The sequence below is a fragment of the Pedococcus sp. P2_A3 genome, from assembly GCF_056405035.1.
In genome coordinates this window covers 1-43,839 of record NZ_JBFUCW010000029.1, presented here as the reverse complement: position 1 = coordinate 43,839, position 43,839 = coordinate 1, and the positions used below count along the sequence as shown (strand labels likewise).

At 71.1% G+C, this 43,839-nt stretch carries 42 protein-coding genes, 1 tRNA gene and 1 other RNA gene; 23 read left to right on the top strand and 21 right to left on the bottom strand.

Annotated elements, in window-relative coordinates; genetic code table 11:
• A partial coding sequence (locus tag AC1DX8_RS18960; RefSeq protein WP_477631509.1) for a glycerophosphodiester phosphodiesterase family protein occupies positions 1 to 246 on the top strand: 246 nt, incomplete at its 5' end.
• Between the two features lie 19 nt (positions 247 to 265).
• Here the strand turns inward: AC1DX8_RS18960 and AC1DX8_RS18955 are convergent.
• From AC1DX8_RS18955 to AC1DX8_RS18905, 11 genes are all read right to left on the bottom strand, one after another.
• On the bottom strand, positions 266 to 1,150 hold the full coding sequence (locus AC1DX8_RS18955) for an NAD-dependent epimerase/dehydratase family protein (protein ID WP_477631508.1): 885 nt from the start codon (positions 1,148 to 1,150) through the stop codon (positions 266 to 268).
• A 103-nt stretch (positions 1,151 to 1,253) separates the two neighbouring features.
• Positions 1,254 to 4,019, bottom strand: a complete 2,766-nt coding sequence (gene aceE, locus AC1DX8_RS18950; protein WP_477631507.1) for a pyruvate dehydrogenase (acetyl-transferring), homodimeric type — start codon at positions 4,017 to 4,019, stop codon at positions 1,254 to 1,256.
• A gap of 145 nt (positions 4,020 to 4,164) precedes the next feature.
• Positions 4,165 to 4,878 carry an SDR family NAD(P)-dependent oxidoreductase gene (locus AC1DX8_RS18945; protein WP_477631506.1) on the bottom strand — a complete coding sequence of 238 codons (714 nt, stop codon included), beginning with the start codon at positions 4,876 to 4,878 and terminating at the stop codon, positions 4,165 to 4,167.
• Entirely contained in the window at positions 4,875 to 6,113 is a 1,239-nt protein-coding gene (locus AC1DX8_RS18940; RefSeq protein WP_477631505.1) for a sialidase family protein, read from the bottom strand. The genes AC1DX8_RS18945 and AC1DX8_RS18940 overlap by 4 nt, the downstream gene beginning before the upstream one ends.
• Positions 6,110 to 6,901, bottom strand: a complete 792-nt coding sequence (locus tag AC1DX8_RS18935; RefSeq protein ID WP_477631504.1) for an HpcH/HpaI aldolase family protein — start codon at positions 6,899 to 6,901, stop codon at positions 6,110 to 6,112. The genes AC1DX8_RS18940 and AC1DX8_RS18935 overlap by 4 nt, the downstream gene beginning before the upstream one ends.
• Positions 6,902 to 6,909: 8 nt before the next feature.
• On the bottom strand, positions 6,910 to 7,887 hold the full coding sequence (locus AC1DX8_RS18930; protein WP_477631503.1) for an aldo/keto reductase: 978 nt from the start codon (positions 7,885 to 7,887) through the stop codon (positions 6,910 to 6,912).
• The gene (locus AC1DX8_RS18925; protein WP_477631502.1) at positions 7,884 to 8,774 is read right to left on the bottom strand and encodes an ATP-binding cassette domain-containing protein; all 891 of its coding nucleotides are present in this window, start codon (positions 8,772 to 8,774) and stop codon (positions 7,884 to 7,886) included. The genes AC1DX8_RS18930 and AC1DX8_RS18925 overlap by 4 nt, the downstream gene beginning before the upstream one ends.
• A complete protein-coding gene (locus tag AC1DX8_RS18920; RefSeq protein ID WP_477631501.1) occupies positions 8,771 to 9,724 on the bottom strand; it encodes an ABC transporter ATP-binding protein in 954 nt (317 codons plus the stop codon). The genes AC1DX8_RS18925 and AC1DX8_RS18920 overlap by 4 nt, the downstream gene beginning before the upstream one ends.
• A complete protein-coding gene (locus AC1DX8_RS18915) occupies positions 9,724 to 10,635 on the bottom strand; it encodes an ABC transporter permease (RefSeq protein WP_477631500.1) in 912 nt (303 codons plus the stop codon). Before AC1DX8_RS18915 ends, AC1DX8_RS18920 begins: the two co-directional genes overlap by 1 nt.
• Positions 10,635 to 11,567, bottom strand: coding sequence for an ABC transporter permease (locus tag AC1DX8_RS18910; protein ID WP_477631499.1), 933 nt, complete (start codon positions 11,565 to 11,567; stop codon positions 10,635 to 10,637). The genes AC1DX8_RS18915 and AC1DX8_RS18910 overlap by 1 nt, the downstream gene beginning before the upstream one ends.
• A 3-nt stretch (positions 11,568 to 11,570) precedes the next feature.
• On the bottom strand, positions 11,571 to 13,205 hold the full coding sequence (locus tag AC1DX8_RS18905; RefSeq protein ID WP_477631498.1) for an ABC transporter substrate-binding protein: 1,635 nt from the start codon (positions 13,203 to 13,205) through the stop codon (positions 11,571 to 11,573).
• A 230-nt stretch (positions 13,206 to 13,435) separates the two neighbouring features.
• Between AC1DX8_RS18905 and AC1DX8_RS18900 the strand changes: the two genes are divergently transcribed.
• From AC1DX8_RS18900 to AC1DX8_RS18890, 3 genes are read left to right on the top strand one after another with little or no spacing between them, the layout of a single operon-like run.
• Positions 13,436 to 14,704: a four-carbon acid sugar kinase family protein gene (locus AC1DX8_RS18900; protein WP_477631497.1), complete on the top strand. Its 1,269-nt coding sequence runs from the start codon at positions 13,436 to 13,438 to the stop codon at positions 14,702 to 14,704.
• Positions 14,705 to 14,737: 33 nt separating this feature from the next.
• Positions 14,738 to 15,793 carry a 4-hydroxythreonine-4-phosphate dehydrogenase PdxA gene (gene pdxA / locus AC1DX8_RS18895; RefSeq protein WP_477631496.1) on the top strand — a complete coding sequence of 352 codons (1,056 nt, stop codon included), beginning with the start codon at positions 14,738 to 14,740 and terminating at the stop codon, positions 15,791 to 15,793.
• The gene (locus tag AC1DX8_RS18890; RefSeq protein WP_477631495.1) at positions 15,793 to 16,596 is read left to right on the top strand and encodes a DeoR/GlpR family DNA-binding transcription regulator; all 804 of its coding nucleotides are present in this window, start codon (positions 15,793 to 15,795) and stop codon (positions 16,594 to 16,596) included. The genes pdxA and AC1DX8_RS18890 overlap by 1 nt, the downstream gene beginning before the upstream one ends.
• 13 nt (positions 16,597 to 16,609) lie before the next feature.
• Here AC1DX8_RS18890 and fdhD read toward each other — a convergent pair whose 3' ends face one another.
• Positions 16,610 to 17,446 (bottom strand): formate dehydrogenase accessory sulfurtransferase FdhD, encoded by an 837-nt coding sequence (fdhD, locus tag AC1DX8_RS18885; protein WP_477631494.1) that lies wholly within the window; start codon positions 17,444 to 17,446, stop codon positions 16,610 to 16,612.
• A gap of 62 nt (positions 17,447 to 17,508) precedes the next feature.
• Here fdhD and AC1DX8_RS18880 point away from each other — a divergent pair, with 62 nt between their 5' ends.
• Both AC1DX8_RS18880 and AC1DX8_RS18875 read left to right on the top strand, forming a co-directional pair.
• On the top strand, positions 17,509 to 18,030 hold the full coding sequence (locus AC1DX8_RS18880; protein ID WP_477631493.1) for a PH domain-containing protein: 522 nt from the start codon (positions 17,509 to 17,511) through the stop codon (positions 18,028 to 18,030).
• Positions 18,027 to 19,502, top strand: coding sequence for a PH domain-containing protein (locus tag AC1DX8_RS18875; protein ID WP_477631492.1), 1,476 nt, complete (start codon positions 18,027 to 18,029; stop codon positions 19,500 to 19,502). The genes AC1DX8_RS18880 and AC1DX8_RS18875 overlap by 4 nt, the downstream gene beginning before the upstream one ends.
• Before the next feature lie 51 nt (positions 19,503 to 19,553).
• Here the strand turns inward: AC1DX8_RS18875 and AC1DX8_RS18870 are convergent, their stop codons facing one another.
• Entirely contained in the window at positions 19,554 to 21,890 is a 2,337-nt protein-coding gene (locus tag AC1DX8_RS18870) for an FdhF/YdeP family oxidoreductase (RefSeq protein WP_477631491.1), read from the bottom strand.
• Positions 21,891 to 22,026: 136 nt separating this feature from the next.
• On the opposite strand from AC1DX8_RS18870, the gene AC1DX8_RS18865 reads away from it, so the two are divergent.
• The 8 genes from AC1DX8_RS18865 (at position 22,027) to AC1DX8_RS18830 (ending at position 27,663) form a co-directional block, all read left to right on the top strand.
• On the top strand, positions 22,027 to 22,452 hold the full coding sequence (locus AC1DX8_RS18865; RefSeq protein ID WP_477631490.1) for a DUF3052 domain-containing protein: 426 nt from the start codon (positions 22,027 to 22,029) through the stop codon (positions 22,450 to 22,452).
• Positions 22,453 to 22,474: 22 nt separating this feature from the next.
• The gene (locus AC1DX8_RS18860; protein ID WP_477631489.1) at positions 22,475 to 22,945 is read left to right on the top strand and encodes a peroxiredoxin; all 471 of its coding nucleotides are present in this window, start codon (positions 22,475 to 22,477) and stop codon (positions 22,943 to 22,945) included.
• Between the two features lie 108 nt (positions 22,946 to 23,053).
• Positions 23,054 to 23,126, top strand: a tRNA-Val gene (locus AC1DX8_RS18855).
• A gap of 1 nt (position 23,127) precedes the next feature.
• Complete coding sequence (locus tag AC1DX8_RS18850; RefSeq protein ID WP_477631488.1) at positions 23,128 to 23,988, top strand: Nif3-like dinuclear metal center hexameric protein; 861 nt, start codon at positions 23,128 to 23,130, stop codon at positions 23,986 to 23,988.
• Positions 23,985 to 24,725, top strand: coding sequence for a zinc ribbon domain-containing protein (locus AC1DX8_RS18845; RefSeq protein ID WP_477631511.1), 741 nt, complete (start codon positions 23,985 to 23,987; stop codon positions 24,723 to 24,725). The genes AC1DX8_RS18850 and AC1DX8_RS18845 overlap by 4 nt, the downstream gene beginning before the upstream one ends.
• Positions 24,726 to 24,769: 44 nt before the next feature.
• Positions 24,770 to 25,918: a bifunctional RNase H/acid phosphatase gene (locus AC1DX8_RS18840; protein WP_477631487.1), complete on the top strand. Its 1,149-nt coding sequence runs from the start codon at positions 24,770 to 24,772 to the stop codon at positions 25,916 to 25,918.
• A gap of 78 nt (positions 25,919 to 25,996) precedes the next feature.
• On the top strand, positions 25,997 to 26,455 hold the full coding sequence (locus tag AC1DX8_RS18835; RefSeq protein ID WP_477631486.1) for a rhodanese-like domain-containing protein: 459 nt from the start codon (positions 25,997 to 25,999) through the stop codon (positions 26,453 to 26,455).
• Entirely contained in the window at positions 26,452 to 27,663 is a 1,212-nt protein-coding gene (locus tag AC1DX8_RS18830; RefSeq protein WP_477631485.1) for an O-succinylhomoserine sulfhydrylase, read from the top strand. Before AC1DX8_RS18835 ends, AC1DX8_RS18830 begins: the two co-directional genes overlap by 4 nt.
• Before the next feature lie 5 nt (positions 27,664 to 27,668).
• On the opposite strand, the gene AC1DX8_RS18825 is transcribed toward AC1DX8_RS18830, so the two are convergent.
• A complete protein-coding gene (locus AC1DX8_RS18825; RefSeq protein WP_477631484.1) occupies positions 27,669 to 28,766 on the bottom strand; it encodes an SLC13 family permease in 1,098 nt (365 codons plus the stop codon).
• Between the two features lie 52 nt (positions 28,767 to 28,818).
• A complete protein-coding gene (locus tag AC1DX8_RS18820) occupies positions 28,819 to 29,568 on the bottom strand; it encodes a YaaA family protein (RefSeq protein WP_477631483.1) in 750 nt (249 codons plus the stop codon).
• A 75-nt stretch (positions 29,569 to 29,643) separates the two neighbouring features.
• Here AC1DX8_RS18820 and AC1DX8_RS18815 point away from each other — a divergent pair, with 75 nt between their 5' ends.
• The 6 genes from AC1DX8_RS18815 (at position 29,644) to AC1DX8_RS18790 (ending at position 34,957) form a co-directional block, all read left to right on the top strand.
• Positions 29,644 to 31,092: an RNB domain-containing ribonuclease gene (locus AC1DX8_RS18815; protein ID WP_477631482.1), complete on the top strand. Its 1,449-nt coding sequence runs from the start codon at positions 29,644 to 29,646 to the stop codon at positions 31,090 to 31,092.
• 73 nt (positions 31,093 to 31,165) lie between these two features.
• An RNA gene (gene rnpB, locus AC1DX8_RS18810) (RNase P RNA component class A) lies at positions 31,166 to 31,563 on the top strand.
• 73 nt (positions 31,564 to 31,636) lie between these two features.
• Positions 31,637 to 32,296, top strand: coding sequence for an MBL fold metallo-hydrolase (locus tag AC1DX8_RS18805; protein WP_477631481.1), 660 nt, complete (start codon positions 31,637 to 31,639; stop codon positions 32,294 to 32,296).
• A gap of 58 nt (positions 32,297 to 32,354) precedes the next feature.
• Positions 32,355 to 32,567, top strand: a complete 213-nt coding sequence (locus tag AC1DX8_RS18800) for a hypothetical protein (protein WP_477631480.1) — start codon at positions 32,355 to 32,357, stop codon at positions 32,565 to 32,567.
• Between the two features lie 18 nt (positions 32,568 to 32,585).
• Entirely contained in the window at positions 32,586 to 33,410 is an 825-nt protein-coding gene (locus AC1DX8_RS18795; RefSeq protein ID WP_477631479.1) for an ABC transporter ATP-binding protein, read from the top strand.
• Entirely contained in the window at positions 33,386 to 34,957 is a 1,572-nt protein-coding gene (locus AC1DX8_RS18790) for a hypothetical protein (RefSeq protein WP_477631478.1), read from the top strand. Before AC1DX8_RS18795 ends, AC1DX8_RS18790 begins: the two co-directional genes overlap by 25 nt.
• Before the next feature lie 27 nt (positions 34,958 to 34,984).
• On the opposite strand, the gene ppgK is transcribed toward AC1DX8_RS18790, so the two are convergent.
• Entirely contained in the window at positions 34,985 to 35,758 is a 774-nt protein-coding gene (gene ppgK / locus AC1DX8_RS18785; protein WP_477631477.1) for a polyphosphate--glucose phosphotransferase, read from the bottom strand.
• A gap of 28 nt (positions 35,759 to 35,786) precedes the next feature.
• Positions 35,787 to 36,650 (bottom strand): type I methionyl aminopeptidase, encoded by an 864-nt coding sequence (gene map, locus AC1DX8_RS18780; protein ID WP_477631476.1) that lies wholly within the window; start codon positions 36,648 to 36,650, stop codon positions 35,787 to 35,789.
• A 50-nt stretch (positions 36,651 to 36,700) separates the two neighbouring features.
• Here map and AC1DX8_RS18775 point away from each other — a divergent pair, with 50 nt between their 5' ends.
• Positions 36,701 to 36,883 (top strand): methionine aminopeptidase, encoded by a 183-nt coding sequence (locus AC1DX8_RS18775; RefSeq protein ID WP_477631475.1) that lies wholly within the window; start codon positions 36,701 to 36,703, stop codon positions 36,881 to 36,883.
• A gap of 185 nt (positions 36,884 to 37,068) precedes the next feature.
• Here the strand turns inward: AC1DX8_RS18775 and AC1DX8_RS18770 are convergent, their stop codons facing one another.
• Both AC1DX8_RS18770 and fgd read right to left on the bottom strand, forming a co-directional pair.
• Positions 37,069 to 37,686, bottom strand: a complete 618-nt coding sequence (locus tag AC1DX8_RS18770) for a class I SAM-dependent methyltransferase (protein ID WP_477631510.1) — start codon at positions 37,684 to 37,686, stop codon at positions 37,069 to 37,071.
• A 49-nt stretch (positions 37,687 to 37,735) separates the two neighbouring features.
• Entirely contained in the window at positions 37,736 to 38,743 is a 1,008-nt protein-coding gene (fgd, locus tag AC1DX8_RS18765; protein ID WP_477631474.1) for a glucose-6-phosphate dehydrogenase (coenzyme-F420), read from the bottom strand.
• A gap of 79 nt (positions 38,744 to 38,822) precedes the next feature.
• On the opposite strand from fgd, the gene AC1DX8_RS18760 reads away from it, so the two are divergent.
• On the top strand, positions 38,823 to 39,104 hold the full coding sequence (locus AC1DX8_RS18760; protein WP_477631473.1) for a M20/M25/M40 family metallo-hydrolase: 282 nt from the start codon (positions 38,823 to 38,825) through the stop codon (positions 39,102 to 39,104).
• Here AC1DX8_RS18760 and AC1DX8_RS18755 read toward each other — a convergent pair.
• Positions 39,101 to 40,165 (bottom strand): M36 family metallopeptidase, encoded by a 1,065-nt coding sequence (locus AC1DX8_RS18755; protein ID WP_477631472.1) that lies wholly within the window; start codon positions 40,163 to 40,165, stop codon positions 39,101 to 39,103. The two genes, AC1DX8_RS18760 and AC1DX8_RS18755, sit on opposite strands and share 4 nt — an antisense overlap.
• 103 nt (positions 40,166 to 40,268) lie before the next feature.
• Positions 40,269 to 41,168: a 3-methyl-2-oxobutanoate hydroxymethyltransferase gene (gene panB / locus AC1DX8_RS18750; RefSeq protein ID WP_477631471.1), complete on the bottom strand. Its 900-nt coding sequence runs from the start codon at positions 41,166 to 41,168 to the stop codon at positions 40,269 to 40,271.
• 289 nt (positions 41,169 to 41,457) lie between these two features.
• Between panB and AC1DX8_RS18745 the strand changes: the two genes are divergently transcribed.
• Positions 41,458 to 43,770, top strand: a complete 2,313-nt coding sequence (locus AC1DX8_RS18745) for an immune inhibitor A domain-containing protein (RefSeq protein WP_477631470.1) — start codon at positions 41,458 to 41,460, stop codon at positions 43,768 to 43,770.
• The last annotated feature ends 69 nt before the right edge of the window (positions 43,771 to 43,839 follow it).

Sequence of the window (43,839 nt, the reverse complement as noted above, 5' to 3'; positions counted from 1 at the left end):
ACCCTGGGTAGCCCCACCACCCTCGTGTCCGACGCACACCGGGCCGGGCTGAAGGTCACGCCCTACACCTTCCGCGCGGAGAACACCTTCCTGCCGGTCGACTACCGGGTCGGCACCAACCCCGCCGACTTCGGCCGGATCATCGACGAGGTCGTGGCCTTCCTGCGCACGGGTGTCGACGGCGTCTTCTGCGACCAGCCCGACATCTGCGTCACCGCCCGCAAGGAGTTCCTCGGGCGCGACTGAGGCACTCCAGCCCAGCGAGCTACGAGCCGGCGTGCTCCCGCCAGGAGTGCGCCGGCTCGTAGCCCAGCAGCCTTCGCGCCTTGTCGATCCCGAGCAGGGTCTCGTGCTCGCCGAGGTCCTTGCGCACCTCGACGCCCGGGAACACCTCGGCCACCAGGTCGGCGCTGGACCGGCTCATGACCGTGTCGGCGTTGGCGATGATGAAGACCTCGCACCCGGGCTCGGTCCGCTCGAGCCCGAGCCGCACCGCCTGCGCGCCGTCACGTCCGTCGATGTAGCCCCAGAGGTTCCACTTGCGCAGCGACGGGTCGGCGTCGAACCCGGGGAAGGCCGCGTAGTCCGCGGGATCCATGACGTTGGAGAACCGCAGGCCCACCATCACCAGCTCGGGGTCCCAGCGACAGAAGTGCCGAGCCATCTCCTCCTCGAGCGCCTTGTTCAGGGAGTAGGTCGACTCGGGCCGGGGGTCGTACTCCTCGTCCACGGGGACGTAGGGCGGGGGAGTGTCGAAGGGCAGGCCGAGGACCGTCTCGCTCGAGGCCCAGACGACCCTGCGGATCCTGAGGGCGCGAGCGGCGGCGAACACGTTGTAGGTGGCGGCCGAGTTGTTCGCGAAGGTGGCCGCGTTGGTGGTCAGCCCCGGGGCGGGGATCGCGGCCAGGTGCACCACCGCGTCCACCGGTGTCGGGTGCTCGTCGACACCGCCGGACAATGCCTCGAGCACCTGGCCGTAGTCCGTGAGGTCGACGGCGACGAACGGCGTCGTCGGATCGGAGGGCCGGGCTCGGTCCAGGGCGAGCACGTCGTAGCCGTGCTCCGCGAGGTGGGCGACCACCGAGCGGCCGAGCTTCCCGGTGGAGCCGGTGACGGCGACGCGGACAGGGCGGCTGGGTTGCGGGGTCACCCACCCATCCTGCCCCACTCACAGGTATGCCGCCCGCTCAGCCGAGCGGACGGCATACCTTGTCGTGCAAAGGGTTTCACCAAGCACGCGGGACGAACTGAGGTCAGCTCTCGCCACCCGAGTTGCCGGAGGTGCCGGCCGTGACGTCGAGGAGGCGGTAGCGCGCGGCGGCCTCGCGGGCCACCCCGCCCTCGATCTCGCCGCGCTGGACCAGCATCTGCAGCGCGCGGACCGCGACCGATGGGCCGTCGATGTGGAAGAACCGCCGCGCGGCCGGGCGGGTGTCGGAGAACCCGAACCCGTCGGCGCCGAGCGAGGCGAAGTCTCCCGGCACCCACGGCTGGATCTGGTCCTGCACCTGGCGCATGTAGTCGGACACCGCGATGACCGGACCACGCGTGTCCCGCAGCCGCTCGGTGACGTAGGGAGTGCGGGCCTCGCCGTCCGGGTGGAGGAAGCGCTGCTCGTCACAGGCCATGCCGTCGCGACGCAGCTCGCTCCACGACGTCACCGACCACACGTCGGCCACGACGCCCCAGTCGTTGCGCAGCAGCTCCTGGGCCTCGAGCGCCCACGGCACCCCGACGCCCGACGCGAGCAGCTGCGCCCGGGGGGCGTCGTCCGGCAGGCCGTCCGTGATCCCCGGCGCGAAGAGGTGCATGCCACGCAGGATGCCCTCGCGGTCGACGTTCTCCGGCTCCTGCGGCTGGCTCATCGGCTCGTTGTAGACCGTCACGTAGTAGATGACGTTCTCCGGGTCGTCGCCGTACATCCGGCGCAGCCCGTCCTCCATGATGTGCCCGATCTCGAAGGCGAAGGCCGGGTCGTACGCCACCACCGCCGGGTTGGTCGCCGCGAGCAGCGGCGAGTGACCGTCCGCGTGCTGCAGCCCCTCACCGGTCAGCGTGGTGCGCCCTGCCGTGGCCCCGATGAGGAAGCCACGAGCCATCTGGTCGGCGGCCGCCCAGATCGAGTCGCCGGTGCGCTGGAAACCGAACATCGAGTAGAAGACGTAGATCGGGACCATCGGCTGGCCGTGCGTCGCGTAGGACGTGCCGGCTGCGGTGAACGCCGCCATCGAGCCTGCCTCGTTGATGCCGAGGTGCAGGATCTGGCCGTCCTTCGCCTCCTTGTAGGCCAGCATCAGCTCCGCGTCGACCGAGGTGTACTTCTGGCCGTGCGGGTTGTAGATCTTGATGGTCGGGAAGAACGAGTCCATGCCGAAGGTGCGGGCCTCGTCGGGGATGATCGGCACGACGCGCTGGCCGAACTCCTTGTCGCGCATCAGCTCCTTGAGCAGTCGCACGAACGCCATCGTCGTGGCGACCTGCTGCTTGCCGGTGCCCTTCTTGACGATGTCGTAGGAGGAGTGGTCGGGCAGCTTGAGCGGCTCGTGCTGGACGCGCCGCACCGGGATCGGGCCACCGAGCTTCTCGCGCCGCTCGCGCAGGTACCTGATGCTCGGGTCGTCGGGACCAGGGTGGAAGTACGGCGGTGCGTAGGGGTCGCGCTCGAGCACCTCGTCGGAGATCGGCAGCTTGAGGCTGTCGCGCAGGCCCTTGAGGTCGTCGAGGGTCAGCTTCTTCATCTGGTGGGTGGCGTTGCGGCCCGCGAAGTGGCTGCCCAGGCCGTAGCCCTTGATGGTCTTGGCGAGGATGACCGTCGGCTGGCCGGTGTGGTTCATCGCGGCCTGGTAGGCGGCGAAAACCTTGCGGTAGTCGTGGCCACCGCGCTTGAGCTTCCACCAGATGTCCTCGTCGGACCAGTCCTTGACCATCTCGCGGGTGCGCGGGTCGCGACCGAAGAAGAAGTCACGGACGTACTTGCCGTCGTTGGCTCGGAAGGTCTGGTAGTCGCCGTCGCTCGTGGTGTTCATGAGGTGGACGAGCGCGCCGTCACGGTCCTGGGCGAGCAGCGGGTCCCACCCGCGGCCCCAGACCACCTTGATGACGTTCCAGCCGGCGCCACGGAAGAACGCCTCCAGCTCCTGGACGATCTTGCCGTTGCCGCGGACCGGTCCGTCGAGGCGCTGCAGGTTGCAGTTGACGACGAAGGTGAGGTTGTCGAGCTCCTCGCCGGCGGCCAGCTGCAGCAAGCCACGCGACTCGGGCTCGTCCATCTCGCCGTCGCCGAGGAAGGCCCAGACGTGCTGCTGGCTGGTGTCCTTGATCCCGCGGTTGTGGAGGTACTTGTTGAACTGCGCCTGGTAGATGGCGTTCATCGGGCCGATGCCCATCGACACCGTCGGGAACTGCCAGAAGTCCGGCATCAGCCGAGGGTGCGGGTAGGACGGCAGGGCGAGCGGCTGACCCGCGACGAGGTGGCTCTTCTCCTGGCGGAAGCCGTCGAGCTGGTCCTCGCTGAGGCGGCCCTCGAGGAAGGCGCGGGCGTACATGCCGGGGGAGGCGTGGCCCTGGAAGAAGACCTGGTCGCCGCCGCCGGGGTGGTCCTGGCCGCGCCAGAAGTGGTTGAAACCCACCTCGTAGAGGGTGGCCGCCGAGGCGTACGTGGAGATGTGGCCGCCGACCCCGATGCCGGGACGCTGCGCGCGGTGCACCATGACGGCGGCGTTCCAGCGCAGGTAGGCGCGGTAGCGGCGCTCGACCTCCTCGTCACCGGGGAACCACGGCTCCTGCTCCGGCGAGATGGTGTTGATGTAGTCGGTGGCCGTCAGCGACGGCACCCCGACCTGCATCTCCCGGGCGCGCTCCAGGAGCTTGAGCATGACGTAGCGCGCCCGCTGCCGACCGCCCTCCTCGATCACCCCGTCGAGGGAGTCGAGCCACTCCTTGGTCTCCTCGGGGTCGATGTCCGGGAGCTGGCTGGGGATGCCGTTGAGAATCGGTCCGGCTTCCTCGCGTGCGGCCACGGTCGTGGGTCCTTTCTCGCGTCAGTGTTGACGAGGGGCCGCGGGGTTGCCTGCGACCTCCGTGTCCATCTTCCACCCGAAGGAGTCGCAGGTCACAACCGGACCGGCCTACTGGCCAGTATCCGGAGCGTCCGCCACATATATCTCAGCTGCGCTGCCCGGGGGCGGCCGGGAGCGAGGCGCCGCCGCAGATGAGGAGGTGCTGCCCGGTGACCATCGCCCCGGTGTCCTCGAGGAGGAACGAGGCGTATGCCGCGACCTCCTCCACCCGGACCAGCCGCCCCAGGAGTGGCGTTTGTGGCGGCGTCGCCGCCCGACGAGGGTCGGCGGTCATCGCGGTCTCGGTGGGGCCCGGCGCCAGCACGTTCACGGTGATGCCCCGCGGCGCCAGCTCGGCAGCCCACGAACGCCCGAGGGCACCGAGAGCCGCTTTGGTCGCGGCGTACTGGCTCTTGCCCCATGCCCCTTCAGCGGTGCGGCTGCCGATCAGCAGGATCCGGCCACCGTCGACGAGGCGGCCCTCGAGGCACGAGGCGAGCCGCACGGCAGCCCCGACGTGCACAGCGTGCATGCGGTCGCTCGCGTCCGGGTCGAGGTCGGTCAGCGGGCCGGACTCCTGGAAGCCGGCGGCGTGGACGAGCGCGTCGACGTCGCCGAGGTCGGCGACGGCTGCCGCGACCCCAGGTGCGGCCGCGGTGTCACCGAGGTCCACCCGGCGCCAGTCGAGCCCGGGCAGCTCGCCCGGCTCCGGCCGCCGCCGGGACAGCCCCACGACCGCCCAGCCGTCGTCGAGCAGGCGGCGGGCGATGGCGAGCCCGATGCCCGAGCTGACGCCGGTGACGACGGCGGTTCGACTCATTTGGAGGGCGTCGTGGCCGTCGCGGTCCGGGCGTCGAGGGCGGCTGCAGGGATCCGCACGTGCCGGATGGCACGGCGGTGGTACGTGTAGGCCACGTGCACCGTCCCAGCCGGGTCCTGGCACACGGACGGGTAGCTCAGCTCGCGGTTGACGCCGTCGCGCGAGTTGTTGCTCAGGCAGTAGCCGTCGCCGTCCTCGAGGACCCACCGCAGCGGCCAGCTCGCGCCGTCGTCACCCGAGACGGCGAGGGTCAGGGGCGCGCGGGGCGCTCCCCAGAAGGCCCCGCGGACCACGGCCAACTCCTCCTGAGACACCGGCTCGGGCTCGGCCGGCGTGGCGTCGCTGATGCCTTCGTCGTCGATCTCGTCGTAGAGGGAGACCCTGCGGGCCACGGCGTCGAGCCGGCTGCTCTCGTTGAGCACCAACGCGGTTCGTGCACCGGACAGTGGAGCGGCCTGGATCGAGGAGTTGTTGTTGGGCAGCTCGGTGGGGCGCGGGGCGGACCACCCGATCCCGTCGTCAGAGGCGCTGCGGTAGACGTGGTCGGCCCAGCGGCTGCGGTAGTACGCGGCATACCCACCAGCGGCGGTGGGCACGATGCTCATGTGGACACAGCCGGTCGAGTCCGGCACCTCGTGCTCGGTCCACGAGCCGCCCTGGTCGGTCGAGACCCACACGCTGCTGGTGTCGCTGTCGCCCACCCACTTCTCGCCCGGCACACGCACGCACGTGAAGGTCGGCAGCACCCAGGTGCCCGAGGGCAGGACGACGGGAGGTTGGCGGACGAAGACGCCGCCGCGCTCGGTCTCCAACAGGCTGCGGGTCGGGCCCCAGGTCGCGCCGTCGTCGTCGGAGGTGCGCGCGCGCACGAAGGACGTGTCCTGGTCGCCGGCGTGCTGTGCGGTGTGGAACAGCCAGAGCCGACCGTCGGGGGCCGGGAAAAGCACCGGGTTCTGCTCGGACCGGGTGGGGTCGTCGGAGAGGCGGACGGGCGCGGTCCATCGGTCGGCTCCCGGCACCAGGCGCGAGAACCACACGTCGATGTCGGCCACACCCTCCTGCGTGCCGCCGAACCACACGCAGCCGAGGCTGCCGTCGCCGAGCACGGCCAGGTTGGCCGCGTGCGACTGCACAGTCGGTGCGGGCAGGAAGGTCTCCTCGACGCCGCCGAGGCCGTCGACGCCCGACCGAGGCTGCAGGATGCCGTCGGTGACGAGCGTTGCTGGCGCCGTCATGACGCCCCGGCGGCTGCGGCCAGGTGGTCGGCAGCCGCCCGCTCGAGGTGGACGAGGTCGGACGAGACCGTGGCGAAGGTGAAGCCCTGCCCGAGGCGCCGGGCGGCGTCCGCCCCGGCGGGGGTGTGGATCCCGGCAGCCACGCCGGCTGCCTCAGCTGCTTGGCTGATCCGCACCAGCGCTGCCTCGAACTCGTCGGCCACCGCCGGGTCGCCGGGGAACGCGCCCCCGACGGCCAGGCAGAGGTCCGAGGGCCCCACGTAGATGCCGGTCAGCCCCGGCACGGCGCAGATCTCCTCGACGTTCGCCAGGCCCTCGGGTGTCTCGATCATGGCCAGGCAGGACACCGAGGCATTCGCCTCGGCCGGGACGGGGCCGATGCGCAGGCCTGATCGCATGGGTCCGTACGACCGGACCCCGGTCGGTGGGTAGGTCGCAGCGGCCACGGCACGACGGGCGTCGTCGGCGGTGTTGACCAGGGGGACGATGACGCCGGCGGCTCCGGCGTCGAGGGCCTGCCCGATGTGGAACGGGTCGTTGGCGCCGACGCGGACCAGCCCGACCGACGAGCGGCCCGCGTCGACCGCCATGAGGCCGGCGAGGAGCCCGCTGTAGCCGAGCAGCCCGTGCTGTGCGTCGAGGCAGACGTAGTCGTAGCCGAGCCGCGCGATCCGCTCGGTGGCCACGGGTGCATCGAGGACGACCCAGTAGCCGACGGCGCGCTCGCGCCCAGCCAGCCTCCGGGTGAAGTCCTGTGCGGTGGGGGTGGGCTGCTGCTCGGAAGTCACCGAGGCTCCTATCGGTTGTAGGCCGGCATCGGACCGGCCAGGGTGGCGCCGACCTCGTCGCAGGCGCTGACGACGTCAGGGGACAGGGGGCCGCGCCCGGCGGCGGCGATGTTGCTCCGCAGCTGGTCGGGCTTGGACCCGCCGAGCAGGACCGCGTCGACCAGCGGACGGGAGAGCAGCCAGCGCAGGGCGAGCTCGGGCAGCCCCAGCCCCGCGTCCGCCGCGATGGTGGACAACGCGTCGACCGCCTCGAAGAGGCTGCGGTTCCAGTACCGGTCGCGGTACATGCTCGAGAGCGCCGATGAGCCGAACCGGCCCTCCCCGGGGGCGTCGTCGAAGCTGTGCCGGCCGGTCAGCAGACCGCCACCGAGGGGGTTGTAGACGATCGTGGCCAGCCCGTGGGTCGTGGCGAACTCGGCATACTCGTCCTCCACCCGGCGGGCGACGAGGTTGTAGAGCTGCTGGGCCACTACCGGCCGGGGGGTGCCGACCCGGTCACAGGCAGCCGCCAGGTCGGCGATCTGCCAAGCCGCGAAGTTGGACACCCCGACGGCCCTGGCCAAGCCGGTCGAGACGATGTCGGCGAGGGCTTCTGCGGTCTCGTCGACCGTCACCGAGCGGTCAGGCTGGTGGAGGTAGAAGAGGTCGACGTGGTCGGTGTCAAGACGGCGCAGGCTTGCCTCGAGGGAGGCACGAATTCCCTTGCGGGACAACAGTGGTTCGCCGCCGGCATCACCGGGGTAGATACCCGCCTTGGTGGCGAGCGAGACCTGGTCGCGGCGCCCGGCGAGGACCTCGCCGAGGATCGTCTCGGTGCGTGTCCCGGCATACCCGTTGGCGGTGTCCAGCCACGAGATCCCGGCGTCGAGGGCCGCGTGGACCATGGCGCGCGAGGTGGCGACGTCGGCGGTGTCGCCGAACGTCATCGTRCCCAGGACCAGCCGGGGGAGCGGGGAGTCCAGTCCGGCGAGCTCGGTCTGGCTCATGCGCTCGCAGCGCTCTCGGCGATGCGGGCTGCGGCGATGCCGCGGACGACCTCCCGCGGCTTGCGTCCGACCATCCGGGAGGGTTCGAGCGCGGACCGCCGCAGGCGGCGGGTGTAGGGGTCGCTGGGGGAGGCGAGCACCTGCTCGGTCTCACCCCGCTCGACGACCGTGCCGGCGCGGAGCACGAGCACCTCCTCGGAGATGGCCCGCACGACCCCGAGGTTGTGCGAGATGAAGAGATAGGTCAGGCCGGTGTCCTGGCGCAGCTGGGCGAGGATGTCGAGGACCTGCGCCTGAACTGACACGTCGAGGGCGCTGGTCGCCTCGTCGAGGACCAGCAGGTCGGGCTCGGAGGCGAGTGCCCGGGCGATACCGATCCGCTGTCGCTGGCCACCCGAGAACTCGTGCGGCTTGCGCTGGAGGGCCGAGGTCGGCAGGCCGACCCGGTCGAGGAGCTCGGCCGAGCGCTGCCGGCGCACGGCGGCGGAACGCTCGCCCCGCACCTGCATCGGCTCGGCCACGATCTGCTGGGCGGTGAGGTGCGGGTCGAGTGAGCCGTACGGGTCCTGGAACACCATCTGGATCCGGTGCCGCATCGGGCGCAGGTGGCGCTCGGACACCGTCGCCAGGTCGGTCCCGTCGAAGACCATCGAGCCGGCCGTCGGCTTGACCAGGCGGACGAGGGCCTTGGCGATCGTGGACTTGCCGCAGCCCGACTCGCCGACCACCGCGAGGCACCCTCCGCGGGGGACCGAGAACGACACCTGGTCGACGGCCCGGAACGTCTCGCCTCCCCGGCGGTACTCGACGACGAGGTCCTTGACGTCGAGCAGCGGGGTGCCGGTGGCCGCCGGGGTCACGTGGGGCTGGCGCGCGGCGGTGGTCATGGTCGTGGCCCTCCGTTGGTGGCGGGTATGCCGGCCTGCTCGGGTGCGATCGGCGCGGCCGCGGTCTCGGCGACCGGCTCGATGTACTCGGGGTGGTCAGGGTCCTCGGGGTCGTCCCACTCGCCCAGCTCGGGGATCGCTGCGAGCAGGGCGCGGGTGTAGTCGTGCGTCGGGTGGTCGACGACCTGCTCGACCGGTCCGTCCTCCACGAACTGTCCGCGGTGCATGACGTGGATCCGGTCGCTCATCAGCCGAGCGACGCCCAGGTCGTGCGTGATGAGGASGACGGCGACGCCGGTGCGCTCCTGCATCTCGAGGAGCAGGTCGAGGATGCCGGCCTGGACGGTGACGTCGAGGGCCGAGGTCGGCTCGTCCGCGACGATGAGCCGAGGCTCGGTCGACAGCGCCATCGCGATGAGCACCCGCTGGAGCATCCCACCGGAGAGCTCGTGCGGGTAGGACTTGATCCGCCGCTCGGGCGCGCTGAGGTGCACCTGGCGCAGCAGCTCGAGGGCACGCTCGCGGGCCTGCGCCTTGGAGAGCGAGGGGTGGGCGTGCCGGATGGCCTCGACCATCTGTGTGCCGACGGTCGCGATCGGGTTGAGGGCGGTCATCGGGTCCTGGGGGATCAGGGCCACCGAGCGACCCCGCAGGTTGCCGATGTGCTTGCGCGTGCCGACGACGTCCTGTCCGTCGATCTGGGCCGACCCGGAGATGACGGCGAGGTCGTCGGGCAGCAGCCGCAGGAGGGCCATCGCCGTGGTCGACTTGCCGGAACCGGACTCGCCGATGATGGTCACGGTCTCCCCGGCGTCGATGTCGAAGCTGACGCCGTCGACGGCCCTGATCACCCCACGCGGGGTCATGAGCTCCACGACGAGGTCGCGGACGGACAGGACGGCCTGGACTGGCTGGGTGGACCGGGTGGTCTGGGTGGTCTGGGTGGGCATCACGCGTCACCGGCCTTGGTGCGACGGGTGCGGTCGCGCAGCCCGTCACCGAGCAGGTTGACCCCGATGACCAACAGGGCGATGGCCACACCGGGGAGGGTGACGAGCCACCACTTGCCGGTCACGAAGAGCTCGCGGCCGTCGGAGATGATCCCGCCCCAGGTGGGGTAGGGGCGTTGCACGCCGGCGCCGAGGAAGCTCAGGGCGCTCTCGAGGAGGACGGCCTGGGCGAGCAGCAGGAAGACGACGACGAGCACCTGGGGGAGGATGTTCGGGATGATGTGGCGGCCGATGACCGTCGGGCGACGCAGGCCCAGCACCTGGGCCGCGGCGACGTAGGGCTTCTCGCGTTCGACGAGCACGAGGGCACGGGTGAGGCGGGCTGGTTCCGGCCACTGGGCCAGGGCGATGACGACCGTGATGACCGGCACCGAGGGGCCGAAGAGGGCCACCACGAGCAGCAGCATCAGCAGCAGCGGCAGTGACATCTGGGCCTCGAGGGCGCGGGAGACGATCGTGTCGACCCAGCCGCCGTAGTAGCCGGCCACGGAACCCAGGACGATGCCGACGAGCCCCGAGATCACGATGGCCAGCAAGCCGATGACGAGGCTGGTCTGGCCGCCGAACAGGATGCGGGAGAGCAGGTCGCGACCGTTGGGGTCGGTGCCGAGCAGGTGGCCCTGGGAGAGCGGGGGCAGCGAGCTCTCGCGCAGCACGCCGCGCACGGGGTCGGGCAGGGGCAGCACCCGCGCGAGGGCCACAGGGATCACGATGATGGACGCGCAGAGGGCGCCCAGCCAGATCTTGATCGTGCTGTGCCTGGCCTTGCGCTGCGCGGCCGATCGGCGCAGCTGCCGCGGGCTGACCGCGGTCGGCGTCGTGGGGTGGTCGGTGGTTGCGTGGAGGGCCATCAGCGGGCCGCCTCTCCGAGCCGGACCCGCGGATCGAGCAGCGGGTAGATCAGGTCGACCGCCAGCTGGACGAAGAGCGCCAGGAGCACGGTGACGAGGACTGTTGCCTGGATGACGGGCAGGTCGCGGCGCTCCAGGGCGTCGACGACGAGCTGTCCGACACCGGGCCACCGGAACACCACCTCGACGATCACCACACCGTTCAGCATGGCCGCGAACCGGGTGCCGAGCGCGGTGACGACGGGGATCGCCGAGTTGGAGAAGGCGTAGCGCCACGTGAGTCGACGCTCGGAGACCCCGCGGGAGCGCGCGATCGTGACGTACGGCGCCCCCAGGTTCGCCGACATCTCCCGCCGCACGAGGCGGGAGATGAGGGCGACCTGGAGGACGACGATGGTGGCCGTCGGCAGGACCAGTGAGGTGACGGACGTGAAGCCGGACGAGGGGAACCACTGGAGGTTCACCGCGAAGAGGATGAGCAGCACGAACCCGATCCAGAAGTCCGGCATCGACTGGCCGGCGATCGTCGCGATGTTGGCCCCGAGCTCGCCTGCGGTGTTGGCCCGTCGGGCCATCCAGACCCCCAGCGGGATGGCGAGCAGCGCCGTGATGACGATGGCCGCCACCGCCAGGGTGATCGTGTAGGGGAGCCGGTCGAGCACGACGGTCAGGGCCGACTGCCGGAACTGGAAGGACTGGCCGACGTCCCCGTGGAGCAGGTGGTTCAGGAAGGTCCAGTACTGGCTCAGCAGTGGTTGGTCCAGCCCGAACTCCTTGCGGATCGCCTCCAGCTGCTCCGAGCTGGGGTTCGGCGGTGCGTAGCTGACTGCGGGGTCGCCGGGGGCGAGACGCAGCAGCACGAACACCACCGTCACCGTGAACCAGGCGGTCAGGATCGTCTGGGCGACCCTCTTGAGGACGTAGCGGCCCATCGGTCAGCCGGAGACCTTGACGGTGGACAGGTCGTAGAAGTTGCCCGGCGACAGGTCCAGCGTGGTGACGCGCTTGCGCCGCGCGAGCAGGTTGTTCGGGGTCCACGCCCACATGGCCGGCCACAGGGCCCAGATCTTCTCCTGGGCCTCCTTGAGCTGCGCGTTGCGCGAGGCCAGGTCGGGGTTCTGCGATGCCTTGTCGAGCAGCGAGCTCACCTCGGGGAAGACGAACCCGTGGTAGGTGTCGCGGGTCTTCTCCTTCGCCGCGGTGCCGCCGTACTGGCCCTGGAGGTTCGTGATGGCCAGCCCGGTCTGGTTGCCGTAGCCGTTGCCCAGGATGTCCCAGTCGCCGGCCTCGCCGCGACGCCAGGCGTTGATGTCGCCGCCCTTGGGGATCTGCTTGAGCTCCAGGGTGACGCCGACGTCGGCGAGCATGCCGACGATGGCCTCCATGACCCGGGCCGCACCGGCGAACTCCGAGTCCTCCCAGATGGCCCGGAGCTTGAGCCCGGAGACTCCCTCGGCGGCCAGCATCGACTTCGCCTTGGCGACGTCGAAGGTGTAGGAACCGGTGGCCGCGAATCCCGCCAGCGTGGACGGGACCACGCCCTCGGCGGACGTCACCTGACCGGCCATCAGCGAGCTGATCAGGGCGTCGTGGTCGATGGCGTGCGACAGGGCCTCGCGGACCGCAGGCTTGGTGAGCGGGTGCCCGGCCGGCTTGCGGAAGTTGTAGAAGAGGTGGATCAGGCGGGTGCCCTTGGTCTGGAGCACCTCGATGTCCTTGTTGGTCTTGAGGCTTGCGGCGGACTCAGGGGTGATCGTGTCGATGACGTCGGTCTGCCCCGAGGTGAGGGCGATGACGCGCGCGCCCTCCTCCTCCTGGTAGCTGACGTTGACCTCGTCGAGGAGCGCCTTCTCGCCCCAGTAGTTCTCGTTGCGGACCAGGCGGTAGGTCCCGGTGCCCGAGTCGGCTGCGGCCACCGTGAACGGGCCGGAGCCGATGCCGTCGCGCAGCTCCTCGGCCTTGTTGGCCGCCGCGGGGGTGATGAGGATGTTGGACATCAGCGAGTCGAGGGTCACGACGGGCTTGGTGGTCGTGAGGGTGAAGCTCTTGTCGTCGATCTTGGCGAAGGTGGGCTGCTCCGGGAACTGCGAGGCGACGTAGCCGGCCTTCACCTGGAAGTACAGCTTGATCGCGGTCTCGACGTCGGCGACGGTGACCGGCGACTTGTCGGAGTAGTGGATGTCGTCGCGCAGGGCCACGGTCCAGACGGTGGGGGAGGTCTGCGTGAACGACTTCGCCAGCACCAGCTCGGGCTTGAGGTCGAGACCGATCCGGGTGAGCGCCTGGCGCACGGCCCGCTGGACGGTGACGGCTGCGTCGTACTGGTTGAGCTTGTTGTCCAGGCTCACGAGGTTGCGGTTGAGCGTGATGCTCAGCTTGCCACCGGTGCCGCCCGTGGCGGACCCGCCGCCACCGCTGCTCTGCGGCCCAGCGCACGCGACCAAGGTCGGGCCGAGCAGGGTGCCGGCCCCGAGGAACGCGGCGAGCTGAAGGATCGAGCGGCGGGACACGCCGCCCTCGGCGACAACCTCTGCGCCGCTCGTGCCACCCATGGGGATGTTGTGGGTCATCGAACTTCCTCCTTGAAGTCTGTGAGCGGCCCTGACGACGGGCGCCGTATTTCGCGTTCCAAACATTGACACAGTTGCGCGTTGTGCGCAATACCTGTAGCGTCATTCGCGTCGGAAATCTCGCCCAATGGGCCGCCCAGTGCGATTCCAGGCCAGGTCGATGGACCGGCATACAGCCTCAAAGATGTTGCTGTATATAGAGATTGCGCGACTTTCCGGAGGAGGTCACCGTGCTCGAACGGCTAGTCGTCGCCGATGATCTCTCTGGTGCGGCCGAGTCCGCAGCCACCTTTCTCCTGCGCACAACGCGCATTCAAGTCCAGCTCGCGCAGGACGCCTCCGACGTGTTCGAGCCGGCCGACGAGCAGCCCAGGGTGGTCGTGGTCGACTCCGACACCCGCCACGCGTCACCGGCCGCCGCGGGTGCGGCAGTGGCCCGGTATGCCGCGGAGCTGGTCGGCGCGTCGTCGAGAGCCACGCGGGTGGTCAAGAAGGTCGACTCGCTGCTGCGTGGCAACCTCGGTGCCGAGGTGCGCGCGCTGTCGTCCTTGCTCGACGCCACCCCCGTGATCGCGACCGCCCTCCCGTCCGCGGGGCGCACCGTGGTGGGCGGAGTGCCGATGGTCGACGGCCTTCCCCTTGCGGCGACCGACCTCTGGGGCGCCGAGGGCAGCCGACCCCCCGAGACGGTCGCCGACGTGCTGGCCACCCTCGACCACACCACCGTCCCGCTGGGTGTCGTCCGCGACTCCTCCGGGCTCCGGGCCGCGCTGGTCGCGGCCGAGGAGCGCGGTCGCGCGGCGGTCTGCGACGCGGAGACCGACGCAGACCTCGACGCCGTCGTGACCGCCGCATCGGCGCTCCGGAGGCCCCTGCTCGTGGGGTCGTCAGCCCTCGTCGCGGCCGATGCGCGGCAGCTCGCACCGGACGGCGCCGAGACCGCCCACCCCACCGCTGCGCCATCCTCGCCGGACGACTACGTCGTGGTCGCGGTCGTCGGTTCCGCCGCACCCGGAATCTCCGAGCAGGTGGCCCGCCTGGCCGAGCTGGGCCTCCCCGTCCTCGCCCTCGACCCGGCTCGACTCCTCGGCTCGCCGGAGGAGTCCGCCCAACGGGTCACGCAGTCGCTCGGTCCCCGTGGCCTGGTGCTCTCCCTCGACCAGTCGGACCGCGTGGGCGTCGCCCCCGCCTCGGCGCGACGCCTCACCGCCGCGTTGGCCGTGGCGGCGGCGCCGGCGACGGCGCGGGCCACCGTCCTGCTGCTGACGGGCGGGGAGACGGCCCGGGCCGTCCTCGACTCCCTGGCGGTGCGCAGCCTCACGCCCCTGTCGACCCACGCCTCAGCCGTGACGTCACGGACGCCGGACGGACTGGTCGTGATCACCAGACCCGGGAGCCACGGCGCTTCCGCGGGCTCGCTGCGCGACGCGCTGGCCCCCTTCGCAGCCGCCCCTCACCCCGCCCCTCACCCCGCCCCCTCCACCACCGACCTGCACTGACTTTCCGCCCGCACACCTGACCTAGGAGCCACGATGACCGTCCTGCCCAGCATTGCCGTGACGATGGGGGATGCCGCCGGCATCGGACCCGAGGTGATCGTGCGTGCCCTGCTCGACCCCGAGTGCGTGGGTCGCTCGAACTGCGTCGTCGTCGGTGACGCCGCCCGGCTGCGTCGCGCCGCCGAGCTCGTCGGGCTCGAGCCCGACATCGTCACCGTGGCCGACCTGTCCGAGTGCGAGTTCGTGCCCGGCCGGATCAACGTCATCGACCTCGGCCTGATCCCCGAGGACCTGCCCTTCGGCGAGCTCTCCGCCGTGGCCGGCGACGCCGCCTACCACTACGTCCGGGTGGCGTCCGAGCTGGCCATGGCCCACGAGGTCCAAGCCATCTGCACCGCGCCGCTCAACAAGGAGGCGCTGCACGCAGGCGGGCACATCTTCCCCGGGCACACCGAGCTGCTGGCCAAGCTCACCGGCACCGCCGAGGTGTCCATGATGCTGGCAACTCCGCGGGTGCGCGTCATCCACGTGACCACCCACATCGGGCTGGTCGACGCCGTCGACCGCATCGAGCCCGGCCTCGTCGAGCGCACCATCAGGCGCGGCCACGGGGCGCTCGTCGACGCCGGCGTCAGCCACCCCAAGATCGGGGTCTGCGGGATCAACCCGCACGCCGGTGAGGGCGGCCTGTTCGGGCGGGGCGAGGAGGAGGACAAGATCGCCCCCGGTGTCCTGGCCGCACAGGAGGCCGGGATCGACGTCGTCGGCCCCCTGCCCGCAGACACCCTGTTCTTCCTCGCCGGCCGCGGGGACTACGACCTCGTCGTGGCGATGTACCACGACCAGGGGCACGGACCGGTGAAGATCCTCGGGCTCGAGGCCGGCGTCAACATCACGGTCGGCCTGCCGGTGATCCGCACCTCGGTCGACCATGGCACCGCCTTCGACATCGCCGGCAAGGGCATCGCCGACCACCGCTCGATGGTGGAGGCCCTGCGGCTGGCCGCCGAGATGGCGCCGACCCCCACCTGCCCACCACCCCAGAACCCGCTCGGTGACCCGACGATGTCGGGTAGGGTGCGCGACTGATGGCACGGTTGAGGTCTGAGCGCCGCCGCAACGAGATCGCACGGCTCGCGGCGTCCCACGGGCTGACCAGCGTCGAGGAGCTCTCGGCCCGGTTCGGGGTGACCGCCTCGACCATCCGCCGTGACCTGGCCCTGCTCACCGCCCAGGGCAAGCTCGCGCGCACCTACGGCGGCGCACTCAGCCTCGAGCCCCACCCCGAGGCGTCGCTGCGCCAGCGGCTGGGCGAGGCGCACGAGGCCAAGCAGGCCATCGCCGCCTGGGCAGCCACCCAGGTCATCCCCGGTGAGAACGTCGTCCTCGACGGCGGCTCGACCAACGCCGCGCTCGCCGCCGAGCTCAAGGAGTTCCGCGGCCTGTCCGTGGCGACCATCGGCCTGCCCTCGCTCGAGGCCCTCGCGGACGCCGAGGACATCGAGGTGATCTTCCTCGGTGGACGGCTCCGGACCGTGAGCCAGAGCTTCGTGGGGCCGGTCACCGAGGCCGCGCTCGAGCGGATGTCGTTCGACCGGGCCTTCATCGGCGCCGACGGGGTGCGGGCGGACCGCGGCATCTGCGAGAAGGACCTGGAACAGACCAGGCTCAAGGAGCTCATGATGAGCCGGGCCGACCACGTCTACGTCCTGGCCCACGGCGCGAAGCTCGGCGAGGCGCCCTTCCACGCCTGGGCCGTCATGCCGGCCCGCTGGACCCTGGTCACCGACGACTCCGCGACGCCGCAGCAGATCCGCCCCTTCGAGGCGGCCGGGGTCGAGGTCGTCGTCGTGCGGGTCGTCCCCGAGGGCCTGGAGGACACCGGGGCCTGAGCGGTCCGGCGTCCTAGAGCCCGAGCCGGTGGGCTCCGCTGTAGACGGTCAGCCGTGGGGCCCGGGCGAAGCCGACCAGCGTGAGCCCCGACTCGTCCGCGAGCTCTGCCGCCAGTGACGAGGGAGCCGACACCGCGACCAGAGCCGGCAGCCCCGCCATGACGGCCTTCTGCACCAGCTCGAAGCTGGCCCGTCCGCTGACCACCAGCACGTGTCCGGTCAGGGGCAGGCGACCTTCGCGAGCGGCCCACCCCACCACCTTGTCGACGGCGTTGTGACGTCCGACGTCCTCGCGCACCACGAGCACCTCGCCGGCGGCGGTGAAGAGGCCGGCTGCGTGCAACCCACCGGTCTTGTCGAAGACCTTCTGGCCGGCCCGCATGACGTCGGGCAGGCCCGCGACCACGCCGGGCGAGAGGCGCACGGGGTCGTCGGCCACGGCATACGGGCTGGTGGCGGTGATGGCGTCGATGCTCGTCTTGCCGCACACGCCGCAGGCGCTGCTCTGGTAGCCGGAGCGGGCGCTGCGCCCGAGGTCGGGCACGACGCCGGGCGCCAGCGTGACGTCGACGACGTTGTAGGTGGGAGAGCCGGACTCGTCCTCGTCGAGGCAGTGCATCAGCTGGGCCACGTCAGCACCACGGCGGATCACGCCCTCGGTGAGCAGGTTGCCGATGGCGAGGTCGAAGTCGTCGCCGGGCGTGCGCATCGTCACGGTGACGGACGTGCCACCCACCCGGATCTCCAGCGGTTCCTCGACCGCGAGCGTGTCAGGACGGGCGCTGCTGCGCGCGCCGTCCAGGGTCACCTCGACCCTCACCGCCGGCGTCCGCCTCGTCACCCGTCCCACGCCTGCAATGTATGCCGCGCCGTGCGCACCGGGCGTGCCGGGTCGGCGGTTAGGTTGGAGGGGTGAGCGACACCCCCCACGACGAGTCCCTGTCATCGGCCGAGGTGCGCCTCTTCGGCGACACCGGTATGCCGTGGCGCCCGGTGTCGCCGAAGCTCGCCACCGCCAGGCTCCTGGTGCTGTCGGTGTTCCTCGTGCCACCCCTGCTGGTGCTGGTCGGCCTCGCGGCCTTCGTGTGGCAGGGCTTCTGGGTGGGGGCCGTGGTGGTCGCGCTGGCCCTCGCCGCCGGCACGTGGGTGATCCGCCGCCAGGTCCCTGCGATCACCTGGGCCGAGGGGGCCGAGGAGCTGGTCGTCCGGCGCGGGCGGATGTTCCGCACCCTGGTCAGCGTGCCCTACGGCCGGCTCCAGTTCGTCGACGTCCAGTCCGGGCCGCTGGAGCGACGCTTCGACATGGCGACGGTCGAGCTGCACACCGCGTCACCGCAGAGCGGTGGTCAGATCCCGGGGCTCCCGACCGCCGAGGCGGAGGCGCTGCGCGAGCGGCTCGCGGCGCGCGGCGAGTCGCAGCGGGCCGGTCTGTGAGCACCAGCGACCCGGGACCGGCTCCGGTGCCCGACCCCGCCCCCGAGGGGCAGTGGCGGCACCTGCACCCGCTGTCGCCACTGCTCAAGGGTGGGATCGCCTTTCTCGCGGTCGTCGCCTACATCGCGTCGCAACAAGCTGACTCGTTGTTCGGCGCCAACCGTGAYGACCCCACCCAGGGGCACCTCGGGCTCGCGGCAGTCGGCGTGCTGCTCGTCCTCCTTGCGATCATCGGCGGCGCGTGGGTGTCGTGGCGATTCTCGCGCTTCCGCGTCGCCCAGACCCTCATCGAGCTGCGCACCGGGGTGCTCTTCCGGCAGCACCGCCAGGTCCGGTTCGACCGGATCCAGGCGGTCGACCTCGGACGACCGCTGCTCGCCCGGCTCACGGGGTTGTCCGAGGTCGTGGTCCAGTCGGCCGGGGGCAAGGACTCCCACCTGAAGCTGTCGTTCCTCACCGACGCCCAGGCCCAGCAGGTGCGCGGGCAGCTGATGGCACTCGCTGGCCGCAGCGACGAGGCCCCGGGCTCCTGGGCCGCCGCGAGCGGCGTCGAGGGGCCAGGGGGGTGGGTCCGCACCGATGCGTCCGGCCTGACCGATGCCGACTACGCCGACGTGCCGGTGCCGCCTCCGGTGGGTGACCGGGTGCTGGCCATCCCCAACGCGCGCATCCTCCAGTCGGTCCTCTACAGCGGTCCCGGGCTGGCCATCGTGGTCGCGCTGCCCGCCCTCGTGCTCTCCGTCGTGCTCGGCGTGCCCGAGATGGTGGCCTGGCTCGGGCCGATGACCCTGGCGATCGGTAGCGCACACCTCAAGCGGCTCACCCGGGAGTGCAACTTCGAGCTGCTCCACCAAGGTGACCGGCTGCGCATCCGGCACGGCCTCACCGACCTGCGCACCACGACCGTGCCGGTGCACCGCATCCAGGCCGTCGAGGTCACCCAGTCGCTGCCGTGGCGGCTCACCGGCTGGTGGCGGATCCAGGTGAACGTCGCGGGCGCTGGCGCGGGCTCCGGTGACGACGAGACCCAGACCGTGCTGATGCCCGTCGGCAACCGCGAGGAAGCCGTGCGCGTGCTCACCCTGGTGCACCCCGGCATACCGCGGGCCGCGGCGCTGGCCGCGCTGGAGGGCGAGGGCGGCACGGGGGGCTTTGTGACCACGACCGGGCGTGCTCGCCCCCTCGACCCGTTGAGCTGGCGGCGTCAGGGGTATGCCGTGCTCCCGGACGGCCTCCTCACGCGCCGGGGGGCGTTGTACCGGGCTGCACAGTTCGTGCCGCACGCCCGGATCCAGTCCCTGACGGTGGAGCAGGGGCCGGTGCAACGCCGGCGTGGCGTGGCCACCGTGAAGATCGTCTCCACGGTCGGGCCGGTGTCACCAGCGGTCGCCCACCTCGACGAGCCCGACGCCGTGAGGCTGCTCAACGAGCAGGTGGTGCGCTCCGGCCGCGCGCGTCAGCGGGTCCGGTAGCCCCGACCGGGCGGTGACCGTTGGCCTGCGGGACGACCGCCCGGGTCCGGACTAGCGGGCCTCGAACCGGACGACCAGTGCCTTCGCCACCGGGGTGTTCGAGCGCAGGGCGACGTGGTCCGCCGACATGAGCACGTTGGTCTCCGGGTAGTACGACGCGGCGCAGCCGGCGGCCGTGGGGTAGGCGACCAGCGTGAAGCCCTCGGCCCGGCGGTCGACGCCCTCGAACTCGCTGACGACGTCGACCACCTGTCCAGCGTGGAAGCCGAGCCGGTGCAGGTCGTCCGGGTTCACCAGCACCACCCGGCGGTTGCCGGAGATCCCGCGGTAGCGGTCGGCGTGGCCGTAGATGGTGGTGTTGAACTGGTCGTGGCTGCGGATGGTCTGCAGCAGCAGCCGCCCTTCGGGCACCTCGAGGGGCGGCACGCTCCCGGCGAGGAACTCCGCCTTGCCGCTCGGGGTGTCGAACTCGCGCAGGTCGCGAGGCTTGTGGGGGAGCAGGAACCCGCCCGGCTCGCGCACCCGGTCGTTGTAGTCGGCGAAGTCCGGGACGACGCGGGCGATGTGGTCGCGGATGAGGTCGTTGTCCTCACCCAGCGCGCGCCAGTCGATCGTGCCGACGCCCGGCACGATCTGGTGGGCCAGCCCGGCGACGATCGCGACCTCGGAGCGGCAGTGCTCGGAGGGTGGGTCGAGCCGTCCTCGCGAGAGGTGCACCTGGCCCTGCGAGTCCTCGACCGTGACGCCCTGGTCGCCGCGCGAGGTGGAGTCACGGTCGGTCCGGCCGAGGCAGGGCAGGATCAGTGCCTCGGTGCCGGTGACGGTGTGCGACCGGTTGAGCTTCGTCGAGACGTGGACCGTCAGGTCGCACGCGCGCAGCCCCTCGTGCACCACGGGGGTGTCGGGCGTGGCCATCGCGAAGTTGCCGCCCATGCCGAAGAACACCCGCACCGACTTGTCGCGCAGTCGCTGGACGGTCGCCGTCGCATCGATGCCGTGGGCGGTGGGTGGGGTGAACCCGAACTCCGCCTCGAGGGCGTCGAGGAAGCTCTGGGGCATCTGCTCCCAGATGCCCATCGTGCGGTCTCCCTGCACGTTCGAGTGGCCCCGGACCGGGCAGGGGCCGGCGCCATCCTTCCCGATGTTGCCCTGCAGGAGCAGCACGTTGACGATCTCCTGGATCGTCATCACGGCATGGACGTGCTGGGTCAGCCCCATCGCCCAGCAGACCACGGTGGCCTTCGACCCGGTGAAGCGCCGGGCCAGCGCCTCGATCTCCGAGCGCTGTAGGCCGGTCGCGAGCTCCGTTGCGGCCCAGTCGATCTCGCGCACCGCCTCGACGTAGGCGTCATAACCCGCGGTGTAGTCGTTGATGAACGCGCGGTCGACGACCGTGCCCGGAGCAGCCAGCTCCGCCGCCACGAGGAGGTGGCCGACGGCGCGGAAGAGGGCGTGGTCGCCCCCCAGCCGGATCTGCAGGTGGTCGTCGGCCAGGGCGGTGCCCGGACCGACCAGACCACGGGGGGTCTGGGGGTTCTTGAAGCGGATCAGGCCGGCCTCGGGCAGCGGGTTGACCGCGACGATGACGGCGCCGTTCTCCTTGGCCCGCTCGAGGTGGGTCAGCATGCGGGGCGCGTTCGTGCCGGGGTTCTGCCCGGCGATGACGATGAGCTCGGCCTTCTCCAGCGACTCGAGTGTCACGGCGCCCTTGCCGATCCCGATCTGCTCGCTCATGGCAGTCCCGGACGACTCGTGGCACATGTTGGAGCAGTCGGGCAGGTTGTTCGTGCCGTACGCCCGGACCATCAGCTGGTAGAGGAACGCGGCCTCGTTGCTCGTGCGCCCCGACGTGTAGAAGACGGCGTCGTCCGCCGACGGGAGGGCCCGCAGGTGGCGGGCTATGATCGAGTTCGCCTCGTCCCACGAGACCGGCTCGTAGTGGGTCCCGCCCGCGCGCAGGTACATCGGCTCGGTCAGCCGACCCTGTTGCCCCAGCCACCACTCGCTCTGCTCGTCGAGCTCGGCCACCGGGTGACGGGCGAAGAACTCACGATCGACCCGGCGCTTGGTGGCTTCCCAGGCGACGGCCTTGGCCCCCGACTCGCAGAACTCGGCGACGTGGCGGTGTCCGGCCTCCGGGTCGGGCCAGGCGCATGACGGGCAGTCGAAGCCGCGGTCCTGGTTCAGCCGGCCGAAGACACGGGCGGTGCGGGGCAGTCCCATCTGCTCGATGCCGTGGCGGAACGAGTTGGCCACCGCCGGGATCCCGGCCGCCCACTGCTTCGGCTCGTGGGCATCCACCGCGCCGGTCGGGTCCACGATGCTCGCGGCGTCGGAGGCAGTGGAGGCAGTGGCGGGGTCCGCGCCGGAACGGTGCTGGTCAGCCATGGTTCCGACCCTAACCCCCGCCACAACCTGTCCACGCGGTGGGAATGTGTGCGTATTCCGGCGACTCGGTTGAAAAACCCGGCCCAACCCGATGGACTTACCCGCAACTGACCGCTTCGAGGGGATGGAGAAGGGTGTGACCACGCCAGCGCACTCCGCGCTGCAGACATCGGTGGGCCGACTGGGCTTCACCGCCGGACAGGTGATCCAGGAGTTCGGCTACGACTCAGACGTCGACGACGACTTCCGCTTCGCCATCGAGGACCACACCGGCACCGACCTCGAGGACGAGGACTACCAGGACGTCGCCGACGCGTCCCTGATCTGGTGGCGCAAGGACGACGGTGACCTCGTCGACGCGGTCGTCGACGGCCTCACCAACCTCGGCGACGGCGGTTCCGTCGTCGTGCTCACGCTCAAGGCTGGGCGGCCGGGCCACGTCGAGGCGAGCGACATCGAGGAGGCCGCCACCACTGCCGGGCTGCACACCTCGGGCACCGTGAACGCCTGTGACGACTGGACCGCCACCAAGCTGGTCGCCCCCAAGACCGGACGGCGTTGACCTCGCTGGCAGACTGCCGACCATGACGTCACCGATCGCAGTGGGCACCCCGGCTCCGGACTTCACCCTCAGGGACCAGAACGGCCAGGAGTTCTCGCTGGCCGACTTCCGTGGGACGAAGAACGTCGTGCTGGTCTTCTACCCGTTCGCCTTCTCCGGCATCTGCACCGGAGAGCTCTGCGAGATCCGCGACGACCTCGGCGGGTTCGTCGGCGACGACGTGCAGGTGCTCGCCGTCTCGTGCGACCACATGTTCAGCCAGCGGGCCTGGGCCGACAAGGAGGGCTACTTCTTCCCCCTCCTGTCCGACTTCTGGCCCCACGGCGGCGTGGCGCAGCAGTACGGCGTGTTCAACGAGCAGGCCGGCGCCGCCCTGCGCGGCACCTTCCTCATCGACACCGAGGGGATCGTGCGGTGGACCCTGGTCAACGAGATCGGCCAGGCCCGCGACTTCACCGGCTACCACGCCGCCCTGGCCGAGCTGCGCGGCTGACAGCCCTGCACGACTGACACCCCTGCACGACTGGCCGCACCGGTCGCGGCGACCTGACAGAATGACGCCGCTGTCCGAACCCGGCCTGCTCGCCGGCGTGACGACACGGGGCCTGTAGCTCAGTTGGTAGAGCGCCACGTTTACACCGTGGATGTCGTCGGTTCGAGCCCGGCCGGGCCCACATGCACACCACCCTCGCCGAGGTCGTCCGGGTGCTCGACCACCTCTACCCGCCGTCGACCGCCCACTCCTGGGACCAGGTGGGGCTGGTGGCGGGCGACCTGGCGCAACCGGTCCGCCGGGTCCACTTCGCGGTCGACCCGACGCTGGCCGTCGTGGAGGAGGCGCGGGCGCTCGGGGCCGACCTGCTGGTGACGCACCACCCGTTGCTGCTGCGCGGCATACACAGTGTCGCCACGACGGGCGCCAAGGGAGCCACGGTCACGGCGCTCGTGGTCAACGACCTGGCGCTCTACGTGGCCCACACCAACGCCGACGTCGCCCAACCCGGGGTCAACGACGCCCTGGCGCAGGCCTGCGGCCTCACCGACGTCGAGCCCCTCGCCGTGGTCGAGGGCCAGGAGCTCGGCCGGGTGGGCCGGCTGAACCCCCCGACCACCTTGGCGGAGTTCACCGCCTCGCTGTATGCCGCCCTGCCGCGGTCCCCGGGCGGGCTGCGGGTCGCGGGGCCGGCCGATGCCTGGGTCGAGCGCGTCGCGGTCATGGGGGGCGCGGGCGACGACCTGTTCGACCAGGTGCGGGCCAGCCACGCCGACGTCTACGTCACCGCCGACCTGCGTCACCACCCGGTGCTCGAGGCCCGCGAGGAGGCCCGGGGCGGGCCGCCCTACATCGTGGACGCCGGCCACTGGGCGACCGAGTCGCTCTGGCTGACCGGTGCGGCCGAGCGGCTGCGGGCGGCGGTTGCGGCCAGCGGGGACGGGGCATCTAAGGTGGAGACCCACATCTCAACACTGCGCACCGACCCGTGGGACTTCGTGGTCGGCGCCGAACCGCCCGCTGGCCCTGGAGGTACGTCCTGAAAGCCGACCCGTCCCGTCAGTGGCGACTGCTCGACCTGCAGGCGATAGACACCCGTCTCGACCAGATCGAGCACGCTCGCAAGACCCTGCCCGAGCACGCGCGGCTGGCCGAGCTCGAGACCAAGGCCGAGGGGCTCGACTCCCTGCTGGTGCGCGCCCGGACCGAGCTGGGCGACATCCAGCGCGAGGTCGCCAAGGCCGAGTCCGACGTGCAGCTGGTCCGCGACCGTGCGGCGCGTGACCAGGCCAGGCTCGACGCCGGCACCGGCTCCGCCAAGGACCTCCAGGCGATCCAGCACGAGCTGGCCTCGCTGGTCCGCCGGCAGTCCGAGCTGGAGGACGTCGAGCTCGAGGTCATGGAACGAGCGGAGGACGCCGAGTCGGCGGTCACCCAGCTGGACGCCGAGCGGGCCACCCTCACCGCCCAGCTGACCGCGGCCACCGAGGCCCGCGATGCCGCGCTCGCCGACCTCGAGGCCGAGGCGGTGAAGGTTGCTGCCCCGCGCGCCGACATCGTCGCGGGGGTCGGCGACGACCTGGTCGCCCTCTACGACAAGATCCGCGCCCAGAGCGGTGGGCTCGGTGCTGCTCCGCTGCGTCAGCGCCGCTGCGGTGGCTGCCAGCTCGAGCTCAACAACGTGGACATGAACCGCATCAAGGCGGCCCCCGCTGACGAGCTCCTCCGCTGCGAGGAGTGCCGCCGGATCCTCGTGCGCACCGCCGAGTCCGGCCTCTGACCCGTGCCGCTGAGTGGGCGCAGGGTGGACGCAGGAGTGCACCGATGAGTGGGCGCGCGCTCGTCGTCGAGGCTGACGGCGGGTCGCGGGGCAACCCCGGGGTCGCCGGCTACGGCGCACTCGTGCGTGACGGTGCGAGCGGCCGCGTGCTCTGGGAGGGCGCCGCCCCGCTGGGCAAGGAGTCGAACAACGTCGCCGAGTACTCCGGCCTGATCGCGGGACTGGGCGCGGTCCTGCGGATCGACGCCGCCGCCGACGTCGAGGTGCGGATGGACTCCAAGCTGGTCGTCGAGCAGATGGCCGGGCGCTGGAAGATCAAGCACCCCGACATGCGCCAGCTCGCGCTCCAGGCCCGCGACCTCGCGGCGCAGATCAGCGCCGCCGGCGGCTCGGTGTCGTTCACGTGGATCCCCCGGGACCGCAACAAGGACGCCGACGCGCTCTCCAACGACGGCATGGACGGCCGGACGATCGACCGGATGCTCGCCGCCGCGGGCGAGTCGCCCGACAGTGCCGCCATGGCCGAGGTCATCGACGAGGTCATCGACCCGGTGCCCAGCCCGGCGCCACCCGGCCCGGGGGAGGGCACCCCGACCCGCATCGTGCTGGTGCGGCACGGCGTCACCGACTTCACGGTGGCTTCGCGACTCGACGGCCGTGGTGGCGCCGATCCGTCGCTGAACACCGCCGGACTCGCCCAGGCGRCCGCAGCCGGTCGGGCCACCGCCCACCTGCTCGGTGGTGCCACGGCCCGGGTGGTCACGTCGTCGCTGGCCAGGGCGAAGCAGACCGGTGCGGCGATCGCCGAGGCCATCGGTGTCGAGCCGTCCGTGGACCCGGACTGGGACGAGCAGGACTTCGGCGACTGGGACGGCGTGAGCATTCCCGACCTCGTCCGCGACCAGGCCGAGGCGCTCACCGCGCTCCGCGTCGACCCGGCCTACGCGCGTCCTGGCGGGGAGTCCCACGAGCAGCTGGCCGCCCGCGTGGTCGCAGCGTTCGACCGTGTCGTCGCGGCAGGCGGCACGACCGTCGTCGTCTGCCACCGCAAGCCCATCATGTGCGTGCTCGCCCACGTGCTCGGCATCCCGCACGACAAGGTGTGGCGGCTCGCTGCCGCCCCGGGCTCACTGACGGCCCTCGAGGTCTGGCCCGACGGCAACGTCTCCGTCGCGTTCACCAACCGCACCTGACCGCGTCGGCCCCCTGCGGATGCGTCCACGAGGTGGGCCGCTCGTCTCGCCATGTGGCGGGAGTTCTACGCTGACGCCATGAGCGCGGAGTCGATCGACGCTGAGTCCACCCCCGCTGCGTCGAGCAGCTATGCCGGAGACGTCACCCCCGAGGCCGCGTATGCCGCGCTGGCGGCTGACGACGACGCCGTCCTCGTCGACGTCCGCACGAGGGCCGAGTGGAGCTATGTCGGGCTGCCCGACCTGGGCGCCCTCGGCAAGCGCGTGGTCTGCGTCGAGTGGCAGCGGTTCCCCGACGGAGCCGTCAACGGCGACTTCGTCGAGCAGCTGCAGGATGCCGGCCTGCCCGACGGTGCACCGATCTACTTCCTGTGCCGGTCCGGGGTGCGGTCGGTCGCGGCGGCCAAGGCCGCCACGCAGGCCGGGCTGGGCCCCGCCTACAACGTCCTCGAGGGCTTCGAGGGGCCCCACGACGAACACCACCACCGGGCCGTCTCGGGGTGGAAGAACGCCGGCCTGCCCTGGCGGCAGGGATGAGCGGGGTCACCCCCGGGTGGGGAGACGACCAGGTGGAGGGCCACGGGCTGCGCCCGGACACGGTTGCCGTGCGAGGTGGTTTGGCGCGCAGCAACTTCGACGAGACCGCCGAGGCGCTCTACCTGACCTCCGGGTTCGTCTACGAGAGCGCCGAGCAGGCCGAGGCGGCCTTCAAGGACGAGGTCGACCACTTCATCTACAGCAGGTACGGCAACCCCACCGTCACCATGTTCGAGGAGCGGTTGCGCCAGCTCGAGGGGGCGCAGGCCTGCTTCGCCACGGCCTCGGGGATGTCGGCGGTGTTCGTCGCGCTGGCTGCCCTGCTCGGCCAAGGAGACCGGGTCGTCTCCTCGCGCGGCCTCTTCGGTTCGTGCTTCGTGATCCTCGACGAGATCCTGCCGCGCTGGGGGGTCGAGACCGTGTTCGTCGACGGACCCGACCTCGACCAGTGGCGTGCGGCGTTGTCGGTGCCGACCCAGGCGGTCTTCTTCGAGACGCCGAGCAACCCGATGCAGGAGCTCGTCGACATGCGCGCGGTGTCTGACCTCGCGCACGCGGCGGGGGCCCAGGTCGTCGTCGACAACGTGTTCGGCACGCCTGTCTTCTCCAAGCCCCTCGAGCACGGGGCCGACGTCGTCGTCTACTCCGCGACCAAGCACATCGACGGGCAAGGGCGCACCCTGGGCGGGGCGGTGCTGGGCACGTCCGAGTTCGTCAACGGCCCGGTCAAGAACCTCATGCGGCACACGGGTCCGTCGATGTCTCCCTTCAACGCCTGGGTCCTGGTCAAGGGCCTCGAGACGCTCTCGCTGCGGGTGGAGAAGCAGGCGGCGAACGCGCTGGCGGTGGCCGAGGCGCTCGAGGCCCACCCCCGGGTCACGAAGGTGCTCTACCCGTGGCTGCCCTCGCACCCCCAGCACGACCTCGCCCGGCGCCAGATGCTGGGTGGCGGCACGGTGGTGACCTTCGAGCTCGACGGTGGCAAGGACGAGGCCTTCGCGCTGATGAACGGCCTCCGGGTCGTCGACATCAGCAACAACCTCGGTGACGCCAAGTCGATGGTGACCCACCCGGCCACCACCACGCACCGCCGGCTCACCCCGGAGGCTCGGGCGGCCGTGGGCATCACCGACGGGACGGTTCGCATCTCCGTCGGCCTCGAGGACCCCCTGGACGTGATCGAGGACCTCGTCCGCGGCCTCGGCTGAGGCGGTCAGGCGCTGAGCACCAGGGCGCCCAGCGCCAGCCCGCCCGCGACGAGTGCGCACAGCAGGCCCTGCACGCTGAGCGACCGCAGGGAGATGTGTATGCCGCGGGCGCGGCAGCGCTGCGCCCACAGCAGGGTGGCCAGCGAGGCCCAGGGCGTCACCAGGGGCGCGACGTTGACCCCGATCAACAGGGCCATCAGCCGCTGCGGGGCGTCCGCGGTCACTGCCTCGAGGGCGATGTAGGCGGGAAGGTTGTTGACGGCGTTGGCCGCCAAGGCTCCCGCGCCGGCCACCTGCGCCAGGTCGGTGGCCGAGGTGCCCTGACCAGCGAGGGACGCGAGGGCGGGCCTGAGCCCGAGCTGGAGGGCCGCGTCGATCACGACGAAGAGCACGGCGACGGCCAGGGCCATCTTCCACGGCACAGCCACGTGTCGCACGAGGTCGCGGTCGCGCGTCCACGCCGCGGCGACCAGGACCACCGCGGCCACGCCCGACACCCACGCGGGCGGGAGCCCCACCGCGAAGAGCGGTCCCACGGCCACGCACACGGCCGCGGAGACCCTGAGGAGCACCTGGTCGTGCGGATCCGGTGGGGCGTCCGGCAGGTAGCGACCTGCGAGGTCGCGTCGGTGCAGGACGGAGAGGACCAGCACCGTGCCGACGACCGCGGCCACCGCCGGGAGCACGGCGAGCCGGACGTACCCGGCGTGTCCGACCCCCAGCAGCTGGAAGTGGTGCAGGGCAAGGAGGTTGGTGAGGTTGGAGACCGGCAGCAGCAGGCTCGCCGTGTTGGCGATCCACAGCGTGGTGAGGGCGAACGGCACGGGGGAGAGGCCGAGCTGAGCGGCGATGGCCAAGCCCACCGGTGTGAGCAGGACCGCCGTGGTGTCGAGGCTGAGGACGACCGTGCACGTCACCGCGACGAGGACGAAGAGCAGCCACAGCACGGGGGTGCGGTGCCGGCCGGCCCTCGATGCCCAGTGCCCTGCGACGTCGAAGACCCCTGCGGCGTCGGCGATCTCGGCCACCACCGTGATCGCGACGAAGAAGACGAGGACGGGCAGCACCCGGAGCAGGACGTCGCCCAGCTCTGCGCCGTTCACGCGGACCGCCGGGTCGCGCTGGTCTCGAGCGGGTTGGTCACGAGCGGGCGGGTCACGAGCGTGCGGTGGCGTCGATGACCCACGGTCGTCCGGTCCTGCCCGGCGGGGTGAGCTCGACCTCGAAGGCGTCCTCGAGCACTCGGGCCAGGTCGGGCACCCGGCGGACGTCGCGACCCACTCGGCACAGCTCGCGGGCAACCAGGCCCCTGGTGTGCTTGGCCATGTGGGTGGCGCCCGGGACCCGCACGTGCACCCATCGGTCGGCGAGGTCGCCCGTGGGTGTCCACGCCGCGGCATACGTGCTGGAGCGGCAGTCGACCACGACGCCACGGCCGGCGACGTCCGGGAGGACCGCGGTGAGCTCGGGTTTCCAGGCGCTCGCGAGTGGCCCGACCCCGGGGAGGTTCACGGCCATCGACAGCCGGTACGGGGCGATCGCGTCGGTGGGGCGGACCGCGCCGTAGAGGGCCGAGATGACGACGAGCCACCGGTTGGCCCTGCGCTTCGCGGCGGGGTCGAGGTCGGCGTAGCCGAGCGCGTCGTAGAGCACCCCGGAGTAGACCCGGGAGGCAGGGAGGGCGGGGGCGGTGTGGAGCACGAGGTTGCGGGCGATCTCCGCGGTGAGGTTGGCGCTGACCCCCAGCGTGGCAGCGGCATCGGGGTGCGCGCTGACCTCGGAGAGCGCCGCCGCGACAGCCTGCCGGGTGGGCGCGAGCTCGGGGAAGGAGAGGTGCTCGTGGACCACCGACCGGCCGCGGGTGCGCCCGGTCTTGGACTCCGACGGCGGCAGCAGGATCAGCACGGGCACCAGCGTAGGTGCAGCGTTGTCCCGGTTCGCCGACGGTTCGGGCACGGCGGGTCTGGGTAGGTTGGGGCCATGCCCAAGCGCAGCATCCACGTCCAGGAACCCACCGGCGAACAGGCGGTCCAACAGTCCGCCGCGCTGGCGGCGAGGTTCGACGCCATCCGCGCCGAGTTCTCGGTGCCGGAGGCCTTCCCGCCCGAGGTCGAGGCCGAGGCGAAGGGCGCCGCCGGGGCACCCGAGCTGCCCGACCGCGACGAGACGGCCGTGCCCTTCCTCACCATCGACCCCCCGGGGTCGATGGACCTCGACCAGGCCCTCCACATCGAGCGCGCCGGTGACGGCTACCGCGTCAGGTATGCCATCGCCGACGTGCCCGCGTTCGTGCGGGCGGGCGGCGCCGTCGACGCCGAGACCCGACGCCGCGGGCAGACGGTCTACGCGCCCGACCAGCGGACCCCGCTCCACCCCCCGGTGCTCAGTGAGGACGCCGCGAGCCTGCTGGCCGGCCAGACGCGGCCGGCGTTCGTCTGGGACATGACCCTCAAGGCCGATGGCGAGGGCACCGACGTCACGGTCTACCGCGCCATGGTGCGCAGCACCGACCGCCTCGACTACGAGGGGGTGCAGAAGGCGATCGACGACGGCTCGGCCGACGATCGGCTGCTCCTGCTCAAGGAGGTCGGGCTGAAGCGGATCGAGTTCGAGCGTCGTCGCGGGGGCGCGAGCCTGCCGATGCCGGAGCAGGAGGTCAACGAGGACGACCAGGGCCACTACCGGCTCTACTTCCGGCCGCCGTTGCAGGTCGAGGACTGGAACGCCCAGATCTCGCTCATGACCGGGATGGCCGCCGCCGAGATGATGCTGAAGGCCAAGGTCGGCATCCTGCGCACCATGCCCGCCCCTGACCAGAACGCGGTCGGCCGGTTCCGGCACGCGAGCCGGGCGCTCGGGGTCGAGTGGCAGAAGGGCACGCCGTACGGCGAGTTCCTGCGCACCCTCGACCGCACCAACCCCAAGCACCTCGCCCTGATCCACGAGGCGACGGCGCTCTTCCGCGGCGCCGGCTACACCCCGTTCGACGGCGCGCTCCCCGAGCAGACCGACCACGCGGCCGTCGCCGCCCCCTACGCCCACGTGACGGCACCGCTGCGCCGGCTCGTGGACCGGTTCGGCCTCGCCATCTGCGAGGCGCTCAGCTCCGGCGCCGAGGTGCCCGCCTGGGCTCGCGAGGCCCTGCCGTCGCTGCCCGAGGTCATGTCGGCCTCGGACAAGGTCGCCAACGGGGTGGAGCGGGCCTGCGCCGATGCCGTCGAGGCGGCGGCGCTCGAAGACCGGGTAGGCGAGGTGTTCGACGCGATGGTGGTCGACGAGCGGGAGAAGGGCCGCGCCGTCGTGCAGATCCAGGACCCTGCGGTGCTCGCCAACGCCGACGGGCAGAACGAGCTCGGCACGTGGGTCAAGGTGAGGCTCACCGAGGCCACGGTGGCGACCGGCACCGTGCGGTTCGAGATCGTCCGCTGACCCGACCCGTCCGGGGGACGGGTATGCCGCGTGGCCGGCCACGCGGCATACCTGCCCTATCCTTGGCGACGGATGAGTCGGTCAGGCGGTCGCGTCGGTGAGCAATCACCGCCGAGGAACGTCCGGGCTCCGAAGGGCAAGGTGGTGGCTAACGGCCACCCGGGGTGACCCGCGGGACAGTGCCACAGAGAACAGACCGCCACGGTGGACCACCCGGCTCCGGCCGGACAGGCACCGCGGTAAGGGTGAAACGGTGGTGTAAGAGACCACCAGCGGGCCAGGTGACTGGTTCGGCTAGGTAAACCCCACCTGGAGCAAGCTCAGACAGTGCACGTTCGAGGGCGGCCCGCCCGAGTGCACGGGTAGGGCGCTGGAGGCAGTCGGCAACGGCTGTCCTAGATGGATGACCGTCTCCCGCTGGCCGGCAACGACCAGCGGTGACAGAACCCGGCGTATCGACCGACTCATCCACCCACCCGGACGGCTCGCCGGGTGAGGTCGGGGCGGGGTGCCGAGTCAGGTGCTTTGTGCCTACGGTGAGGTCATGCGAATCACCCACCTCGGCCACGCCAGCTTGCTCGTCGAGATCGCGGACACCCGCCTCCTGCTCGACCCCGGTGCGTGGTCGCCGGCGGCGCAGGAGCTCCGCGACCTCGACGCGGTGCTGGTGACCCACCAGCACCCCGACCACCTCGACCAGGAACGGCTCCCCGACCTGCTGCGCGCGAACCCGGGGGCGCAGGTCGTCACCGACCCGGACACCGCCACGATCCTCGAGGGCAAGGGCATCGACGTCACGGCGTTCGGGGCGGGCGACACCGCCACGGTCGGCCCGGTCACCCTAACCGGGGTGGGGGAGATGCACGCGCTCATCCACGAGGAGATCCCCCTGATCCACAACACCGGGATGCGGATCAGTGCCGACGGCGAGCCCGTCTTCTTCCACCCGGGTGACTCGCTCGACGCCGAGCCGGAGGGAGTCGAGGTGCTGGCCTTCCCGCTCAACGCCCCGTGGGCACGCAGTCGCGAGATGACCGCCTTCCTGCGCCGGTTGGCGGCCCCGCACGCCATCCCGGTGCACGACGGGCTGCTCAACGCGGCCGGGCGCACCCTCTACCTCACCCAGGCCGGCAACCTCGGGTCGAAGCAGACCCGGATCCACGACCTGGCCGGGGGAGGGTCGGAGGAGTTCGGCGCGGGCTGACCGGTCCGACCGGCGAGCCGAATTTTGTTCTTAGGTTAGCCTCACCTACTCTCCTTGCGTGCCCAAGAACCCCAAGGCCCCCAAGGGAGCCACGGTCGCCAAGGCGAAGAAGAAGTGCTGCAAGGACAAGCCACGCTGCGCGTCGTGTCCTGTGGTGCTCATGCGCCTGGAGAAGATGGGCTACGCAGAGCGTGACGCCGAGAGGCCGCGCCGCTACACGGTCGACAAATCGGTGCCAAAGAAGGCAATGCTCATCGCGCGACAGCGGTGAAAGGTTAGCGTCGACACCATGTCGGACCCGCAGACCGCTCCCGAGCCCGCCGTAGCGGCCTCGCCCGTGACGACCCGGCCCCCGCAGGTAGCCCTGCGCCTGCGTGGGCTCACCAAGCGGTTCGGCCAGACCACGGCCGTCGACCGTCTCGACCTCGACGTCCCGCGCGGCTCGTTCTACGGCCTCGTGGGGCCCAACGGGGCTGGCAAGACCACGACCCTCTCGATGGCCACCGGGCTGCTGCGCCCTGACGCCGGCACGGCCCACGTCCTCGGCGTCGACGTGTGGGACGACGCCGTCGCCGCCAAGTCGCAGATCGGCATCCTGCCCGACGGCCTGCGCCTGTTCGACCGCCTCACCGGACAACAGCTCGTGACGTATGCCGGCCTGTTGCGTGGCATGGAGCGGCAGCTCGTCGCCGACCGCACCGGCGAGCTCCTGGCAGCCCTGGGCCTGACCGACGCGCGCGACAAGCTCGTCATCGACTACTCGGCGGGTATGACGAAGAAGATCACGCTCGCCTGCGCGCTCGTCCACGCCCCGAGGCTGCTCGTGCTGGACGAGCCGTTCGAGGCCGTCGACCCGGTGTCGGCCCGGACGATCAGGGGGATCCTCGAGGACTTCGCCGCCAACGGCGGGACGGTCGTCCTCTCGAGCCACGTGATGGACCTCGTCGAGCGGATCTGCACCGACGTGGCGATCATCGCGGCCGGCGTGGTCCGCGACTCCGGCACCCTCGACGACGTGCGGGCCGGCTCGAGCCTGGAGGACCGCTTCCTCGACCTCGTCGGAGGGAACACCCACGTGGAGGGGTTGGCGTGGTTGCGCACCTCCTCCGACTGAAGCTCCACCTGCTGCGCAACGGGCTGCGGCGCAGCGTCGCCGCCGTCGTGGGCATGGTCCTGGGGCTGGTCTACGGCGGCGGGTTCGTCGTCCTCCTCCTCGCGGGCCTGGTCACCGTGCGGGCGCACGACGACCCGGCGCTCGGGCGCGCCCTGGTGGTCGTGGTGGGCTCCGCCCTCGTCGCGGGCTGGGCGGTGCTCCCGATCATCCTGTTCGGCGTCGATCCGACCCTCGACCCCACCCGGTTCGCGACCTTCGCCGTGCGCGAGCGCACGCTGGCCGTCGGCCTGGTCCTGAGCGCCCTGGTCGGACTACCGGGAGTCGCCACCATCGTGCTGGTGCTCGGGACCGTGGTGGCTGGTTCACGGTCCGTCCCGGCCACCCTGGCTGCCCTCGTGGGCGGGTTGGCGGGGCTGCTCACCTGCGTCCTGCTCAGCAGGATCGTGACCGCTGCGGCATCCGCCATCCTCGCGACCCGCAGGGGACGTGACGTGGCGGGGGTCGGAGGACTGCTGCTGTTCGTCGTGGCCGGACCGCTCATCGGCGGCCTCTCCGACGGCGGTTTCGACCGTGCCAGCCTGGACCGTGCGGCCTCCGTGCTGGCGTGGACACCACTGGGCTGGGCCTGGGCGCCTGCGGGTGACCTCGCCCTCGGTGAATGGAGGACCGGCCTGACCCGTCTCGCACTGGCGGCGGTCCTGTGCCTGGTCCTGCTGGTGGCCTGGGAACGGCTCCTCGTCTCGGTGCTGCGCAACCCGCGGTCGGCGGCCGCCGGCGGCGGCAAGGTCTCCGCCGGGCTCGGGCTGTTCGGGAGGCTGCCGGCCACCCCCATGGGGGCGATCGCCGCGCGGGCCGGGACCTACTGGGTCCGCGACCCCCGGTTCAACGTCCCGGCGATCATGACCATCCTCCTGCCCGCCGGCCTCCTCATCCCCGGTCTGGGGTCCGGGTCGGACCTGGCTCTGCTGGGGATGCCGCTCGCATCGGCATACCTCATCGGCTGGGGACAGCACAACGACGTCGGCTACGACTCCACGGCGTTCTGGATGCACGTGGCCTCGGGGGTGGACGGTGTCAGCGACCGGCTGGGTCGTCTCTTTCCGTCAGGGCTGATGGCGCTCGTCTGCGTCCCCGTCTACGCGGTGCTCGGCCCTGTGCTCGGCGCACCGTGGCGGATGCTGCCGGCAACCTTCGGCACCGCCTGTGCCTTGGCCCTCAACGGTTTCGCGGTCGCCTGCGTCACCAGCGCGGTCAAGCAGTATGCCGTGCCGGCACCGGGGGAGAATCCCTTCACCAGCCGTCCGGGCTCGGCCGGGGTGACCCTCGGCGTGCAGGCCGTGTGCGGCGCGGCGGTGTGGACGCTGTCGCTCCCGGAGCTCGGCCTCGCCGTCGCCGCCTACCTCGGCGTCGACTGGGCGGCATGGGTGGCGCTCGCACTCGGACCCCTGCTCGGTGGGGTGGCGTTGCTGATCGGCACGCGCCTGGGCGCCGACCTGTTCCGCCGTCGTCAGGCGCTCCTGCTGCAGGACCTCGTCTCGATGCGCTGAGCGCGCTACCGAGCCGTCCGCTCCGTCCTACTTGTGGGCAGCGAGGTGGGCGGCCCCGATGATGCCGGCCTTGTTCTCCAGCGTGGCCGGCACGATGGGGGTCTTGAGCTTGAGGAGCGGCAGGAACTGCTCCGCGTCCTTGGAGACCCCGCCCCCGACCACGATGAGGTCGGGCCACAGCAGCGCCTCGAGGTGGCTGTAGTAGCGCTGCAGCCGTTCGGCCCACACGGGGTACGACAGGCCCTCCTTGTCCTTGATCGAGGAGGCTGCCCGCGTCTCGGCGTCGTAACCGTCGATCTCGAGGTGCCCGAGCTCGGAGTTGGGGATGAGCACGCCGTCATAGATCAGCGCGGTGCCGATACCGGTGCCCAGGGTCGTCAGGACCACCAGACCCTTCTGGCCCTTCGCTGCGCCGTAGTACAGCTCCGCCACCCCGGCGGCATCGGCGTCGTTGACCAGGATGATGTCGTGTTCCAGGACCTTCTCCAGCATCGGCTCCGCGTCGAAGTCCAGCCACGACTTGTCGATGTTGGCGGCGGACCGGACCATGCCGTGGGTCACCACGCCCGGGATCGTCACGCCGATGGGGGAGTCGCCGCGCACGTCGTCGAAGTGGTCGACGATCTGGTCGATCACCGCGGCGATGGCCTCGGGAGTCGAGGGGACCGGGGTGTCGATCCGCATCCGCTTGGCGGCGAACGTGCCGTCCGTGAGGTCGACGGGCGCACCCTTGATGCCGCTGCCACCCACGTCGATCCCCAGGGGGAGCCCGTGCTTGGCCTGCTTGGCTTCCTTCGCCATCGATCCGCCTTCCTTGCGGGGTTGCCTGCTATGCCAGCGTGAGGATCTCGTTGCCGGTCTCGGTGATGAGGATGGTGTGCTCGAACTGTGCCGAACGACGGCGGTCCGCGGTGACGACCGTCCACCCGTCGTCCCACATCTCCCACTCGGGGGTCCCGAGGTTGAGCATGGGCTCGATGGTGAACGTCATGCCGGGCTCGATCAGCGTGCTGTACGACGGGGCCGCATCGTAGTGGGGAATGACCAGCCCGCTGTGGAAGGTCCGGCCGATGCCGTGACCGGTGAAGTCACGGACGACGCCGTAGCCGAAGCGGCGGGCGTAGCTCTGGATCACCCGCCCGATGACATTGATCTCGCGGCCGGGGATGGCGGCCTTGATCCCGCGCATCATCGCCTCGCGGGTGCGGTCGACCAGCAGCCGCGACTCCTCGTCGACGTCTCCGCAGAGGTAGGTCGCATCCGTGTCGCCGTGCACGCCGCCGATGAAGGCCGTGATGTCGATGTTGACGATGTCGCCGTCCTCGAGCCGGCGGTCGTCCGGGATGCCGTGGCAGACCACCTCGTTCACCGAGGTGCACAGCGACTTCGGGAACCCCTTGTAGCCCAAGGTCGAGGGGTAGGCGCCGTGGTCGAGCAGGAACTCGTGGCCGACGCGGTCGATCTCGTCGGTGGTGACCCCCGGGGCGATCACTGCGGCGGCCGCGGCCATGGCCTGCGCCGCGATCCGTCCCGCGACGCGCATCCGCTCGATGGTCTCGGGGTCCTTCACCTCCGGCCCGGTGTCCTTTGCGGGGGCGGGTCGGTCGACGTACTCGGGCCGCACGATCGAGGCGGGCACCGGGCGGCGTGGGGACACCACGCCCGGCGCCACGCTTGCGTACGTCAACGGCATACGGTGGAGTCTAGGGACGTACGCAGATCCGTCGAGTTGGAGGGCACCCCATGGCCTACTGGTACAACGTCAGCAGCGGTCAGGTCGAGAGCGATGACAACAAGAGCCAGGGGGACGACCTCATGGGTCCCTACGACTCGCAGGAAGAGGCGTCCAAGGCACTCCAGACCGCTCGCGAGCGCACCGAGAAGTGGGACGCCGAGGACAAGGCGTGGGAGGAAGGCGAGGACTGAGCCGCTCCCGGGTCCCACGCACCGCGTGGGCGGACTGAGCCGCTCCCGGGTCCCACGCTCCGCGTGGGCGGACTGAGCCGCTCCCGGGTCCCACGCTCCGCGTGGGCGGACTGAGCGCCAGAGCGGTGAGCGGCTCGCGCGTGGTCGTCGTGCCCTCGTCGTGCTCTCGCCGGCGGGGCCGGGTCTCAGTCGCCCAGGAGGTGGACCGAGACGGCATAGCCGGAGTCGGGCCGCCAGGGCTCGCGGTCCCAGGTGCCGTGTCGTCGCAGGAGGCTCAGTCCGGCCACCTCACACGCGCGGTCGTAGTCGTCGAGCGGGGTGACCGGGCACCCCTGCGGCAGGTGGGCGGCATCGAGCCCGAAGCCCGCGACGAGCAAGCCGCCTGGCTGCAGGTGCGCGGCCAGCCTCTCCACGGTGGCGAGCAGCGTGCCGGGGGCCAGGAGCGGGATGACGTTGCCGGCGAGGACGGCGAGCTCGAAGGCCTGCGACCGCAGCTGCAGCCGGCTGAGGTCCTGCCGCACCCAGGTCGTCGAGGGGTCGCGCTGCTCCGCCACCTCGATCATCGCGGCATCGGCGTCGACGCCGACGCAGTGGTAGCCCAGGGCGGTGAGCTGGATGGCGACCCGGCCGGTGCCGCACCCAGCGTCGAGGACCCTGGCCGGTGGCGACAGCAGCGAGGCCACGAAGGCCGCCTCGCCGTGGATGTCCATGCCCTGGGCCGCGAGGTCGTCGAACCTGCGCTGGTACGCGGTCGCGGCACCCGGCCCACCGGACACCTCCGACCACAGGGTGCGGGGCTCCATCTCGGTCACCCCTCCACCCTAGGTTCGCAGTGGGCGCAGCGGAACCCGATCAGCCGAGCTCGCGCAGGCCGGGCAGCACCCGGTCGGCGAAGGTGGTGAGGAAGCGCGCCTGGTCGTGGCCCGGCCCGTGGAACACCAGGTGGTTGAAACCCCAGTCGACGTAAGGCTTCACGGCCGCGACGACCTCCTCCGGGTCGTCGGAGACGATCCACCGGGAGGCGATCTGCTCGTCGGACAGCTCGTCGCCGAGCCGCTGCAGCTCGAGGGGGTCGCTCGTGCCGTGCTTCTGGTCGGCAGTGAGCGACAAGGGGGCCCAGAAGCGGCAGTTCGTCACTGCCTGCTCACGGTCGGGGTCCCACGACAGCTTGATCTCGATCATCCGGTCGAGGTCGTCGCGCGTGCGGCCCGACTTGGCCAGCCCCTCGTCGACCGCGGGCAGGAGCTTGTCGCGGTAGAGCTCCTCGCCCTTGCCGGAGGTGCAGATGAACCCGTCACCCGACCGACCGGCATACCGGGCCACCAGCGGGCCGCCCGCGGCGACGTAGACCGGGACCGGTTGGTCGGGACGGTCGTAGACGGTCGCGTCCACGACGCGGTAGTAGTCGCCCTCCAGCGTCACGCGGTCCTCGGTCCACAGCCGGCGCATCAGGGTCACCGCCTCACGCAGGCGCGCGAACCGCTCCTTGAACTCGGGCCATTCGTCCACCGAGCCGACGACGACCTCGTTGAGCGCTTCCCCGGTGCCGATGCCGAGCATCACGCGCCCCGGGTACAACGACCCCAGGGTGCCGAAGGCCTGGGCCACCACCGCCGGGTTGTAGCGGAACGTGGGGGTCATGACGGAGGTGCCGACCTGGACGCGTTCGGTCCGCTCGCCGAGCGCCGCGAGCCACGCGAGCGAGAACGGCGCGTGCCCTCCGTCGTGCCGCCAGGGCTGGAAGTGGTCGGAGATGAGCACGCTGTCGAGCCCGACCTGCTCGGCCAGCACGCCGAAGTCGAGCAGCTCTCGGGGCGCGAACTGTTCTGCCGAGGCCTTGTAACCGATGCGCAGGGTCATGGCCCCACCGTATGCCGCGAGGCCCCGAGACCGGCGACCGGCGCCGGCCCGCGGTGCCGGGGCATGGCAGGCTCGGTGCATGGCTGGGCCGAATGCGCACGAGCAGCGGGTCGTCGACGCGGTGGACGTTGATGCCCTCGTCGCCGACCTGGCCGAGCTGGTCGAGGGCGCGCCCTACGGCTCGGACCTGCGGCACTACGCGGCCCACGGCATACCGACCGTGCAGTTCGGGCCGGGAGAGCTCGCTCAGGCGCACGCCGTCGACGAGTCCGTGCGCCTCGCTGACGTGGTCGCCTGCGCGCGGGCGTATGCCGTGCTCGCGCTGCGGCGGTGCGGGGCACCGCCGCAGCGGCAGGGCTAGAAGCTGATGCCGCGGGCGGCGAAGCGCGCCTTGACGAGCGCGGCGGCCTGCGCACCGTCACGCGCCAGGGCGGTGTCATAGGTCGCCTTGGCGGCAGCCGAGAACGACGTGTCGGGTGCGAAGCGGAACTGCGCGTCGATGAGGGTGGTGTCCCAGGCGCGAGTCGTCTTGCCCATCGCGACGTAGCCGAGCCGGATCTCCCAGAGCGCCTGGCTCCAGATCTGGCCGTCGGCGTGGACCTCGCCCTCGCGAGTGGCCACCGTCATGTTCGTGTCGAACCGTCGGATGCAGTGGGGCGCCTTGGTGTACGACGTGGCGTCCCAGTCCATCGGGCAGGCCTGCTCGGCCTTCACCGGCCAGCCGTACTGACCGGCTGCGTCGAGCCCGACCGACACGGCGAGGTAGTCGCCGAACGACTCACCGATCGAGCCCGCGTCCAGGCTGGTGCCGTAGCCGGGGACCTGCGAGGCGTGCACGGCGTGGCCGTACTCGTGCACGATCACCTCGGCGTCCTCCGCGTCGTCGACCCCGCCCTTGCCCAGACGGATCCGGTAGGGCTTGTCGGTCTGGTAGGAGTTGTCGCCGCCGTACTGGTCGATCTTGACGACGAAGGGCTGCTTGACGATGCCCGGCAGGGTCGAGCCGAAGCCGAGCGACTGCAGGTACTCCTGCGCCTGGTTGACCCAGAAGTACCCCATCACCTGCTCGAACTGGTCCTGGTGACGGGTGTAGCTGAAAGTGTTCGTCGTGCTGAATGCCGGTGTGCCCGTAGCGGACTGGACGGTGGCCCACGAGCCGCGCAGGTAGCCCGAGCCATCGAGGTTGCGCAGCGGGACCGTGGCGTAGGCGCTGCTGGGCACCGCGGCGTCGGCGTCCTTCTGGTCGGTCAGCGACTGGTCGCCCGATGACTGGACGGGGTTCACCATGAAGACCGCCCCGCTGCCCGTGGTGCTGCCGCTGCCGGGCTTCGTGGCTGACGCGGGCGTGGCCACCGCGAGGCCGAGGGCGGCGCAGGCGGCGGTGACAGTGACGAGTGCGGTGGTGCGAAGGCGCTGGGGCACGGGGTGTCCTCCTCGGTGTGTGGGCGGGTCCGGTCGGGACCCATCGGTGGACGCTAGCGGGTGAGATGCCCGGCTCGGGTCCTACCGGTGGAGGAGTTTCGGCTCACTCGAGGAACGAGTTCTCCGACGCCGGGAACGAGCCGGAGGCGACATCCGCGGCATATGCGGCGGCCGCGCGGCTCAGCTCGCCGCGGAGGTCGGCGTACTTCTTGACGAAGCGCGGTGCCTTCCCGCCCCGTAGGCCGGCCATGTCCTGCCAGACGAGCACCTGGGCGTCGCAGTCCGGTCCGGCACCGATGCCGATGGTCGGGATCGAGAGCACCTCGGTGACCCGCGCGGCCAACGGCGCCGGGACCATCTCCATGACGACGGCGAAGCAGCCGGCCTTCTCCAGCGCCACGGCGTCCTCGACCAGGCGGTCGCCCGAGTCGCCGCGGCCCTGGACGCGGTAGCCGCCAAGGACGTGCTCGCTCTGCGGCGTGAAGCCGATGTGTCCCATCACCGGGATGCCGGCGCGGACCAACAGCTCCACCTCGGGCACCATCGGCTTGCCGCCCTCGAGCTTCACGGCATGGGCGAGGCCTTCCTTCATCATCCGCGTCGCGGTGGCGAGGGCCTGCTGTGGACTGGCCTGGTAGGACCCGAACGGCAGGTCGGCCACGACCATCGCGTGCTTGGCCGCCGACGTCACCGCCCGCACCAAGGGCACGAGGTGGTCGACCGTGACCGGCACAGTCGTCTCGAACCCGAAGACGTTGTTGCCCGCCGAGTCGCCGACCAAGAGCACGGGGATGCCGGCCTCGTCGAAGATCTCCGCGGAGTACATGTCGTATGCCGTGAGCATCGCCCACTTCTCGCCCTTCTCCTTCATCGCCTGGAGGTGCGGGATGCGGATGCGGCGCTGGGGGGCGGCCTGGGCCCCGGTGCCGTAGGGCGCGGCAACCTCCCCGGCTGCGGCGGTGGGGCCGGGGACCGGCGCGGAACTCGGGGGCTGCTCGCTCATGCAAGGACCTTATCGACGGGTCGGACCCTGCGGGAGTCGACCACCACCGGCCGGAGGTTCCGGGTATCCGCTCGTTCCCGGACGAGAGCGACAGTTGCGGTCTTGTCGGGCATCGGGCTGATGGACCGTTGATCCTTCGGAATGGGCCGGGCTTCAGTTCTGGTTCTCCGCCGTTCGGTGGTTTCTTTACCAAGTTCTTAACCGCTGAACCATTGGTCTGGTAGCGCAACCGTGTTTGGGTCGCCCTTGTGTGTCCGAACAAGGACCGCCAATTTCAACTGGAGGATTTGTGAAGAGACGTCATCTGAGCGCTCTCTCGGGTGCGGCCATCGCGGCCGTCACCTTGAGCCTGGTTTCCGCTCCTGCGCAGGCGACCCCCGCGCCCAAGGACTCGGAGCCCAAGGCCGCCAACCGGGAGCACGACCTGCCCAACCCGTTGGGGGACGCCGCACGCGCCCTCCGCAAGGAGGCTGTCGACAAGCTCGTGAAGGGGGAGGCCACCACCGAGATGCGTGGGGGCCAGCGCGTCATCAAGCTCGCCGGTAACGCCAAGGCGCCCAAGGGCAGCGCGGCCGCCCGGGATCGCTTCGTGTCCTACCCGGTCGAGCGGGAGGAGGACATCTTCACCGTCCTCACCGACTTCGGCACGCAGACCAAGACCGGTTTCGACGCCACGCCGGGCCCGGTGCACAACCAGATCCCGTCGCCCGACCGCGTCTGGGACGGCAACAGCACCGACGACAACTCGACCTACTGGACCGCGGACTTCAACCGCGCTCACTACCAGGACATGATGTTCGGCGCCGGTGAGTCGTTCAAGGACTTCTACCTGAAGCAGTCGAACGGTCGCTTCGTGGCCAAGGGTGACGTCTCCGACTGGGTCACCGTGCCCTACAACGGGGCTCGCTACGGCCGGAGCAACAACGCCGATGGCTACTGGAACTACGTCAAGGACACCGCAACCGCCTGGTACGACGCCCAGAAGGCAGCAGGCAAGAGCGACGCCGAGATCACGACCTACCTGAAGCAGTTCGACAAGGTCGACCGCTACGACGCAGACCACGACGGCAACTTCAACGAGCCCGACGGCTACATCGACCACTTCCAGGCCATCCACGCCGGTGAGGGCGAAGAAGCCGGTGGTGGCGCCCAGGGCACCAACGCCATCTGGTCGCACCGGTGGTACGCCTACTCCACCGACGCCGGCAAGACCGGCCCGGAGGGCGCCAAGCTCGGTGGCGTGCCGCTGGGCAACTCCGGCATCTGGATCGGTGACTACACCACCGAGCCGGAGAACGGTGGCCTCGGTGTCTTCACCCACGAGTTCGGTCACGACCTCGGTCTACCGGACTACTACGACACCGCGGGTGGCGACAACGGCACCGGCTTCTGGACGCTGATGTCCGGTGGCTCGTGGCTCAACCACGGCACGGACTCGATCGGCACCACCCCGGGCTACATGGGTCCGCTCGAGAAGCTGCAGCTCGGCTGGCTCGACTACAAGACCGTGCCCTACGGCCAGGACATGACGGTCAAGCTCGGCTCGGCGGACCAGCCGAAGGGCACGTCGTMCTACCAGGCCCTCGCGGTCACGCTGCCGGACAAGACGGTCAAGACCGACTACAACACCCCCCGCTCGGGTTCCTACGAGTGGTGGGGCGGGGCGAACGACAGCCTCAACAACACGCTGACCCGCACGGTGGACCTCACCGGCGCGACCAGCGGTTCGGTCTCGGCCTGGCTCCAGTACAACATCGAGCAGGACTACGACTACCTCTACGCCGAGGTGAGCACCGACGGTGGTGCGACCTGGAAGGACGCGGCGGCTCCGATCTCCGGTCCGTCCGACAACGCCGGTCTGACCCCGTGGGCCCAGAAGACCTGGGACCTCACGCCCTACGCCGGCCAGAGCGTCCAGTTCCGCTTCCGCTACGCCACCGACGGCGGCCTGCACTTCGAGGGCCCGTTCCTCGACGATCTGGCCATCACGGTCGGCGGCACCACGGTCACCGACGACGTCGAGGGCGGCACGGACGGCTGGACGGCCAACGGGTTCACCCGCATGACCGGCTCCACGTCCGAGGTCGTCAGCCACTACTACCTGGCTGAGAACCGCACGTACACCGGTTACGACAACACCCTCAAGACCGGCCCGTACAACTTCGGCTGGGCGAACACCAGGCCCGACTGGGTGGAGCGGTTCCCCTACCAGAACGGCCTGCTCGTCTGGTACGTCGACGGTGAGTTCACCGACAACAACACCTCGGGCCACCCCGGTGGCGGCCAGTCGCTGCCAGTGGATGCCCGTCCGGCCCCGGTGAGGTTCGCCGACGGTGTGAAGCTGGGCAACCGGCGCCAGCCGTGGGACGCCACGTTCGGGCTCGAGCGCACCGACGCAGTGACCTTCCACCGCAACGGCACCGCCCTGACTGTTCCGTCGCAGCCGGCCATCCCGGTCTTCGACGACAGCAACCCGGACCAGTACTGGTCCGCGGCCAACCCCTGGTCGTCGGTGAAGGTCGCCGGCTCGGGCACGGTCATGAAGGTGAACAAGTCGGAGGACGGCGGCAACCTGCTGCAGGTCCAGGTCAGCTTCAAGTGACCTGACCGCGCTGGCACCCGTCAGCGCGCGCACGACACGGCGGGGCCCCGGGATCACTGATCCCGGGGC

Bases quoted from the DNA above. Each gene is read 5' to 3' on its own strand.
- AC1DX8_RS18795 (WP_477631479.1), top strand. From the start codon at position 32,586: ATGTCGGACCCGCAGACCGCTCCCGAGCCCGCCGTAGCGGCCTCGCCC.
- AC1DX8_RS18925 (WP_477631502.1), bottom strand. From the start codon at position 8,774: ATGACCACCGCCGCGCGCCAGCCCCACGTGACCCCGGCGGCCACCGGC.
- AC1DX8_RS18915 (WP_477631500.1), bottom strand. From the start codon at position 10,635: ATGGCCCTCCACGCAACCACCGACCACCCCACGACGCCGACCGCGGTC.
- AC1DX8_RS18850 (WP_477631488.1), top strand. From the start codon at position 23,128: ATGCACACCACCCTCGCCGAGGTCGTCCGGGTGCTCGACCACCTCTAC.
- AC1DX8_RS18775 (WP_477631475.1), top strand. From the start codon at position 36,701: ATGGCCTACTGGTACAACGTCAGCAGCGGTCAGGTCGAGAGCGATGAC.
- AC1DX8_RS18945 (WP_477631506.1), bottom strand. From the start codon at position 4,878: ATGAGTCGAACCGCCGTCGTCACCGGCGTCAGCTCGGGCATCGGGCTC.
- AC1DX8_RS18835 (WP_477631486.1), top strand. From the start codon at position 25,997: ATGAGCGCGGAGTCGATCGACGCTGAGTCCACCCCCGCTGCGTCGAGC.
- fgd (WP_477631474.1), bottom strand. From the start codon at position 38,743: ATGACCCTGCGCATCGGTTACAAGGCCTCGGCAGAACAGTTCGCGCCC.
- AC1DX8_RS18905 (WP_477631498.1), bottom strand. From the start codon at position 13,205: ATGACCCACAACATCCCCATGGGTGGCACGAGCGGCGCAGAGGTTGTC.
- AC1DX8_RS18860 (WP_477631489.1), top strand. From the start codon at position 22,475: ATGACGTCACCGATCGCAGTGGGCACCCCGGCTCCGGACTTCACCCTC.
- AC1DX8_RS18830 (WP_477631485.1), top strand. From the start codon at position 26,452: ATGAGCGGGGTCACCCCCGGGTGGGGAGACGACCAGGTGGAGGGCCAC.
- map (WP_477631476.1), bottom strand. From the start codon at position 36,650: ATGCCGTTGACGTACGCAAGCGTGGCGCCGGGCGTGGTGTCCCCACGC.
- AC1DX8_RS18805 (WP_477631481.1), top strand. From the start codon at position 31,637: ATGCGAATCACCCACCTCGGCCACGCCAGCTTGCTCGTCGAGATCGCG.
- ppgK (WP_477631477.1), bottom strand. From the start codon at position 35,758: ATGGCGAAGGAAGCCAAGCAGGCCAAGCACGGGCTCCCCCTGGGGATC.
- panB (WP_477631471.1), bottom strand. From the start codon at position 41,168: ATGAGCGAGCAGCCCCCGAGTTCCGCGCCGGTCCCCGGCCCCACCGCC.
- AC1DX8_RS18940 (WP_477631505.1), bottom strand. From the start codon at position 6,113: ATGACGGCGCCAGCAACGCTCGTCACCGACGGCATCCTGCAGCCTCGG.
- AC1DX8_RS18815 (WP_477631482.1), top strand. From the start codon at position 29,644: ATGCCCAAGCGCAGCATCCACGTCCAGGAACCCACCGGCGAACAGGCG.
- AC1DX8_RS18770 (WP_477631510.1), bottom strand. From the start codon at position 37,686: ATGGAGCCCCGCACCCTGTGGTCGGAGGTGTCCGGTGGGCCGGGTGCC.
- AC1DX8_RS18890 (WP_477631495.1), top strand. From the start codon at position 15,793: ATGGCACGGTTGAGGTCTGAGCGCCGCCGCAACGAGATCGCACGGCTC.
- pdxA (WP_477631496.1), top strand. From the start codon at position 14,738: ATGACCGTCCTGCCCAGCATTGCCGTGACGATGGGGGATGCCGCCGGC.
- AC1DX8_RS18870 (WP_477631491.1), bottom strand. From the start codon at position 21,890: ATGGCTGACCAGCACCGTTCCGGCGCGGACCCCGCCACTGCCTCCACT.
- AC1DX8_RS18760 (WP_477631473.1), top strand. From the start codon at position 38,823: ATGGCTGGGCCGAATGCGCACGAGCAGCGGGTCGTCGACGCGGTGGAC.
- AC1DX8_RS18910 (WP_477631499.1), bottom strand. From the start codon at position 11,567: ATGGGCCGCTACGTCCTCAAGAGGGTCGCCCAGACGATCCTGACCGCC.